General features: G+C 60.2%; 52 protein-coding genes and 1 tRNA gene (2 of these 53 cut by a window edge). 26 read left to right on the forward strand and 27 right to left on the reverse strand.

The features are described from left to right. A protein-coding gene (locus R3C98_RS12360) for a D-alanyl-D-alanine carboxypeptidase family protein (RefSeq protein WP_371314384.1) crosses the window boundary here: on the forward strand, window positions 1–293 show its 3' end. Its footprint begins 904 nt before the window's first position; the window shows 293 of its 1197 coding nt (coding positions 905–1197); the start codon falls outside the window, past its left edge; it ends in the stop codon at window positions 291–293. Between the two features lie 57 nt (window positions 294–350). Beyond that, complete coding sequence (locus R3C98_RS12365; RefSeq protein ID WP_371314385.1) at window positions 351–1313, forward strand: SIS domain-containing protein; 963 nt, start codon at window positions 351–353, stop codon at window positions 1311–1313. 30 nt (window positions 1314–1343) lie between these two features. Here the strand turns inward: R3C98_RS12365 and R3C98_RS12370 are convergent, their stop codons facing one another. Both R3C98_RS12370 and galE read right to left on the reverse strand, forming a co-directional pair. Further along, complete coding sequence (locus R3C98_RS12370) at window positions 1344–2147, reverse strand: SIMPL domain-containing protein (protein WP_371314386.1); 804 nt, start codon at window positions 2145–2147, stop codon at window positions 1344–1346. An 89-nt stretch (window positions 2148–2236) separates the two neighbouring features. Further along, complete coding sequence (gene galE / locus R3C98_RS12375; RefSeq protein WP_371314387.1) at window positions 2237–3256, reverse strand: UDP-glucose 4-epimerase GalE; 1020 nt, start codon at window positions 3254–3256, stop codon at window positions 2237–2239. Between the two features lie 137 nt (window positions 3257–3393). Between galE and R3C98_RS12380 the strand changes: the two genes are divergently transcribed. Further along, window positions 3394–3467 (forward strand) — tRNA-Ile (locus R3C98_RS12380). 269 nt (window positions 3468–3736) lie between these two features. After that, window positions 3737–4780, forward strand: a complete 1044-nt coding sequence (locus R3C98_RS12385; protein WP_371314388.1) for a zinc-dependent alcohol dehydrogenase family protein — start codon at window positions 3737–3739, stop codon at window positions 4778–4780. 52 nt (window positions 4781–4832) lie between these two features. On the opposite strand, the gene R3C98_RS12390 is transcribed toward R3C98_RS12385, so the two are convergent. Together R3C98_RS12390 and phhA are read right to left on the reverse strand one after the other, a co-directional pair. Then, window positions 4833–5783: a UDP-glucuronic acid decarboxylase family protein gene (locus tag R3C98_RS12390; RefSeq protein ID WP_371314389.1), complete on the reverse strand. Its 951-nt coding sequence runs from the start codon at window positions 5781–5783 to the stop codon at window positions 4833–4835. Between the two features lie 222 nt (window positions 5784–6005). Next, window positions 6006–6887 (reverse strand): phenylalanine 4-monooxygenase, encoded by an 882-nt coding sequence (phhA, locus tag R3C98_RS12395; RefSeq protein ID WP_371314390.1) that lies wholly within the window; start codon window positions 6885–6887, stop codon window positions 6006–6008. A 174-nt stretch (window positions 6888–7061) separates the two neighbouring features. On the opposite strand from phhA, the gene R3C98_RS12400 reads away from it, so the two are divergent. Beyond that, window positions 7062–8066: a glycosyltransferase family 2 protein gene (locus R3C98_RS12400; protein ID WP_371314391.1), complete on the forward strand. Its 1005-nt coding sequence runs from the start codon at window positions 7062–7064 to the stop codon at window positions 8064–8066. A 61-nt stretch (window positions 8067–8127) separates the two neighbouring features. Here R3C98_RS12400 and R3C98_RS12405 read toward each other — a convergent pair whose 3' ends face one another. The 5 genes from R3C98_RS12405 to R3C98_RS12425 all read right to left on the reverse strand — a co-directional run bounded on the left by R3C98_RS12405 (window position 8128) and on the right by R3C98_RS12425 (window position 13361). After that, on the reverse strand, window positions 8128–9312 hold the full coding sequence (locus tag R3C98_RS12405) for an NAD-dependent epimerase/dehydratase family protein (protein WP_371314392.1): 1185 nt from the start codon (window positions 9310–9312) through the stop codon (window positions 8128–8130). Window positions 9313–9386: 74 nt separating this feature from the next. After that, complete coding sequence (locus R3C98_RS12410) at window positions 9387–10475, reverse strand: glycosyltransferase (protein ID WP_371314393.1); 1089 nt, start codon at window positions 10473–10475, stop codon at window positions 9387–9389. 5 nt (window positions 10476–10480) lie between these two features. Continuing rightward, window positions 10481–11455: a GDP-L-fucose synthase family protein gene (locus R3C98_RS12415; protein WP_371314394.1), complete on the reverse strand. Its 975-nt coding sequence runs from the start codon at window positions 11453–11455 to the stop codon at window positions 10481–10483. Beyond that, entirely contained in the window at window positions 11455–12519 is a 1065-nt protein-coding gene (gmd, locus tag R3C98_RS12420) for a GDP-mannose 4,6-dehydratase (protein WP_371314395.1), read from the reverse strand. The genes R3C98_RS12415 and gmd overlap by 1 nt, the downstream gene beginning before the upstream one ends. 11 nt (window positions 12520–12530) lie before the next feature. Continuing rightward, on the reverse strand, window positions 12531–13361 hold the full coding sequence (locus R3C98_RS12425; protein WP_371314396.1) for an FkbM family methyltransferase: 831 nt from the start codon (window positions 13359–13361) through the stop codon (window positions 12531–12533). Between the two features lie 191 nt (window positions 13362–13552). On the opposite strand from R3C98_RS12425, the gene R3C98_RS12430 reads away from it, so the two are divergent. Beyond that, the gene (locus tag R3C98_RS12430) at window positions 13553–14413 is read left to right on the forward strand and encodes an ABC transporter permease (RefSeq protein ID WP_371314397.1); all 861 of its coding nucleotides are present in this window, start codon (window positions 13553–13555) and stop codon (window positions 14411–14413) included. Between the two features lies 1 nt (window position 14414). Then, window positions 14415–15170: an ABC transporter ATP-binding protein gene (locus R3C98_RS12435; protein ID WP_371314398.1), complete on the forward strand. Its 756-nt coding sequence runs from the start codon at window positions 14415–14417 to the stop codon at window positions 15168–15170. Here the strand turns inward: R3C98_RS12435 and R3C98_RS12440 are convergent. From R3C98_RS12440 to R3C98_RS12460, 5 genes are all read right to left on the reverse strand, one after another. Continuing rightward, window positions 15167–17059, reverse strand: a complete 1893-nt coding sequence (locus R3C98_RS12440) for an acyltransferase family protein (RefSeq protein WP_371314399.1) — start codon at window positions 17057–17059, stop codon at window positions 15167–15169. The two genes, R3C98_RS12435 and R3C98_RS12440, sit on opposite strands and share 4 nt — an antisense overlap. A 102-nt stretch (window positions 17060–17161) precedes the next feature. After that, window positions 17162–17503, reverse strand: coding sequence for a hypothetical protein (locus R3C98_RS12445; RefSeq protein WP_371314400.1), 342 nt, complete (start codon window positions 17501–17503; stop codon window positions 17162–17164). Between the two features lie 51 nt (window positions 17504–17554). Beyond that, window positions 17555–18418 (reverse strand): DUF2793 domain-containing protein, encoded by an 864-nt coding sequence (locus R3C98_RS12450; protein WP_371314401.1) that lies wholly within the window; start codon window positions 18416–18418, stop codon window positions 17555–17557. Window positions 18419–18459: 41 nt separating this feature from the next. Further along, window positions 18460–19863, reverse strand: a complete 1404-nt coding sequence (locus R3C98_RS12455; protein WP_371314402.1) for a hypothetical protein — start codon at window positions 19861–19863, stop codon at window positions 18460–18462. A 29-nt stretch (window positions 19864–19892) separates the two neighbouring features. Beyond that, window positions 19893–20759 (reverse strand): glycosyltransferase, encoded by an 867-nt coding sequence (locus R3C98_RS12460; protein ID WP_371314403.1) that lies wholly within the window; start codon window positions 20757–20759, stop codon window positions 19893–19895. Window positions 20760–20900: 141 nt separating this feature from the next. On the opposite strand from R3C98_RS12460, the gene R3C98_RS12465 reads away from it, so the two are divergent. Together R3C98_RS12465 and R3C98_RS12470 are read left to right on the forward strand one after the other, a co-directional pair. Beyond that, entirely contained in the window at window positions 20901–21638 is a 738-nt protein-coding gene (locus R3C98_RS12465) for a phosphoadenylyl-sulfate reductase (RefSeq protein ID WP_371314404.1), read from the forward strand. 135 nt (window positions 21639–21773) lie between these two features. Continuing rightward, window positions 21774–23981: a sulfotransferase domain-containing protein gene (locus tag R3C98_RS12470; RefSeq protein WP_371314405.1), complete on the forward strand. Its 2208-nt coding sequence runs from the start codon at window positions 21774–21776 to the stop codon at window positions 23979–23981. 38 nt (window positions 23982–24019) lie between these two features. On the opposite strand, the gene rfbC is transcribed toward R3C98_RS12470, so the two are convergent. After that, the gene (gene rfbC, locus R3C98_RS12475) at window positions 24020–24595 is read right to left on the reverse strand and encodes a dTDP-4-dehydrorhamnose 3,5-epimerase (RefSeq protein ID WP_371314406.1); all 576 of its coding nucleotides are present in this window, start codon (window positions 24593–24595) and stop codon (window positions 24020–24022) included. 13 nt (window positions 24596–24608) lie between these two features. Further along, entirely contained in the window at window positions 24609–25475 is an 867-nt protein-coding gene (rfbA, locus tag R3C98_RS12480; RefSeq protein ID WP_371314407.1) for a glucose-1-phosphate thymidylyltransferase RfbA, read from the reverse strand. A gap of 274 nt (window positions 25476–25749) precedes the next feature. On the opposite strand from rfbA, the gene R3C98_RS12485 reads away from it, so the two are divergent. Beyond that, entirely contained in the window at window positions 25750–26910 is a 1161-nt protein-coding gene (locus R3C98_RS12485; RefSeq protein WP_371314408.1) for a DegT/DnrJ/EryC1/StrS family aminotransferase, read from the forward strand. A 3-nt stretch (window positions 26911–26913) separates the two neighbouring features. On the opposite strand, the gene R3C98_RS12490 is transcribed toward R3C98_RS12485, so the two are convergent. Beyond that, window positions 26914–27804, reverse strand: coding sequence for a LysR family transcriptional regulator (locus tag R3C98_RS12490; protein WP_371314409.1), 891 nt, complete (start codon window positions 27802–27804; stop codon window positions 26914–26916). A 90-nt stretch (window positions 27805–27894) separates the two neighbouring features. On the opposite strand from R3C98_RS12490, the gene R3C98_RS12495 reads away from it, so the two are divergent. From R3C98_RS12495 to metK, 5 genes are all read left to right on the forward strand, one after another. Next, window positions 27895–28653, forward strand: coding sequence for a DUF4386 domain-containing protein (locus R3C98_RS12495; protein ID WP_371314410.1), 759 nt, complete (start codon window positions 27895–27897; stop codon window positions 28651–28653). Next, window positions 28650–28835, forward strand: a complete 186-nt coding sequence (locus R3C98_RS12500) for a hypothetical protein (protein ID WP_371314411.1) — start codon at window positions 28650–28652, stop codon at window positions 28833–28835. Before R3C98_RS12495 ends, R3C98_RS12500 begins: the two co-directional genes overlap by 4 nt. A 267-nt stretch (window positions 28836–29102) precedes the next feature. After that, window positions 29103–30497 carry an adenosylhomocysteinase gene (gene ahcY / locus R3C98_RS12505; RefSeq protein WP_371314412.1) on the forward strand — a complete coding sequence of 465 codons (1395 nt, stop codon included), beginning with the start codon at window positions 29103–29105 and terminating at the stop codon, window positions 30495–30497. A 10-nt stretch (window positions 30498–30507) separates the two neighbouring features. Further along, a complete protein-coding gene (locus R3C98_RS12510) occupies window positions 30508–31368 on the forward strand; it encodes a formyltetrahydrofolate deformylase (RefSeq protein WP_371314413.1) in 861 nt (286 codons plus the stop codon). A 19-nt stretch (window positions 31369–31387) separates the two neighbouring features. Then, complete coding sequence (gene metK / locus R3C98_RS12515) at window positions 31388–32569, forward strand: methionine adenosyltransferase (protein WP_371314414.1); 1182 nt, start codon at window positions 31388–31390, stop codon at window positions 32567–32569. Between the two features lie 6 nt (window positions 32570–32575). On the opposite strand, the gene R3C98_RS12520 is transcribed toward metK, so the two are convergent. The 6 genes from R3C98_RS12520 to glmS all read right to left on the reverse strand — a co-directional run bounded on the left by R3C98_RS12520 (window position 32576) and on the right by glmS (window position 40443). Continuing rightward, a complete protein-coding gene (locus tag R3C98_RS12520; RefSeq protein WP_371314415.1) occupies window positions 32576–33022 on the reverse strand; it encodes a hypothetical protein in 447 nt (148 codons plus the stop codon). After that, window positions 32995–35484, reverse strand: a complete 2490-nt coding sequence (locus tag R3C98_RS12525; protein ID WP_371314416.1) for a S8 family serine peptidase — start codon at window positions 35482–35484, stop codon at window positions 32995–32997. Before R3C98_RS12525 ends, R3C98_RS12520 begins: the two co-directional genes overlap by 28 nt. A 111-nt stretch (window positions 35485–35595) precedes the next feature. Next, window positions 35596–36522 carry a hypothetical protein gene (locus tag R3C98_RS12530; protein ID WP_371314417.1) on the reverse strand — a complete coding sequence of 309 codons (927 nt, stop codon included), beginning with the start codon at window positions 36520–36522 and terminating at the stop codon, window positions 35596–35598. 84 nt (window positions 36523–36606) lie between these two features. Next, window positions 36607–37488, reverse strand: coding sequence for a dTDP-4-dehydrorhamnose reductase (gene rfbD, locus R3C98_RS12535; RefSeq protein ID WP_371314418.1), 882 nt, complete (start codon window positions 37486–37488; stop codon window positions 36607–36609). Further along, a complete protein-coding gene (gene rfbB, locus R3C98_RS12540; RefSeq protein WP_371314419.1) occupies window positions 37485–38537 on the reverse strand; it encodes a dTDP-glucose 4,6-dehydratase in 1053 nt (350 codons plus the stop codon). Before rfbB ends, rfbD begins: the two co-directional genes overlap by 4 nt. 79 nt (window positions 38538–38616) lie before the next feature. Further along, a complete protein-coding gene (gene glmS / locus R3C98_RS12545) occupies window positions 38617–40443 on the reverse strand; it encodes a glutamine--fructose-6-phosphate transaminase (isomerizing) (protein ID WP_371314420.1) in 1827 nt (608 codons plus the stop codon). 322 nt (window positions 40444–40765) lie between these two features. Between glmS and cysD the strand changes: the two genes are divergently transcribed. The 8 genes from cysD (at window position 40766) to R3C98_RS12585 (ending at window position 52538) form a co-directional block, all read left to right on the forward strand. Next, window positions 40766–41668: a sulfate adenylyltransferase subunit CysD gene (cysD, locus tag R3C98_RS12550; protein ID WP_371314421.1), complete on the forward strand. Its 903-nt coding sequence runs from the start codon at window positions 40766–40768 to the stop codon at window positions 41666–41668. Continuing rightward, window positions 41668–43575 (forward strand): sulfate adenylyltransferase subunit CysN, encoded by a 1908-nt coding sequence (cysN, locus tag R3C98_RS12555; RefSeq protein WP_371314422.1) that lies wholly within the window; start codon window positions 41668–41670, stop codon window positions 43573–43575. The genes cysD and cysN overlap by 1 nt, the downstream gene beginning before the upstream one ends. Window positions 43576–43641: 66 nt before the next feature. Further along, window positions 43642–44700, forward strand: coding sequence for a mannose-1-phosphate guanylyltransferase (locus tag R3C98_RS12560; protein WP_371314423.1), 1059 nt, complete (start codon window positions 43642–43644; stop codon window positions 44698–44700). Between the two features lie 84 nt (window positions 44701–44784). Then, window positions 44785–46440 (forward strand): flavin-containing monooxygenase, encoded by a 1656-nt coding sequence (locus tag R3C98_RS12565; protein ID WP_371314424.1) that lies wholly within the window; start codon window positions 44785–44787, stop codon window positions 46438–46440. A 118-nt stretch (window positions 46441–46558) separates the two neighbouring features. Further along, window positions 46559–48073 carry an acetyl-CoA acetyltransferase gene (locus R3C98_RS12570; RefSeq protein WP_371314425.1) on the forward strand — a complete coding sequence of 505 codons (1515 nt, stop codon included), beginning with the start codon at window positions 46559–46561 and terminating at the stop codon, window positions 48071–48073. A 69-nt stretch (window positions 48074–48142) separates the two neighbouring features. Further along, window positions 48143–49153, forward strand: a complete 1011-nt coding sequence (locus R3C98_RS12575) for an NAD(P)H-dependent glycerol-3-phosphate dehydrogenase (RefSeq protein WP_371314426.1) — start codon at window positions 48143–48145, stop codon at window positions 49151–49153. 79 nt (window positions 49154–49232) lie between these two features. Continuing rightward, window positions 49233–50069, forward strand: coding sequence for an enoyl-CoA hydratase-related protein (locus tag R3C98_RS12580; protein ID WP_371314427.1), 837 nt, complete (start codon window positions 49233–49235; stop codon window positions 50067–50069). A gap of 84 nt (window positions 50070–50153) precedes the next feature. Next, the gene (locus R3C98_RS12585) at window positions 50154–52538 is read left to right on the forward strand and encodes a transketolase (RefSeq protein ID WP_371314428.1); all 2385 of its coding nucleotides are present in this window, start codon (window positions 50154–50156) and stop codon (window positions 52536–52538) included. A gap of 6 nt (window positions 52539–52544) precedes the next feature. On the opposite strand, the gene R3C98_RS12590 is transcribed toward R3C98_RS12585, so the two are convergent. The 3 genes from R3C98_RS12590 to R3C98_RS12600 all read right to left on the reverse strand — a co-directional run bounded on the left by R3C98_RS12590 (window position 52545) and on the right by R3C98_RS12600 (window position 54975). Next, complete coding sequence (locus tag R3C98_RS12590; protein ID WP_371314429.1) at window positions 52545–53456, reverse strand: MBL fold metallo-hydrolase; 912 nt, start codon at window positions 53454–53456, stop codon at window positions 52545–52547. 35 nt (window positions 53457–53491) lie between these two features. Further along, window positions 53492–54430, reverse strand: a complete 939-nt coding sequence (locus tag R3C98_RS12595) for a hypothetical protein (protein ID WP_371314430.1) — start codon at window positions 54428–54430, stop codon at window positions 53492–53494. 134 nt (window positions 54431–54564) lie between these two features. After that, window positions 54565–54975, reverse strand: a complete 411-nt coding sequence (locus R3C98_RS12600; RefSeq protein WP_035570469.1) for a TIGR01244 family sulfur transferase — start codon at window positions 54973–54975, stop codon at window positions 54565–54567. Between the two features lie 132 nt (window positions 54976–55107). Between R3C98_RS12600 and R3C98_RS12605 the strand changes: the two genes are divergently transcribed. Continuing rightward, window positions 55108–56079 carry an ABC transporter permease gene (locus R3C98_RS12605; protein WP_371314431.1) on the forward strand — a complete coding sequence of 324 codons (972 nt, stop codon included), beginning with the start codon at window positions 55108–55110 and terminating at the stop codon, window positions 56077–56079. Further along, window positions 56079–56990 (forward strand): ABC transporter permease subunit, encoded by a 912-nt coding sequence (locus R3C98_RS12610; RefSeq protein ID WP_371314432.1) that lies wholly within the window; start codon window positions 56079–56081, stop codon window positions 56988–56990. The genes R3C98_RS12605 and R3C98_RS12610 overlap by 1 nt, the downstream gene beginning before the upstream one ends. Here the strand turns inward: R3C98_RS12610 and R3C98_RS12615 are convergent. Further along, window positions 56987–57394, reverse strand: coding sequence for a hypothetical protein (locus R3C98_RS12615; RefSeq protein ID WP_371314433.1), 408 nt, complete (start codon window positions 57392–57394; stop codon window positions 56987–56989). The genes R3C98_RS12610 and R3C98_RS12615 overlap by 4 nt on opposite strands. Before the next feature lie 97 nt (window positions 57395–57491). Here R3C98_RS12615 and R3C98_RS12620 point away from each other — a divergent pair, with 97 nt between their 5' ends. Further along, window positions 57492–57671, forward strand: partial view of a LysR family transcriptional regulator gene (locus R3C98_RS12620; protein ID WP_371314434.1) — the 5' end (the start) only. Its footprint extends 642 nt past the window's final position; only the first 180 of its 822 coding nucleotides appear in the window; its start codon is at window positions 57492–57494; the stop codon falls past the right edge of the window.

Genomic DNA, 57671 nt, shown 5'->3' on the forward strand with positions numbered 1-57671 from the left:
CGATGCTGAACGGCAAACCGCTGTCGATGATCCTCGCAGCAGAAGCGGCAGCAGCGCAGGTCGCTGCCAATGACAATACCCCGGCAGAATCGGCTCAGGGCGATGCAGACGATGCTACGCCTGCACCCATTCTTGCTGCTGAAACCCTGCCGGCAGTTGTGGCCACGGCAGAAGAGCCCCAGCAAATGGACCCGGCCGAAACCTCTATCGGACGCTACTATGCCGAAGCGCCGGTTCTGGAGGAGCCAGCCTTCTCACCGGAAGAGTATCGCCGACGCCAACTGGCCAAGTAGGGTTGTCACCGCGTCCGGCTTGCCGGAAAACGCCTCCGATCCTGCAGGAGCAGCGCCGTGGCCCATGAATCCGACATTGAACTCGCCCGCAACACGATCCGCATAGAGCGGGACGCGCTTGAGCAGCTGGAGGCCAGCATTGGCCCCGCCATCGCGGAAGCGGCCGACAAGATCATGGCGACAGACCGGCATGTCATCGTCGCCGGGGTCGGCAAGTCCGGCCATATTGGCCAGAAGATCGCCGCCAGCCTCGCCTCGACGGGCACGCCCAGCTTCTTCCTGCACCCGACCGAAGCCAGCCATGGCGACCTCGGCATGGTCGTTCCGGGCTCCGTCGTGATCGCGATTTCCTATTCGGGCGAAAGCCGCGAACTGGTGGATCTGCTACGGTATTGCAAAGGCAATGGCATCCCGCTGATCGGCATGACCCGCTCTGCCGACTCGACGCTGGGCCGGGCATCCGATGTGCTGCTGGAGATGCCGGTCGTGGCCGAAGCGTGCCCGAACGGCCTCGCGCCAACCTCTTCGACAACCATGGCGCTGGCGCTGGGCGACGCGCTGACCATCGTGCTGATGGCGCGCCGCGGCTTCTCGCGGGAGGAGTTCGGCTTCCGTCATCCAGGCGGAAAACTGGGCCGCTCCCTACAGACTGCAGGCGACTATATCGAGACTAAAACGGATCATATGCCGATTATCTCCGTACAAGCCGATGTGCGCGACGTGATCCTGGCTGTCTCCGAAGGACGCAAGGGATGTGTCGGCGTGATCGACGAGTCCGGGAAGCTGGTCGGCATGGTCACCGATGGCGACCTGCGCCGCGCCATGCTGGCCGGGAAACTGGCCGGCACCGCCGCCGACGTCATGACCCCCGATCCGAAGGCGCTCGGCCCTGACGACCGTATGTCTGCGGTCATCAAGACTTTCACCGAGCAGCGGATCTCGAACGCCTTCGTGACGGTGGACGGCAAGCCGGTCGGCATCATCGACATGAAGGACCTGCTTGCCGAAGGTTATGTCTGATCCGGCTGAGCCCCGGACCAGCTCTCTGCCCTACTGGCCGAGTTCGAAGACCACATTCACCGTCGCGCTGTAGCCGACTTCACCACCCGCCATGGGTGTGGAGACGGCATCGGCCATCTTGGCTTCCATCATCCGGCCCATCGCCATCGGCGCGGGGGAATAGCTGCCGCTTTCATTGATGGTGACGATCCGCAGGACGCGCAGGCCTGCCGCCTTGGCATAGAGGTCGGCCCGGGCGCGGGCATCGGTCATGGCCTTGCGGCGGGCCTCGTCACGCACATCGGCATCGTCATCGAGGGCAAAGGTCAATCCGTTGAACGTGTTGCCGCCCGCCTTGACCAGACTGTCGAGCGTCGAGCCCAGATTGTCGAGATCACGCACTTTCACAGTCAGCTGGTTCGAGGCGGTATAGCCGATCAGCTTCTGCTCCCCGTGGGAGGAGCCGTCTTTCAGCTTGGTCTCGATATAGGTGTAGCGCGGCCAGAGCGAAAAATTGGACGTCTGCATGTCCTTCTTCGCGACACCGGCCTTTTCCAGCGCGTCGAACACGCCTGTCATGGATTTGGCCTGCGCTTCCATGGCTGCCGTCGCCGTATCGCCATCTTCCTGCACGCCGGCATTGATGTAGGCGATATCAGGCTCGCGCTTCACGGTAGCTTCAGCCGAGATGGACAGTGTCGTTTCCGGCTGGATCGAGTTCGGCGCCTGATAGAGGCCGGCCGCAGCCTGCTGGGACAGGCCCAGTGCCGGGCCCTGCATCTGGGCACAGGCAGCCTGCGGCAGGATCAGGACCAGAGCGGCCGTCGAGGCAAAGAGGGGTAACATGCGACGCATCAGAATCTCCCATTGGTAATTGACTGAGTGTTCTACCGAACACTCTGGGAGGCAATCTTGTTCCGATTGTGTCTCAGGCCGATGACAAATCAGGCGTTTTCATAGCCTTGCGGGTTCTGGCTCTGCCAGGCCCACTGGTCGCGGCACATGTCTTCCAGTGTCAGCTCCGCCTGCCAGCCAAGCAGCTCCTGCGCCAGCGACGGATCCGCCCAGAAGGCGGCGATGTCGCCTGCCCGGCGCGGCGCAAATTCCATCGGGATGGACTGCCCGCAAGCGGCCTCGAAAGCCCGCACCACATCCAGAACGGACGAACCATTGCCAGTGCCGAGGTTCACCGTGAACGGGCCATGCGTATGGCGGAACCGGTCCAGCGCCAGCACATGGGCGCGGGCAAGGTCCACGACATGGAGATAGTCACGCACGCCTGTGCCGTCGGCCGTGTCATAGTCATTGCCGAACACGTTGAGATGCTCACGCCGCCCCACGGCAACCTGCGCCACATAAGGCATGAGATTGTTCGGAATGTCGTTCGGGTCTTCCCCGATCATGCCGCTCGGATGCGCACCGATTGGATTGAAATAACGCAGGATCGCCACATCCGTCAGCTTTCCTGACCCGGCCACATCGTTCAGCAGCATTTCCGCCGCGAGCTTTGTGTTGCCATAAGGGTTCGTTGGCCGGAGGCGGTGGGATTCGGTATAGGGCAGGAATTCCGGCTCACCATAAACCGTCGCACTGGACGAGAAGACGATCTGGCTGGCCCCGGTTTCCAGCATCGCCTGAATCAGGCTGTGCGTACCCATGACATTGGCGCTGTAATATTCGAGCGGTTTTTCCGTCGACTCCCCCACGGCCTTCAGGCCGGCGAAATGGATGGCTGCTTCGCATTCATGCTTTGCGAGAATCTCGGCGATGCGGCCCGTGTCGCGCACATCGGCCTCATACCAGTCGATCTGCGAATTGGTCAGCTGCCCCACCCGCTCAATCGCCTTGGGTGAGGAATTGACAAAATTATCCACGATCACGGGCTCGTAGCCGCGCGAGACGAGCTCCACACAGGTGTGCGATCCGATATATCCGGCACCGCCGGTCACTAGTACGCGTGTCATGTCCCCTACCTAGCAGGAATTGTGCCCGGTTTCAGAGAGATTGACCACAAGAGCGGTAAGACTCCGTTACCTGTTTCGGCGGGATTCATCAGCCCCATTGCAAGGTGCGCAGCACCCGCCTAAACGAAAGCTTCGGTGGGCCTGTAGCTCAGTTGGTTAGAGCGGACCGCTCATAACGGTTTGGTCGGGGGTTCAAGTCCCTCCGGGCCCACCGATTTTTATTTGCGCCTTGCCACCCACCAACCCGAGGCGCGGGTGTCGGTTCGGGGCTTCACCTCTCACCTCCGCCATTGCCCACCGGAGCACCTTCACAGCCCCTGCGCAGCCGCCTGCTGCTCTGGTCCGCGGCGGGCCGCTGGCGAAACAGCCTCTCCTAACGTCAATCTGTCTCATGGCCTCGCTCCGGAGCAGCTGATAGCCATTTTGATGAAACCGTTCTGCCTGCAGCAGCAGACACAATCCAACGAAGGAGAGCCTCTGATGAAAGCGCTTGTTTATGGTGGTCCTGGCCAGAAAGAATGGAAAGACGTTCCCCGCCCCGAACTGGACAAACAGACAGATGCCGTTGTCCGGATTCTGCACACGACGATCTGCGGAACCGACCTGCATATCCTGAAAGGGGACGTTCCGGCCGTCACCGAAGGGCGCATTCTGGGGCATGAGGGCATCGGCATCGTGGAAGAGGTCGGCTCCGGCGTATCGAACTTCAAACCCGGCGACCGGGTTCTGATCTCCTGCGTCACCTCCTGCGGACGGTGCAGCTATTGCAAACGCCAGCTCTACGCCCACTGCGAAGATGGCGGCTGGATCCTCGGCCACCTGATCGATGGAACGCAGGCGGAATATGTCCGCATTCCACATGCCGACAACAGCCTCTACCCGCTACCTGAAGGTGTCAGCGAGGAAGCCCTGCTGATGCTGAGCGACATCCTGCCGACCGGCTTCGAGATCGGCGTGCTGGCCGGACAGGTCAAACCCGGCGATACGGTTGCCATTGTCGGCGCCGGCCCGATCGGCATGGCGACACTTCTGACCGCACAGCTCTATTCGCCCGGCCGCATCATCATGGTGGACCTTGATCCGGAACGCCTGGCTCTGTCGCGCCAGTTCGGCGCAACCGATACAATCAATTCCGGAGAGGAAAACGCCGTCGAAGCCCTGTTCGCCATGACCAATGGTGTCGGGGTGGATGTCGCCATCGAAGCCGTCGGCATCCCGGCGACATTTGATATCTGCCAGAAATCCATCGCGCCCGGCGGGCACATCGCCAATGTCGGCGTGCACGGAAAGAGCGTGGAACTGCATCTGGAAGACCTGTGGATCCGCAACATCACGCTGACCACCGGCCTGGTCTCGACCTACAGCACCCCGATGCTGTTGCAGACCGTGCAATCCGGCGCGTTCCATCCGGAAAAGCTGATCACGCACCGCTTCGCGCTGGAAGATATGATGCAGGCGTATGAGGTGTTCTCGAACGCGGCCAAGGAAAAGGCCATGAAAGTGCTGATTTCAGCAGACGCCTGATCGCCCCTGCCACAGCCGCCGTCACTGGGCCGCCGCAGGCCCGGCCACATGGCTACAGGGCCTGAATCTCGTGTTCGAAGTACTCGATCGTGGGCTTCAGGCCCTCCGCCAGCGGAATACCCGGCTCCCAGCCAAGGATTTCGCGGGCGCGTGAGATGTCCGGCTGGCGCTGGCGCGGATCGTCCGACGGCAATGGCCGGTGCACGATCTTCGATTTCGAGCCTGTCAGCTCCAGCACGGTTTCAGCCAGCTGGCGCATGGTGAACTCCCCCGGATTGCCGAGATTGATCGGACCGGTCACATCATCGTCCGAATTCATCAGACGGATGAGCCCTTCAACCAGATCGGAGACGAAGCAGAAACTACGCGTCTGCTGGCCATCGCCATAAAGCGTAATGTCCTCACCGCGCAGCGCCTGTACGATGAAGTTGGAGACGACCCGCCCGTCATTCGGATGCATACGCGGGCCATAGGTGTTGAAGATCCGCGCAACCTTGATCGCCACATTGTGCTGGCGGTGATAGTCGAAAAACAGCGTTTCGGCGCAGCGTTTGCCCTCGTCATAGCAAGAACGGATGCCGATCGGATTCACATTGCCCCAATACTCTTCCCGTTGGGGGTGGATCTCAGGGTCGCCATAGACTTCCGAGGTCGAGGCCTGGAGGATTTTCGCGCGGGTCCGCTTGGCCAGGCCCAGCATGTTGATCGCGCCGTGCACACTCGTCTTCGTCGTCTGGACCGGATCGAACTGGTAATGAACCGGGCTCGCCGGGCAAGCCATGTTGTAGATCTGGTCGACCTCGACAAAGAGCGGGAAGGTCACGTCATGACGCATGATCTCGAAGCGTGGATTATCGAGAAGATGGGTGATGTTCGAACGGCGCCCGGTGAAGAAATTGTCCACACACAGCACTTCCGCGCCGCTTTCCAGAAGCCGTTCACAGAGAAATGATCCGATAAATCCGGCACCGCCGGTAACGAGAATTCGTGGAACGTAGTGCATTGGTCCTGCCATGTGTGATTAATCGGGAGGGCGACGAATGATGAGCTATGCAGCCCTGAAAGCAAAAACCGCGCCGGTTGGCCGCTTCACCTTGCCGCTGTCGCGATAATCCTTGGTTAATCGGCCGTTTTATTCGCCCCGGCGTCATCGCTGACCGGGGTGAAGACACGCAACAAAACACCGGAAAGAACCGGAATGACGGCCTCGCACCGATGGAACCTGTCAGGATACAGGTTTCACGCGGCCGCCTTCGTCGAAATAGACATGCGTGCCGCGGTGGAACACCTGATCGCCGGGCGCAATCGCGTGCGCTTCGTAGTCTGGCAGGCCTTTCACATCGGCATAGACCGAGCCAAAATCCTTGTAACAACTGTCCAGCAAGGCCTCGAAACTGTCGACGACAAAGTAAGTCTGCTGGAAATCATCGATGATGTATTTGGTCCGCATCAGGCGATTGAGATCGAAACCGATCCGGTTCGGGCTGTCGTCTTCCAGCGCGAAGACCGTCTCCTGCGGGCTGGAAAGGATGCCGGCACCATAGATGCGCAGGCCTTCGTCTTCGCGGATCAGGCCGAATTCCACCGTGTACCAGTAGAGCCGGGCGAGGTTGTGCAGCTGGCCGAGGCGCATCGCCCGCTGGCCGCCCTTTCCATAAGCCTCCATGAAGTCCGCAAACACCGGATCGGCCAGCAGCGGCACGTGACCGAAAATGTCGTGGAAAATGTCCGGTTCCTGGAGATAATCGAACTCGGCTTCGGGGCGGATGAAGGCCCCGGCAGGAAACCGGCGATTCGCGAGATGGTCGAAGAAAATCTCGTCCGGTACCAGTTCTGCGACCGGTACGACCCGCCAGCCGGTGATCTTTTCCAGACGGTCTGACAGCCGCCCCATATGAGGAATGCCGGACGGCGACAGTTCAAGCGCGGCGATGGCTTTCAGCGCGGCCGAACAGGCCCGGCCTTTCGTCACCGCTTTCTGGCGGCGAAACAGCCGGTCCCACCGGTCGTGTTCGGCGGCCGTATAGGTCTCCCACGCCTGGTCGATGGTAAAATCCGCAGCTCGCGGCGCGTTTCCATAACGATTCTTGATGCTGGGCGATGTCATCACAAGTGCGATTCCCGTTGTGTGTCAGAACCCAAATATAAGCACTTTTGGAAAAAGGTTTCAATTGAAACCAAATTGCCGGAAGAATTACGACATTCGCGTCTACCGTGTATCGGGGGTTGACCCTACTCCCCCGATACACGATTGCAGAACGGATTGGTGGAGTATGTGAGTATGGCTGCGGCAGACCCGCATTTTTCCGTAATCATCGTGAATTACAACGCCGGCGATTACCTGCAGAAGGCCGTCGATTCCCTGAAGGCACAGACATTCGGGAATTTCGAAGTCATCATCGTCGACAATGCCAGTCATGACACGTCCTTCGAAGCGCTGGACACGTCAGGGCTGGAAAACGTTGTTCTGTGCCCGGAGAACGAGAACCACGGATTTGCCAAGGCCAACAACATGGCTGCCCGCATGGCGCGGGGCAAATGGCTCGTCCTTCTGAACCCGGATGCCGAAGCGGCCCCCGACTGGCTGGAGCAGCTGGTGGCAGCGCAACACCGCCACCCCGCGCGCAAGATGTTCGCGTCCGCCCAGATCGCAACGGAACATCCGAACCTGATGGATGGTGCCGGCGATGCGTATCTCATTTTCGGCTTCCCCTGGCGTGGCGGCTTTGAACACCCTGTCACGGAGATGCCGGGCGAAGGATACTGCTTCAGCCCCTGCGGCGCATCCGGCGTCTTCGAGCGCGACCTGTTCCTGGAACATAATGGCTTTGACGAGCGCTTCTTCTGCTATTGCGAAGACGTCGATATCGGTTACCGGCTCCAGCTGGCTGGCGAACAGTGCATCTTCATCCCCCAGGCACAAATCAAGCATGCGGGCAGCGCATTGTCCGGACGCCTGTCAGAGTTCTCGATCTATCACGGCACCCGCAACCGGCTGTGGACTTATTTCAAGTGCACGCCCTGGCCGCTGATCGTGCTGACCCTGCCGGTTCACACAGCACTCACCCTCTACATTCTTGTCCGCAGCCCGGCGATCAAACGCCTCGGCGCCACCAGTCGCGGACTTTGGGATGGTATAAAAGGCATTGCCGAAATGAAGCGCACGTCTCCCTGGAGCCCTCAGAAGCGCCAGGTGAAACTGTGGGACCTTGCCAAATCGATGGCCTGGAACCCCTGGCAAATGAGCCAGCACAAGGCATTCGTTATTCCGCAGACTGACACCTGACACAGAACGAAAAAGCCCCGGCACATGGCCGGGGCTTTTCTTTGTCTCAACTTCAGCCCGATCAGGCCTGCTGTTGCTCCGGCGTCCAGTAGGACACGCAGGGGATTTTCGTCTTGTCGCAATTGTCGGCATATTTGCGGGCAATATTGGTCACTTCCTCAAGCAGCCCCTCTTCGAGGGTGATCGGACTGAGACCCATTGCAAGGAACTGGCTGTTGTCGACGTGCAGATCGTTCTCTGCATCTTCCTTGCGCGGATTATTGACGTACTCGATCTTAGCGTCAGCAATCTTCGCAATCAGGTCAGCCAGTTCACGCACCCGGTGAGTTTCCGTCATCTGGTTCAGGATACGCACACGCTCACCGGACTGCGGCGGTTGCTCCACGGCCAGCTGGATACACCGGACGGTGTCCTGGATGTGAATGAAGGCACGGGTCTGCCCGCCTGTACCATGTACCGTGAGCGGATAATCGACCGCAGCCTGCATCAAGAAGCGGTTCAGCACGGTGCCATAGTCACCGTCATAGTCGAAACGGTTGATGAGGCGCTCATCCATCCGGGTTTCTTCAGTCTGTGTGCCCCAGACGATACCCTGATGAAGGTCAGTGATCTTCAGGCCGTCATTCTTGTTGTAGTAGGCAAACATCAGCTGGTCCTGGGTCTTCGTCATGTGATAGACGGAGCCTGGATTGACCGGATACAGAATTTCTTTCTGCACCTCGTCGCCGGCATCTGTCTTCAGATGCACGGTGAGGTAGCCTTCCGGAATCTTCATGCCAGCGGTGCCGTAGCCATAAACGCCCATCGTGCCGAGGTGCACGAGGTGGCAGCTGGACCGGAGTCCCGCTTCAACCATGGCAACAAGAATGTTGTTTGTGGCGTTCAGGTTGTTGTCGACAGTGTAGCGCTTGTGGCGCGGAGACTTCATCGAATACGGCGCAGCGCGCTGCTCGGCAAAGTGGATGATCGTGTCAGGTTCAAACGAGCGCAGGATGGCCAGCAGGTGGTCATATTCCTGAGCGACATCGACATTCTCGAAGCCGATCGTCTTGCCGGTCACTTCTTTCCATGCCGCCAACCGCTCTGAAATCGGGCGGATCGGTGTCAATGAAGATACTTCCAGCTCGACATCGATTTTACGCCGGGACAGGTTGTCGACAATCAGGACATCATGTCCGAGGTTCGACAGGTGAAGCGCGGTGGGCCAGCCACAAAAACCGTCACCTCCAACCACAAGAACTTTCATCAGGAACTCCTAGATTTTTAACCGGGCGCATGGGGCAGTGAGCACACTCACGCCCCCAATGCAAGCAATCGGGCTCAGCCAACCGAGGATTGGCCGGAGAAGCTGATTCCCCGAATGCACAGGGCCGCATTTCCGCAGTTCCGGACCCCTAATTTTAGAACGCTGGCCGGCGGCATGGGCGCGGGAAGGTTGAAAATGATTCGCCCCTCCTCCGTCCCTGATTGCCGGCACTCCACACCGTTTGCAACGACACTTACGGATTGCGCTTCGGCATCGGTCCAGAGCACGATTTCCTGCGTGCCCCCCTCTGTGTAGTGAAACAGCGGAACCTGCATGTCCGTCTGAATATCGCCGGACACCGACCAACCGAACATGCCTGCACCACCGCTGATGTCCCGCCGCCAGATCCACCGCCGCATAGCTTTCGGTAGCAGGTATTCGTACAGGTGATGGGTGATGAAACCGATATATCCGGCCCGGCGTGAAGCTTTGTCCGGATTCATGTCCAGAAGCCGCCGCAGCTCCCGGCGGCGCCCTGCCCCGAAACCTCCGGTCTTTGCGTCTGCGGTCCACAAGACCAGCGACAGCACCTCGTTGATAAAAGCGAACCGGTAGCCAGCCATGTGGAACCGGATCCAGAGATCCCAGTCCATTGTGTAATGCAGCGACCTGTCCAGCCCGCCAATGGCATCAAGCGCGTCGCGGCGGAAAAAGCAGGAAGGCTGCGAGATGGAACAGGTCGACATGATATCGTCTGCCGTCGGCCGGACATTCCAGTGATAGCCGGTGACCCGCCCGTCATCATCGCAAATCGTACTCAGACCATACACAATCGCAGCATCGGGATTCGCCGCAAACGCGTCCGCCGCATGTTTCAGAGCCCCCGGCGCCAGCACATCGTCCGCATTCAGCCAGCCGAGCACATCGCCCTCGGTGTGCTCCCAACCACTGGCTATGGCATCCGCCTGCCCGTCGTCCGGACCGTGATGGCGGTAAGTCAGCAGGTCAGCATACTTGTCTGCCAGCACACGAACACGCTCGTCACCGGACGCATCCAGAAGCGCAACTTCAAGATCCGCATCCTGCGCAGCCAGGCTAGCCAGGCACTGTTCCAGCAGTGGATGCCAAGCCCCGACCGGGACGCTGATACAGAAACGTGGCAAGCAGCCTACTCCGCGATTCCTGGTTCGGCGACGTTGTCGAGAAACCACTCATAGGCAAGGCGCAGGCCTTCCGGCAGGCCTGTCTTCGGTGCCCACCCCATCGAGCGAAGCCGGTCAGCCGACATCAGCTTGCGCGGTGTACCGTCCGGCTTGCTGAGATCATGGGTCAGGTCTCCTTCAAGCGCGACAGCGGCCATGACCTCGCGTGCGAGATCGGCGATCGGCAGGTCTTCACCCGAACCGACATTGACGTGCTCCTCGCCGCTATAGGTCTTCATCAGGAAGACCAGCGCATCTGCGCAGTCGTCAACATAGAGAAACTCCCGCAGCGGTGTGCCGGTGCCCCAGATTTCCATGCCTTTACGCCCAGCGGCTTTTGCCTCGTGCGCTTTGCGGATGAGCGCCGGGATCACATGGCTGTTTTCGGGATGATAGTTGTCAAACGGCCCGTAGAGATTGGTTGGCATCGCAGAAATGAAATCGCAGCCATGCTGCTTGCGATAGGCCTGGCACAGCTTGATGCCGGCGATCTTGGCAACCGCGTACCATTCATTGGTCGGCTCCAGCGGGCCGGTCAGCAGCGCATCTTCCTTGATCGGCTGCTCGGCAAGGCGCGGATAGATGCAGGAAGAGCCGAGGAACAACAACTTCTCGACATTCGTCTCGTACGCGGCGTGAATGATGTTCGCCGCAATCATCAGATTGTCGTACAGGAAGTCTGCCGGATAGGTGTCATTGGCGTGGATCCCGCCGACCTTCGCCGCGGGGACGAACACCGCGTCCGGCTTTTCCTTCCGCATCCATGCGAGCACTGCCGCCGGGTCGCGGAGGTCAACCTCTTCCCGCCCGACTGTCAGAATCTCTGCCGGAGATTCGCTCGCCAGGCGGCGCACCAGCGCAGAGCCAACCATGCCCCGATGGCCGGCAACCCAAATACGTTTGCCCACGAGCGGGTAGATAACGTCCGGGGCTTTTGTCATTATGCGGTGATCCGCTTCTTGGCCGCGCCGAACAGAGCCATGTCAGCCTCGACCATATCCTGGACCAGTTCCGGGAAAGTGATCGTGTGGGTCCAGCCCAGCTTCTCACGCGCCTTCGTCGGATCGGACAGCAGAAGGTCAACTTCCGTCGGACGGAAATAGCGCTCGTCGACTTCGATCAGCACGCGCTTGGTCTTCCGGTCCTGGCCGATCTCGTCGGTGCCGCTTCCTGACCATTCGATATCGAAGCCCGCATGAGCGAAGGCCAGTTCGCAGAATTCGCGGACGGAATGGGTCTCGCCCGTGCCCAGCACGAAATCATCGGCCTCATCTTGCTGCACGATGCGCCACATGCCTTCGACATAGTCGCGGGCGTGGCCCCAGTCGCGCTTGGCGTCGAGATTGCCGAGGAACAGCATTTCCTGCTTGCCAGCCGCGATCGCCGCCACTGCACGCGTGATCTTGCGGGACACAAAGGTCTCGCCGCGCATCGGGCTTTCATGATTGAACAGGATTCCGTTCGAGGCATGGATACCATAGGCTTCACGATAGTTCACCGTGATCCAGTAAGCATAGAGCTTAGCGGCCGCATAAGGGCTCCGCGGATAGAAGGGCGTTGTCTCCTTCTGCGGCGTCTCCTGGACAAGGCCGTAAAGCTCTGACGTCGAAGCCTGATAGAAACGGACCTTGTCTTCCATTTTCAGGATACGGATGGCTTCCAGAATGCGCAGCGCGCCGATTGCGTCGGAGTTTGCCGTGTATTCCGGCGTCTCAAAGCTGACGGCCACGTGGGATTGTGCGCCCAGATTGTAGATTTCATCCGGCTGGACCTCCTGGATCAGGCGGATCATGTTCGTGGAGTCCGTCAGGTCACCATAATGAAGGTGAAACCGGGCACCCGTCTCGTGCACGTCCTGATAGATGTCATCCACACGTTCCGTATTGAAGGAAGACGACCGGCGCTTCACGCCATGGACTTCGTATCCCTTTTCCAGCAGAAGCCGCGCAAGATACGCCCCGTCCTGCCCGGTCACGCCTGTAATAAGTGCAGTTTTTTTAGTCATGAGTAATCCGATTACCAGTGTTTGATCCGGCGAAGAACACCTTTTTCCTTTGCGAAGACGATGTCGATCTGCCCGAGCGCCTCATCAGCGGGGCGAAGCAATCCATCGAGCAGGTCGTAAACGACGAAGCCCTGCTGGCGCATGAAGTGTACAATGTCATAAAAGTCCGGCTGATGCTCTCCCCAGAACCGGAACAGAGACGCTTCAACGATCACCACATCGCATTGGTGGAGCGTATTCAACCCACCTTTCAGGACAAGAAGATCAGCGCCCTGGCAGTCAGTCTTAAGTAGAACCGGGCCTGACAAGTCAAGGTGGGCAAGCTCCTTGTCGAGCGTCGACACGCGTACGCGCTGTGTCTTTTCATTATCATCCGTGAGCGTGTGCATCAGAGATGAACCGTAAAGGTCCCCCTGACGTACGATGTTCACCTCCTCCTGCTCCTCCACGTCCATCAGCGCGCACATGTGCACCTCGTGGTCGTATGGCGCCAGATTGTTGCGCAACCGCTCTTCAAAATCAGCGAGCGGCTCAAAGCATATATGCTTGGCTGAAGGGAAGGCCGTGAGGATAGGAAATGTCCCTTCGGCAGCCCCGACATCGATACAGATCCCGGGCGTAAAACCGACCTTCTCCAGATGCGTGAAGAAGGCTGGAAAGGTCCGCGTGACCTTTTTTGTCGGGACCGGTGCAATATCCTGCCGTGAGCGGTACCGGTCGTACTGGGGGTGGCGAACATCCTGCAGCTCGGGCTGATCCGGTAACAACGGAACGCGCCCAAATTTGAAGATGTACTTGATGATAGCTGGCAGCCGGACCATCGCCCGGAAGAAGGTTGCCATGGCACTAAACATAAGTACTCCCACTACCGCACTTAATCGTGAGGCTCGCTTCGCAGGCGAGGCAACGCTAGAGTTCCTAGGCCAAGAGAACGCGAGACTCAACGGCACATTGCATTTGACTCTCCCCGCTGTGACAAGCAGCCAAGTTTTAGACGGGTTTCAGTCGAATCGCCTTGCACGAGAGACCGGTTTTGACTATCGCCGCCATAATGAAGGGCACGTCAGAAACCAATCTTCCGCAGCGGTATTTCTACGATGCAAGCCGCTCGAATCTCAGCCATGCGCTGAAAGATCTGGCGGAAGGACTCGGTCGCTTCCGCTTGCTTTCCGGCATGGCTGTCCGAAATTTTCGCAATCAATACAAAGGGGCTATACTCGGCCCCTTCTGGTTGACAATTACAACGGCCATGACTGCCGCCGGCCTCGGCGTTCTCTACGGTCAGTTGTTTGGACTTCCTCTGTCCGAGCATCTTACCTACGTGACCACCGCCATTATTGTCTGGACCATGATCAGCGCCTTCATAACAGGCGGATGTGACGTGTTTGTCGGAAACAGTCACATCTTCAAGGAATTTCCGCTTCCGCTCAGCCTGTTTGCTTACCGGCTCGTCCTCTCGCAGATTCTGATCGTTTTCTTCCGGCTTATCGTGCTCGCGGTCTTGCTGGTGATCTTTCCGATCAGTTTCACGCAAGCGGCCTGGCTCGCGCTTCCCGGATTCCTGTTGCTGCTTTGGATTGGCTTCTGGGGCGCACTAGGCCTCGGGGTTCTGAACGCACGATATCGCGATTTCGGGCAGCTCGTCGCTGCGTCATTGACCTTCATTTTCTTCGTCACGCCGATATTCTGGCTACCGGGAAGGCTGGGACCGTACTCATTCGTGGTGGATTTCAACCCATTCTACCACATGATCGAGGTCGTTCGTGGACCATTGCTTGGCCATGACAACATCACCATGAATTTCATCGTGACCGGGTCAATCGCGGCGGGTGTGCCATTTGTCAGCCTGTTCCTGTTCGGACGCTGGTCGAACAGGCTCCCCTATTGGTGCTGACATGGTGAAGGTAGAGTTGAACAATGTAGACGTGGACTATCCGGTCCATACCCGCGCCAGCCGGCGTTTCCTTGGCAAATCGGAAACCCCGAGTGTTGGGGGCTATGTCGTCACTGAAGGGCAGCTGACGGTTCGCGCACTGGAAAACATATCCCTCAGTCTCAAACCGGGTGACCGGCTCGGCCTCCTCGGCCGTAATGGCGCGGGCAAGACGACGCTTCTGAAGACGATCGCAGGGATCCTACCCCCCGTGGCAGGAACGATCTGCGTTGAGGGCCGAATTTCTCCCCTGACCTCGATCCTCCTCGGCCTGGACGGCGAATCGACCGGTTATGAAAATATCGGTATCCGCGGCCGCCTTATGGGAATGAGCGAAGCCGACATCAGGGAAGCGACACCGGAAATCGCGGAATTCACCGAACTTGGCGATTTCCTGCACCTGCCGATCAAGACCTATTCATCCGGCATGCGCATGCGCCTAAGCTTCGCCACCTCAACAGCTTTTCAACCCGACGTGCTGCTACTTGATGAGTGGCTGGGAACGGGTGACATCGTTTTCCGCGAGAAAGCCGCCAAAAGGCTCCGCAAGCTGATTTTCGAGAGCGGTATCTTTGTCTTTGCGTCCCATAGCCGCGATATGCACCAGCGCCTCTCCAACAAGGGCGCTGTCATCGACAAGGGCCGAATGGTGTTCTTTGGTGATATCGAAGACGCATTCAGGGTTCAGGACGAGATTAACGAGACAGACAAGCCCTAGAAAACGGGCCGCTGTTCTCTCAGCCGCTTCGCAAATAGGTTCGCACCCGGAATAGAAATGTGGGCATCGTCCATGTAGAGCAGCTCCCCCTTCTCATCCGTGATCAGACATTTGTCGGGACATTGAAGGGCAAAAAAGTCGAGCAGAACGGCCTGATCAGAAAACATCTCATTGATCTTGTCGTTGATCATTCGCTCTTTGTCGAGGACCATACCTTGAGCCTTGCGCACCCCTGCGTCCAGCGACAGTTCAGTACTCATGATAGTTGGCAGCCTCTCCCGAAACCGCGTCCTTTGCCCAACGACATATATATCCTTATTCAAAGGCTTCAGGTAATTGATCATGTCGCGGATCCGGTAATAGTGGCCATCCTGCCAGTTCGAGGCGAGAACAATACCGTCATAGTTCTTGTTACGAATCAGTTCTTCGAGCGCCAGTGAGTACAGCTTTCTGCACTCCTCCTGCTCACCGTCGGCAAACTGCTTTGGCAGACGGAGCCAGCAACCCGGCACGGCCGCCTGCCCAAAGTAGATTTCCGGATACGCCTTACTCAGGATCATGTAGGCGTCATTTGCGAAACTATCGCCCACGATGAGGTATGCTCGTCCTTGAGCAGGTGGGTTCGAACAAACGTCCTGCTGATAGTTGCTGGCGACAATGGTCTTGATGGGAAAACTGCAGATATCGTGCTTTACCAGTTTGCGCCGGGCTGCCCACTGGTCGTCCATGGACCCGCTCAGCGCAGCGATCGCCGCAGGCTGACGTGAAGGAACGCCCTGGAGGCCCCAATAGTGAGCCCCGATCGTCAATGAGGCGACCGACAGACCGACCACACCCGCCAGCACGCCCCCGCGAAACTTCGGCGACTGGTGAGATCTGAACCGGAAGGGCTTCTCGATCAGCATGTGCAGCAGAGTGCCGGCAACAATGGCGAGGAGAATCGCAATGAGTTTCTCCGACGCGGAGAACATGTAGTCGGTCTTCATCTTCCAGAGGACGATGATAGGCCAATGCGCGAGGTAGATCGAATAGGACCGTTGACCGATCCAGACAGGCACAGCTGACCCGAGCAGCTTTTCGGCGACCCAGGACCGGCTTGATGCAATCACGGCCATGGCCGCCAGCGCGGGTGCGACGGCATTCAGCAAATAGTCAGGCTTCTCACCATCGGCGATAACCGTAACGGCGACGATCCCGGCCACACCAAGCACACAAACGAGCGAGGACAGCGCATTCCGGGGCAACAACATGGTCGCCGCCAGAATGGCGCCAAGCGCAAACTGATGCATGCGGAACGGCATCAGGAAGAATACGGCAGCACTGTCCTTCGGCATGAACCAGAGCGCTGCGAACAGCGACAGGGCGCCCACAATGACGATGCCCGCGCGCCGGCCCCATGTGCCCGCCATACCCAGCAATAGAAGGAAAGCAGGCCACACCAGGTAGAACTGTTCCTCAACAGCCAGCGACCATGTGTGAAGTAGCGGCTTGGTCGCCGCCGACGTATCGAAATAGCCCGACTCGAGCCAGAAGAAGATGTTCCCGGCGGACAGGATCGCCATGATCGCGGTACGGCCAAGGCGGGCGAGGTCTGCCGGAGACAGCACCCACCAGGCTGCAACCAGAGTTGCAGCGATCGTCAGAAACAAGGCCGGGAAAAGCCTCGCGATCCGGCGCAGGTAGAACCGGCTCGCTGACCATCCCTCGCTCGACTCAGATTCGCGCAGGATGTTGCGGGTGATCAGAAATCCCGAAATCACAAAAAACACATCGACACCGGCAAAGCCGCCGCGGGCAAAACTGATATCGACATGGAAGAGTAGGACCGCCATCACGGCGATGGCGCGCAGGCCATCTATCGGCACGATATATTGATCGCGCGCTGTCATGGGAGACTCAGTCATTCTTCGTTGTCACCGCTTTCCCAAGGGCCCCGGATGTCCCCAATCCTGCGTTGAGTATCAACATCGCTTTGCCCGCAATGGCAAGGACTACAGGGAAAGGTTTGTGTCCACGCGGCGCCAGTCTGTGCCGTCGCTATAGGCAAGCCTCACACCGTCGCTTGCCGTATCCGCGAAGATCAACGCCCCCTCCCCTGTAGAGGCTGCTGACGGCAGAGAGGCTTCATCGATAACGGCCAGGCGGATTGCGCCGGTTAGGTGCAGGTTTACGGTGGGTGCACCGACGCCCAAGCCGACATTGCCGCTCGCCGACAAGCGTAACACTTCATTCGAGCTTCCGCCGGAATCCGTCAGTGAAACGGACACTCCACCCGGCACAACTCCCGGCGAAACAGCACCATCGACCAGGAAACGAACCTTGGCGCTGCTCACAAATGCCGCGTTATCATAGCCAAGCGCATCGAATGCATAGAGCTGATCTCCCTAAATGACAGCCGCAGGAGACGTATCAGACCCGCGGGCCCGGCGTGACTGGTGCAGGGTGCAATGCCAGTTCGCGCCGGACGAATAATTGTCGGTCTGGAGAATCTGGTACCAGTCGCGCGAAACGATCCTGTGCTGGATCACACCGCTGCTCTCCAGCACCATCTTCCCGAGAACGGCGATCGCCGCACCGGCCCCATGAACCGGATCGCCGACGACGACCCCCGTCCCTGACGGTTCAATCCGGAAGCGGTCTTCGAAACTCGCGCCATCCGGACTGGTCCGGATGGAAAATGCTCCGTCTGCAGACAGGCCGACCTCGGCCCGCCCGGAGCTCCCCTCCTGGAAGACGAGGCTTGCAACATCGGTCGCGGTGGCCTTGTTGACGTAAACCCGGATATCGCCTGTCCCCGGCGTGACATCGTCATGACTGAACCGCACGGCGTCAGACTTGACGCTCAGCCGGTTCGTAGCCTCCGGGCTTGTATTGATGCCGAAGCTTGCAGGTGCGCCGCCGGCACTCGCAAGACTCACCCATCCTGCTGCCGACCGGACCAGCAGGTGCCCGGAATCTGCCACCCAGGCCACCCAGCCCTCATGCGGAGTGATGAACTGCCATGCGCCGTCCTGATAGGCAGCAATCATGCCTTCGGCCTGTCCGCCCCAATCCACGCCGGATGCCGAAGCCGGCAGGATATAGGCATCTCCCTCATAGGGGTCTGATGGCTGGGCTGTGAGCGAAGCCGACAGCGCTTGTGTCTGCACGGCGATATCGAGCCGCGCGAGGGCTTCGTTCACGGTCACATGTTTCTGCGCCTGATTTGGCAGGAGGTATGGCAATCCAAGCTGCGCCGAGTAGTCCATGATACTGTCTCCGGTTATCCGGCAGACAGTGTCGGGGCGCCTCAGACCGGTCGGATATCCTCGCCATGCGCGTCAGTCACGGCGGCCATCCGGCCAGCCATGCCCCGCCGCTCAGCAGCGATCAGCTTGGGCACATAAGACTCGATGCTGTTGTCCCGCAAATACTGTATAGACCCCGCTTTTACCGGCTCGAACCGCTCCCAGCGATTGTTGATGATGCTCACCAGCGATTGCGCCATCTCGCGCGGCGTTTCGCCTGTCGCGCCGCCCTGCAACTCGGCCATGCGTGCGGGATAAGTGCCCGATTTTGCGACAATGAACTTCCGCGCCGTAACAGCCTCCGTCACCACACCCGACCCGCGGACGCGGTAGGCCTGTTCTTCGTACGGCATCAACACCGCATCGGAGGTGATCAGCATGTTGCGGTAGTCCTGATCGGTCAAAGGCTCCAGCAGAAGTTCCACCTGTGTCGACGGCAACTCTTGCAGGCGCTCAATCGCCTTTGCGATAACGGGATGGCGGCCAATGATCTGCGCACTGGCCTGCAACACGAACTTGATGGATTCCGGCTTTGCGTTCGGAAAGCCCGGCGTGCCCGCGAACTCGAAGGTGCGCTGCACGACATCTGGAATCAGGTTGAACCCCTTCTCCAGTCGGGCAGCCCCGAGCGAGGTAATGACAAATGCGTTCTCGTCCAGTTTCAAACGCTCGGTACGGAATTTCCGTGCAAGGAATTTCTCATCCTCGGTGACCGCTTTCATGGGCAGGTCCAGCGGCCTTACGGGAACCTTCCAGATTTCGGCCAAATGATCTGCCAGAAACGGGTTTTCCGCATAGAGAAATACTTTGCGGTCTACCAGGCCCGCCTGCTTCAGGGAGTCTATGACCTCCATGATTTCATCAGCTGAGCGCCGGTTGGGCATCACCCCGACGGGATCGTATGGCGTGCAGACATGGAACAGTGGCAGGTCATCCTTCGCCAGACCTGCGATGACTTCGGCCAGCGCGCGGTAAGTCGCCCCATCGGCCGTATGGAACAACAGCCGGTCGGCCGGCCCGATACCATAGGTATCGATCGCCTGACGCAGGCCGTCCCGGATTGACACTTCCACGGCCTCGAACTTGTCCTCGCTGGAGGGTTCAGGTGCAGCAGGTTCCTCCGGCCGCGACAGCAGTCTCGCGCCAAGCCGCTTCAGCCGGTCGAGAGGCGCATTGCCCCCTACCGTGACAGAGCCCTTATAGGCCGCATACATGCTGAGACCGAATGTCGGCAGGATTTCCTTGTGCTGCAGCAAGTCCCCGGACACTTCGGCAGCGGACAGCCAGTGGACATCAAATCCGCGCAACCTGGCGGACTCCGTCACCGACCGTGTCAACGTATAGTGGTGCCCGCGAATATCGGTCAGCGACGGGTCAACGATAAAAAGGCGGCGGCCTGCAATCATCAGGCAGTCTCCATCAGCGCGTATCCAGTCTAAGTCTGTTCCACCTTCGCCGCAATCTCGCCAGCTGCGGCAGCCGGCAGCGAAGCAGCGACATTTTCGTCCTCAGCCCGAACGCGGCCGAGCGCGCGCACAGCGGACAGGCTCCGGAAAGACGTCGCTGCGAGTCTGGCCAGGGGCCCCGGTAGGAATGTGCCGCCATGGCTGCGCACTTCATCCAGGTAGGCATCGAGATTGTTGGACGAGAGGTTGCCGCCATGGACGCGAAAGCCGGAAATGGCCGAGGGCAGCACGTTGAGGGATGTGTGGCCTGCAAAACATCGCCACAGCAGCCAGTCACCCGCCAAACGGCAGGAGGCAATTTGCTCGCGTTCCTGCGGTGTGAGCTTCGAATACAGGTCGCGCGAGAAAAAGATGCTCTCCTGCTGCAGGAAGCCCAGCAGGCGCTCATGAAACCACCCCTTGCGGATCAGCCCCTTGGGATACCAGCCATAGGGCCGCACATAGCGGAGCGTACCCGCATCGTCCCAGCAGCCTGGATAGCCGGTAATCCAGTCCGCGCCGGTTCTGTTGTGGTGGTTCCAGACCGCCTGAAGAGACCATGGCGCATAGAGATCGTCGCAATTGAGCCAGGCCAGCAACTGGCCCTCGGCCATGTCCAGTCCTCGCAAGATGGATGCGTAGAGGCCAAGCCCCTCTTCCTGCACCAGTTGGGCCCGCGAATCCCCCGCGCACCAGCTTTTCAGGATATCAAGGCTGCCATCTGTCGAACCGCCATCAACGATGATGTGCTGCCAGTTCCCAAGTGTTTGAAAACGCAGGGAATTCAGCATATCCTGCAAGAATTTCGCCCCGTTCAGAACGGGCGTGACAATCGTGAATGACGGATTTGTACTCATAGGGCGGGCATTCCTGACGGAATTCTGGTCAGCTTGAAGTTGCAGTGCAGACAGGGCCTATCCGCGCGGGTTGCATGCCCCATAAATCGGGTTAAAGGATGGAGACCGAGTAAATGGTGGTGGTAACCGGGACACGTGCGCATGACCTTGCTTATAGACAAGTCGCAAAGGCCGGAATCAACAAGATTTCAAGACGCTCGCGCCATCGCCATACAGCTGAACGCGCTCAGTGATCGCTACGAATCCCTGTCGCCGACAGAGATCCTCGCAGATGCGCTGCAGCATGAATGGTTCGATAATTCGGCCGTTGTGTCCTCATTCGGAGCGGAATCCGCTGTTCTGCTGCACATGGTCTCGCAGGTCGCGCCGGAACTGCCGGTCCTGTTGATTGACACGGGCAAGCTGTTTGGCGAAACCCGCCAGTACGCTGCCCAGCTCCAGCACCGGCTGGGCCTAGAGGACGTACGTCACGTGGCGCCCCGGCGGGCTGAAATCGACGAAAAAGACCCACTCGGAAAGCTTAGTGGAACAGATCCTGATTCCTGTTGTGCGCTGCGCAAGACAATCGTGCTCCAGCGGGCGCTGGAGCCCTTCGGATCATGGATCAACGGCCGCAAGCGCCATCAGACAGACCAGCGCTCCTTGATGTCGATTGTCGAACGTGACGGCGACCGCATAAAGCTGAACCCGCTGGCCAATTTCAGCCACACCGACATCGCGGACTATCACCGCAAGTATGAACTTCCCGACCACCCCCTGATTTCGAAAGGGTACCGGTCAATCGGATGTTTCCCGTGCACGTCCAAGGTCGGAGAGGGCGAAAACCCTCGGTCCGGCCGCTGGCCGGGCCTCGACAAGACTGAGTGCGGCATTCATTAGCGGCCACTGCGGTTCTCAACAAATTATCAAGACGATAACGGGACAACTTCCCTAAATGTATGGCAGCTGTATTTGCATTGGGCACGCAGGGCACATGAAGCGGCCCGCACCTGAAGTAGTTAGGGCGGAATCTCTATGATCGTATGGCTGGCGTCTTACCCGCGGTCCGGTAACACATTTCTACGGGTTCTCCTGAAATCCTGTTTCGGACTCGGCAGCTATTCCCAGTACAATGACCGCCAGGACATTGCCGACGATCCGGAACTGGCGGAGGCCGTTGGCCACCTCACCTATGAAGGCAGCTGGGACGATTTCTACAAAAAAGCCCGCGACAGCGACGAGCTTTACCTGATCAAGACACACCACCCGCCAAGCGACGACAGCGGAGCAATCTATATCGCACGCGAACCCCGCGCCGCTTTGGTGTCCTACCACAAATACATGAAGTCCTTCACGAAGCTGGACCTGACGCCGGCCGAGACGATCCTTGGCGCAACAGCATTCGGTTCGTGGGGGGAGCACTACAACGCCTGGAAACCGAAAAGCCGCAAGAAAACCCTTCTTCTGCATTTCGAGGAGATGACCAAAGACCCTCTCGAAGCAGCCGACGAGATTCAGAAATTTCTGGACATGGGCAAGGTCCGCGAAAAACTCCCCACCTTCGAGGAGCTGCAGGAGATTAGCCCTAATTTTTTCCGCAGCGGGTCAAACGAGAAGAATGCCCGGACACTCAGCGATGAAGAGGTCAATCTCGTCCGGTTCCTTTACCAGAACGAAATGCAGGCACTCGGCTACGATGTCGAGGAGAAGGCGAACCGCCGCGATGCCCTCGCGCTGATCGAGGCGACTTCGCACAGACTGTGGAGCCTGAAAGCGGAGCTTGAGGATGTGAACTCCCGTCTGCAACAGGCCTGGAAGACAAAGGCCGAAGCCGAAGCAAAGGTGGATTATCTGCAGAAGAAGCGAGGCGAGGATGGCGTCAAGCTGGCCCAACAGAAGGCCTATGCCGACGCTCAGGCTCTCGCCTTCAAGGCCGGCATCCAGAAAGAGATTCAAGCCGGATTGGCGAACATGAAATCAGTCGTCGACGAGTTGACGGAAGCCCTCCGCGCCGACCGCGACAATCTCGTCCGTACGCAGGACTTTATCGCGACGCTAACCACGCAAAAGATCGAACGTGAGCGCCATATCGACAAGGTCGAGGCCGAGCTCACCAAGACCCATGAGAAAGCACAACGCGCATCTCAGCGGAATCGCGAATTGCAGGCCCAGCTTCAGTCGGCAACCGAGCGCCTTGCCGAAGTTCACCGCGCAGTAGAGCCCCGGATGAAGACCCTGCTGACCCTGCGGCCTGCACGATACATTCTGCAGCAGCGGCAATTGATGAAAAAAGGCATGCTCTCACTCGACGCTTCTGGCGTGCCCGCTGTCAACCTGCCCGCAATGCCGCCAGCCGATGCAACTTCGCCCGTGCCCGAACGCACGGAGGCAAAAGTGCTGAAGCGCTCGGGTCACAGGGACTCGGTCTACTCGACCTACCAGCCCACAAAGCCGCTCGGTATTGCCGTTTACACGTTCGACCGGGCCGACAGTGTCGAGCACGTGCTGGAAAGCCTGATGCTGCAGGACGCACTGGAGCACACGCATGTGTTCATCGACGGTGACCAGGGCAATCCCGCCAAGCGCGCCCGCATCGACGAGACAGAGCGGATCGTTTCCGAATTCCCGGTGAAAAAGGTTCACCGGAACCGTGGCAATTACGGCTTCCGCAAGATGATGATCATCTCCATGCGGACGATGATGCAACAATACGACCGCATGTTGTTCCTGGAGGACGACTGCTTCCCGAACCGGTATGCCTATAAGGGCTTCTCGATGGAGCTGGACAGGATCGAGGACAATCCGGACATCATGTCCGTATACGGCCACCACTTCCTGGTCCCCGCCGAGGAAGAAGGCCCGCATGGCCGCTTCCAGGGATGGGGTTGGGCGACGACGCGGGCGAAGCTCGAACCACTCTGGAACCAGCTTCTCGAACTCTACCTGTTGAATGAGGAAGAGTACCTCGCATACATGCAGGAAAATCTGACGCCGGAACTGAGTGCCAAACTCGATGTCACGCCCGGCCGACAGCCGACCTCGACCCTGCCACGCTTCTTCGCCTGGGACGAAGTGCTGGGTTTCCTCGCCGCGAAGGCCGGAAAGGGCCATATCCGGTCACAGGAAAGACTGATCTACAATTTCGGCGTTGGCGGAGACTCAACGCACTTCAGCCAGATCGAGCATTACCGAAAGCCGCCATTCAACATGGTGACGATGGAAGAGCTCTGGCAGCATTTCTAACGGTCATCCCGCGGGCCTGCCGGCCTCTGAGCAGGCCCCTACTCCGCCAGTTCACCGCCATAGACGAAGCCTGTCGGCGTTTCGCTGATCCTCTTTGCGGCTGCGTCCTTCGCCGAGAGCTTCGGCTCTGCCCCGTTCAACGGCCAGTCCACGCCGATGGCCGGATCGTCATACCGTACAGACCGGTCCTGATCAGGCGCATAAGGCGCGGTCACCTTGTAGGCCACATGCACATCCGGCGTCAGCGTCAGGAAGCCATGCGCAAACCCTTTCGGCACCAGGATCTGATTGCCCTTTTCCGCCGACAGCGTGACGCTGGTCCATTTGCCATAGGTAGGCGAGCCTTCACGGATATCGACCGCGACATCGAACACGGCGCCGGTGATCACCCGAACCAGCTTGTCCTGCGCGAAAGGCGGTTTCTGGAAATGCAGACCACGCAACACGTATTGATCCGCGGAAAAGGAAAGATTGTCCTGCATCCAGTCCAGATCGATCCCGGCTTCGATGAAGCGGGCGCGATTGTAGGATTCGGTGAAATACCCGCGCGCGTCACGGAAGCGGGCCGGAATGATTTCCTTCACGCCTTCGAGGCCAAGGTCCCTGATTTCCATAGCCCTGCGTCCTTTACTGTGCGGCCAGCATCCGCAGGTATGCGGCATATTCTGTCTGACCGAGCTGGCCAGCGGCGTTCAGCAGGGCTTCCCTGTCGAGATAGCCCTTTTCGAATGCGATCTCCTCCGGGCAGGCGATCTTCACGCCCTGCCGGCGTTCGATCGTCCGCACGAAGCTGGACGCCTCGTGCAGGCTGTCATGCGTACCTGTGTCCAGCCAGGCATAGCCGCGCCCCAGCTGCATCACTTTCAACTTCCCCATCTTCAGATAGACACGGTTCACATCGGTAATTTCCAGCTCGCCGCGTTCAGACGGTTTCAGCGCTTTGGCAATGTCCACCACCTGCTCGTCATAGAAATAGAGGCCGGTGATCGCCCAATTCGATTTCGGCCGGACGGGCTTCTCCTCGAGCGTCAGGGCGTTGGAATTCTTGTCGAAGGACACCACGCCATAGCGCTGTGGATCGGCAACCTTGTAAGCAAAGACGGTCGCGCCATCGGTCTGGGTTGCCGCCTGCGCGCACATGCGGCCCAGATTGGCGCCATAGAAAATATTGTCGCCAAGGATCAGCGCCGACGGGCCGCCCTTCACGAAATCGGCGCCGATGATGAACGCCTCGGCCAGCCCATTGGGCTGGGCCTGTTCAGCAAACTCGATATTGATCCCGAAGTCGGAGCCATTGCCCAGCAGCTTCTCGAACTGGGGCCTGTCTTCCGGTGTGGTGATGATCAGAACGTCGCGGATCCCTGCCAGCATGAGCACGCTCAGCGGGTAGTAGATCATCGGCTTGTCATAGACCGGCATCAACTGCTTGGAGACCGCCTTGGTCAGCGGGAAAAGGCGCGAGCCCGTTCCTCCTGCCAGAACGATGCCTTTCATGCGACGCACTCCGCTTTCTTGTCCCCGCTTCCCCGGCAAGGGGTGTGCACCAGCACGGTGAGGCGGGTCAACCGGCAATGGAGCAGCAGCTGTAATCCTCTCGCGTTCTGCAAGAAACACTACAACTGGAAATGGATCCCTTCCCTGAAAGCAGACCCGTCTCCCCTGCCATCCGCATTTACCCGCATTACTTTGTAATGCCACGTGACTTGCTCCGGATTCGCGAGGATCGTATGCGCAGGCATCGTTCCCGGCGTAGAATTTGGAAAATCCCATGTCCCTCCCCTTCATCGACCTTCAGGCCCAGCGCAAGCGCATCGAAAGCGAAGTGAACGCGGCGATCCTCTCTGTCGTGGAGAGCGGGCGCTATGTGCTTGGCCCGGAAGTGACGGAGCTTGAGAAACAGCTCGCCGCCTGGTGCGGGGCGAAGCATTCGGTGAGCTGCGCAAACGGCACGGACGCCATCGCCCTGCCGCTGATGGCGTGGGAAGTCGGCCCCGGCGATGCCGTCTTCTGCCCGTCCTTCACCTTCGTTGCGACGGCGCAGGTCGTGCCATGGACGGGCGCCTCGCCGGTCTTCGTCGACATCCTGCCAGATACCTACAATATGGACCCGGCGAGCCTTGAGGCCGCCATCGCCCGCGTGAAGGCGGAAGGCAAACTGACACCGAAGGTCGTCATCGCCGTCGACCTTTTCGGCCAGCCTGCCGACTATCCGGCGATCAAGGCGATCTGTGACCGCGAAGGCCTGAAGCTGATCTCCGACAATGCTCAGGGCTTTGGCTGCACGCTGAACGGCAAGGCGACGACCGATTGGGCCGACATTGCCACGACCAGCTTTTTCCCGGCAAAGCCGCTCGGCTGTTATGGCGATGGCGGCGCGGTGGTGACCAATGACGACCGCCTGGCCGAACTGGTCGAAGCGCTGCGCGTCTATGGCAAGGTCACGCCGACCGATGCAGCCGAACGCAACTTCCACCACGATCCGAAATACCTGTCGCTGCGCGTGGGCATGAACTCCCGCCTCGACACGATCCAGGCGGCGGTCCTGCTGGAGAAGCTGAAAATCTTCGCCGACGAGATCGAACAGCGCCAGAAAGTGGCTACGCGGTATACGGAAGGCCTGAAAGACCATGTCCGTCGCGTGCCGCACATAATCGAGGGCGGCCAGAGCGTCTGGGCACAATACGTGATCGAGCACGAGAACCGCGACGGCCTGCAGGCCCATCTCGGCACGCAGGGCATTCCGACTGCGGTCTATTACCCAGTGCCAATCCACATGCAGGACTTCGCCGCAGAATGGGCCCCGCCCGCCGGCTCCCTGCCTGTCACCGAAGCGGCCAGCCAGTATGTCATCGCCCTGCCGATGCACCCCTATCTCGGCGAGGAAGACCAGGACCGCGTCATCGAGGCAATCCGGGCCTTCAACGGATAAAATCTATTTCCGGCCGTAATAGTCTGAGATCAGATCAAACATCAGCCGGATGCGCTTGCTGGTGTGGAGCTCGCGGTGGGTCACCAGCCAGATCGGCACCGGGAATGGCTGGAATTCCGGCCAGACGATTTCCAGGTCCGGGAACTGGCTGACTTCATCCGCGATGAAAAGCCCGACGCCGAGGCCTTTCCGGGCCAGTTCGATCGCCGCCAGGCCGCTGTCGGCGGACACGGCGAAATTCGATGTCGTCAGCGCAAGCCCATTCTGCTTCAGATGCGGGATCAATGTATCGCTCGTGTCGACCCCGATAAATTTCAGCTTCTGAAGGTCCTCCACGTCCTGTGGCCGACCCACCCGGTCCAGGTATTCTGTCGACGCGTACAACGTCGCCGATGTGGTGCGCACTTTTTTCGCGATCAGGTCCGGCTCTTTTGGCCTCGCATGGCGGATCGCGATATCCGCCTCGCGCTGGATGAGATCCTGCAATTTGTTGGAGGTCCGGATCTCGATTTCGATGTCCGGCGCAGTTTCCCGCAGGCTGATCAGCATGTCCGGCAGATGATAGCAGGCCAGCGTATCCGTCGTCGCGATGCGGACGAGGCCCGCAACGGCCTGTGACTGGCCAGAGGCGGACAGGGACAATCTCGCCGCCGCCTCATGCATGGCGCGGACATGGTCCAGCACTTCAAGCCCCGCCGAGGTGAGACTGGTCATGCGCGGGCCGCGCTCGAACAGGGTGATCCCCAGCTTCTCTTCGAGTGCACTGACCTGACGGCTCAAAGTCGGCTGGGTCACACCAAGCGCACGCGCAGCAGCCGACAGGGACCCCTCCTCGGCCGTCGCGAGAAAGGCCCGGGCCTGGTTCCAGTCGAAGTCTGCCGCATCCCAGTTCATCGATCTGCGTATACCAAATCAAGATTTTTATGCAATATATGTATGACTTGGCATCGCCTACACCTGTCACACGACAGACAGAGGCCAGCCATGACATCTACAGCAACCTATCCGGCGCATTCTTTCCGGCCGGAAATTCCTTCACACCGGTCGCCAGCCCTGATGAAGTTTGCCGGACGTTTGACGGGCGGACTTTACCTGCTGCTGGCCCTGATCGGCGGGTCGGCCTATTTCCTTGTTTCAGAAACACTGATCGTCCACGGCGATGCCGCCACGACGACACACAACATCATCGCAAACGCCGGCCTGTTCAGGGCAGGCGCTGCTGCGTGGCTGGCAACTGCCCTGATCGATATCGTCATCGCTTATCTGTTGTACTGGATCTTCTCGCCGGCAACGCCGCGGCTGGCGCTGATGTCGATGGTCTTCCGGCTCGTCTACGTCGCGGTTCACGCCGCAGCGCTGACCAACCTTCTGGACATCATCATGCTGATCGACCAGGGCGCCGCTTCCGGAGCGCCGGATACCGTACTTCGCCTCGCCGAAGCGCACCTGAACGGTTTCATGGTGTCGCTGCTGTTTTTCGGCGTCCATCTGATGATTCTGGCGGTCATGATTTGCCGGACCGGCGCCTTGCCAAAACTGTTCGCTGTCCTGCTGATGCTCGCCGGGCTCGCCTACGCCGCCGACACGTTTGCCCTGGCGCTTTTGCCAACTGCCTCGGCCGCGTCCGGCTATATCGACCACGCAGTCACCATCCTTGCCACGGCGGGCGAAATCGGCTTCCTGCTCTGGCTGCTGGTGGCCGGTTTCAGGACTAACGACATTCAGGAAGAGGTAACGTCATGAAATTCGTTCCCATACGAACATTGATCTTTTTCATTATCGGATTCCCGATCGGCTTCATCCTCACGGCGCTCGGATTCGCGGTCACGCAAACCCCGATCTCCGCGCCGGCCATCTTTCCATTTGCGCTCGCCATTGCCGCACTCGCCGGGATCGCCGGCAGTTTCCAGAAAGCCGCCGAGTAAGCGCCCCCATCCCACTGATGATACCGCCCCGCCCCGACTGAGCGTCAGGGCGGGTTTCGGCTTTGCCGATCATAGCCGGACCACAAACGGGCAAGACCCGCGGCACCGACCAGCTCGAGCGGACCGGTATACATGGTCCTTACATGGTCTTTACATGGTGTTTTTCATGGTGTTCCGGAGCCGTTTGGCTCTGCCTGCAGTGGAAGGCGCGTTGCCTTTTCTGCAACTGCATGCTACGCGCAAACAAACACATAAAGGAATGTTGATATGGCGAAGTCATACCATGTCGCGGATATCACGCTCGCGGATTTCGGACGCAAGGAAATCGCGATTGCCGAGACGGAAATGCCCGGCCTGATGGCCGCGCGCGAAGAGTTCGGCGGCGAGCAGCCGCTGAAAGGCGCCAAGATCGCCGGCTCGCTTCACATGACCATCCAGACCGCAGTCCTGATCCAGACGCTGGAAGCCCTCGGCGCCGACGTTCAGTGGGTCTCCTGTAATATCTATTCCACACAGGACCACGCCGCCGCAGCCATCGCTGCCAACGGCACACCGGTCTGGGCCTACAAGGGCGAGACGTTGGTAGAGTACTGGGATTATACCGACCGCCTGTTCCACTGGCATGACGACACTTCGCCAAACCTGATCCTGGACGACGGCGGCGACGCGACGCTCTACCTCGTGCTGGGCGAAAAGGCAGAGGCGGATCCGTCCATCCTCGACAAGCCGTCTTCTGAAGAAGAGACCGCCCTGTTCGCACAGATCCGGAAGCGGATGGAAGCCTCCCCCGGCTGGTTCGCCAAGACCAAGGCCGGCATCAAGGGCGTCTCCGAAGAGACCACCACAGGCGTCAACCGCCTGTATCAAATGGAAAAACGCGGCGAACTGCCCTTCCCCGCAATCAACGTGAACGACTCTGTCACCAAGTCAAAATTCGACAACAAGTATGGCTGCAAGGAAAGCCTGGTCGACGCGATCCGCCGCGGCACCGACGTGATGATGGCCGGCAAGAAAGCCTTCGTCGCCGGCTATGGTGACGTGGGCAAAGGTTCTGCCGCTTCGCTCTCCGGCTCCGGCGCGCGCGTGGGTGTTTCCGAGATCGATCCGATCTGCGCGCTGCAGGCAGCGATGGACGGCTACGAAGTCCTGACGATGGAAGAGGCGGCCCCGAAGTTCGACATCTTCGTCACCTCCACAGGCAACCGCGACATCATCACGGTCGACCACATGCGCGCCATGAAGGACATGGCGATCGTCTGCAATATCGGCCACTTCGACAACGAGATTCAGGTCGAAGGCCTGCGCAATTTCGAGTGGACCAACATCAAGCCGCAGGTCGACATGATCACCTTCCCGGACGGGAAGCGTATCATCCTCCTGTCGGAAGGCCGCCTCGTGAACCTCGGCAATGCGACGGGCCACCCGTCCTTCGTGATGTCGGCATCCTTCACCAACCAGACGCTGGCCCAGATCGAACTGTGGACGCGTGGCCACGAGTACGAGAACAAGGTCTACACCCTGCCCAAGCATCTCGATGAGAAAGTGGCCATGCTGCACCTCGAAAAGCTGGGTGTTCAACTGACCGAACTGTCCCGCGAACAGGCCGATTATATCGGTGTGAACACGGTCGGCCCCTTCAAGCCCGAACACTATCGGTACTAGGATCTCGGACATGACCACCGGGGACCACATCCTGACATTGTCCTGCCCGGACCGGGTCGGGATTGTCGCGACACTGGCGCGGCTGATGGAGGCGCATGACTGTTTCATCGCCTCGTCCCGCACCTTTGGCGACACGGAGTCCGGGCAGTTTTTCGCGCGGCTCGTCTTCCGCGGACCGGAAGGCGGCGAAGTGCCGCTCAGTCTGCTGGGCGATATTGAAGAAGCCGCGGAAGAGCTGGAAGCCGACTGGAGCGTTGCCCCCGTCAGCCAGCGAATGAAGACACTGCTGCTGGTCTCGAAATCGGATCACTGTGCCAATACGCTGCTCTACGCTTCCCGCCGCAAGGAACTCCCCATCGACGTGGTCGGCATCGTCTCCAACCATAACACGCTGAAAGACCAGTTCGCTCATTTCGGCCTGCCCTGGTTCCAAATTCCGGTAACGGCGGCGACCAAGGAAGAAGCAGAAGCGCGGCTGTTCAATGTGGTCGAAGAGACGGGTGCGGACCTGATCGTGCTTGCCCGCTACATGCAGGTGCTGAGCGACAATGCCTGCCGGGAGCTGGAAGGCCGGTGTATCAACATCCACCACTCCTTCCTGCCGAGCTTCAAGGGTGCCCGCCCCTATCACCAGGCCCATGCCCGCGGCGTGAAGGTGATCGGCGCAACGGCTCACTATGTGACGGCGGACCTCGACGAGGGCCCGATCATCTCGCAGGTGACCGAAACCATCGACCACACCTATACCCCCGCTGACATGATCGAAACCGGCCGTCATCTGGAAGGCACCGCCCTCCTGCGCGCCGTCAAAGCGCACGCAGAGCATCGCGTCTTCAGCCATGCCGGCCGCACAATCGTCTTCGCAAGATAAGACCTCAGAGGAAACTGCCATGAAACTTTCCAGCCACGAATTCACTTCGGAAAGCGTTTCGGAAGGGCACCCGGACAAGGTCGCAGACCAGGTCTCCGATGCGATCGTCGACCTGTTTCTGGCGAAGGACCCGACGGCCAAGGTCGCCGTGGAAACCCTGACCACGACAAACAAGATCGTGCTGGCCGGCGAAGTGCGTACGAACAATGGTACCGTCGTCACCGAAGAGGAAATGAACGACGCCGCCAGGGCCGTGGTGAAGCGGATCGGCTATGAGCAGGACGGCTTCCACTGGAAGAATTTGTCGATCGACAATCTCGTCCACGGCCAGTCAGCCGAGATTGCCCAGGGTGTTGAAGAAGGCCAGGGCCTGTTCAAGGAAGAAGGCGCCGGCGACCAGGGCATCATGTTCGGTTACGCCACCAACGAAACGCCGGAGCTGATGCCGGCGACACTCGTCTACTCCCACCAGATACTGCAAAAACTCGCCGCGCTGCGCCACTCCGGCGCCCGCCCGCAGCTGGAGCCGGACGCCAAGAGTCAGGTCACGCTGCGGTATGAAGGCTCCCAGCCTGTCGGCGTGAATGCGGTCGTCGTCTCCCACCAGCACGGCAAGGATGTCAGCCAGGATGAACTGCGCGAGATTATCCGGCCAGTTGTCGAGGAAGTGCTGCCGGAAGGCTGGTTCCCGCCGGAAGACAAGTTCTATGTGAACCCGACAGGCAGTTTCTATATCGGCGGGCCGGATGGTGACGCAGGCCTTACCGGCCGCAAGATCATCGTCGACACCTATGGCGGGGCAGCCCCGCATGGCGGCGGCGCCTTCTCTGGCAAGGACCCGTCGAAAGTGGACCGTTCGGCAGCCTATGCCACGCGCTACCTCGCCAAGAACGTCGTGGCGGCCGGCCTTGCAGACCGCTGCACGATCCAGGTCAGCTACGCCATTGGCGTTTCCCAGCCGCTGTCGATCTACGTCGACACCCACGACACCGGCAAAGCCGACGAAGTCCGAATTGCCAAAGCCATTCGTGAACTGTTCGACCTGTCCCCGAAAGGCATCCGCACGCATCTCCAGCTGAACCGACCGATCTACAGCCCGAGCGCCGCGTACGGGCATTTCGGCCGGAAGCCGGGCGACAATGGTGCGTTCAGCTGGGAAAAGACGGACCTCACATCGGCATTGGCCCGCCTCGCAAACTAGGCGAGCTTACTGCACAATCGTCACACGTTCGATGGCGGCAATCTCGCTGCCCTGGCACAGGATCACGATCCGGGCAGGTAGCGGCGCAGGTGCTGTCTGGCGGTAGGCGACCGTGCCCGGCACTGTCGCCCCACCGGGCTTCAGGTCCAGGATCAGCCCCTGTGCCGCTGGCATGTCCAGCGGCGTCAGAAACCAGGTATCCTTGCCGTTGACTCCCAGCATCACGGTCATCTTCGTCGGCGCATCGCCGATGGTCGGCATCCGGTTCACCCAGGCTTCGGACTTGGTCACGACCGGGCACACTGCCGCCACTTCCGCGTCGGAAATGGCATCTTGTCCGCCCGCTTCAGCCTGCGTGCACAGCCCGAAGCACTGGCATCCGGCCAGCATCACAACGGACGCAAGCGCCACAGCGGCGCGGGGCACTACCAGTCTGTCGATAGCCTGAACCACAGGGCACTCTCCTCTTCCGCGCCCGCGATATGGTTCGGCGTCGTCGAGACGACTGCCGCCGCTTCCCCGGTCCAGCTGTCTGCCAGATGGAATCCGTACCGCGTTTCGAAATCGACCTGTCGCCCGCTTGGCGTCAGGCCGGCATTGATGGTCTGATGGATCAGTGCGCCATTGGCATCGACGGCAACGGGCGCGTTCAATGCAATGGAGCCTGCTTCCGCCCGCCATGGCTGTGCAATGATCAGGCTGATTTGTCCTGGCCCAGCTGGACGGCTCGCGCCTACAGACCAGCGGCTTGTCCAGACATCGTTCACGTTCACGCCCGGCAGCTCGACGCTCGCCATCTCCATACCGGATGACAGCGTCCAGCGCTGACCTGCGAGCCAGGCACCTTCCAGCGCGTAGGCTGTCATTCGGGTCTGGTCGTCCGCGCCGAAACGGTCCTGAACCGACCCGCCAAGGGCCGTGTTTGCGTCGTCAACGAACGTCGCGCCGAAACGGTAAGACCAACGCGGCTTGTCCTTGCCAAAGCGGAAGCCGGACTGGCTGCGTCCTCCTTGCTCGGCGGAGAAAAAGTCCATGACCAGGCCCTGCCCCAGATGGCGGCTGAACTTGGCCCACGCACCTCCGGTGGAGAAGGCATTGCCGACGCCCGGCTCGTTCAGCAGCGACACATCCGGCGCCAGCCGGGTCAGCGATCCACCGCGGCCCACTTCGACATCATTGTCGCCGAAACTATAGCGCATCTGGAAGGTCGATTGCGGGTCTTCCTGATAGGGCGCGGTCGGATCATCATAGAGGCGGGCCTGAGTCCAGTTGAACGACAGATCGCCCGCCCGGACGGAATGGGTTTCGCCGGCTGCCCAGTTGGCCCGCGTCTGGAAGTCCACTATCCGGTCACCCGAAAGACCCGAGGGCAATCGGGCGGAGACCGCGTCAGCGTCCAGCACAAACCCACGCTCATACCCATCCCGGAAGACGAGGCCGTTCAGCGCGCCGGAATTTGAAGCCCAGTCTCCGAAGGCGCCGCCACTGGGTACCAGCGCAGCGTCGATCGAAACCTTCGCCGTTCCGAAATCCAGCGTCTGCTGCCCCTGCGGTGAAAAGGCCCGGATGAGATTGAGGATGCCGACCCCGGATACGTCATCGACCCCCACCCCGGCCGCTGTTCCGGTAATCGGGTCGAGATTCGCATCGACATAATCATCCGCCGTATCCAGCAGGATCTGCAGCGCAACTTCCGGTTTGTCCTTCAGGTTCGGGAAGGTCTGCAGCATCAGCGCCAGCGCGCCTGCCATGTAAGGGGCGGAAAAGGATGTGCCGCTGGCATACCAATAATCCGGAGTCGTATCGGCATCCCGGCACTGATCTGTCACCGTCGCAGAACAAGCCGGCCACTCCGGGTGCACGACATCATCGTCAAGTCCCGTGGTGGCCACGTCTTCGCCGGGCGCTAGAATGTAATAGTTCTTCGCATCATTGCCCGCGCGGTTGGAAAAGTCTGAAATGACCCTGTTGAGGTCAATCGAACCGACGGCGACGACCCGGCCGAGCGATTGATCCTGACCGGCGATATAAGCAGGCTCCGTCGGTTCACCGCCAACAGCCGGAGTGATGTTGCCCATCCCGTCATCGATGGCCGGTTCGGCTTCGTTCCCGGCAGAAATCACCACCAGAACGCCAGCCGCGGCGGCATTGCGTACGGCATTCTCCAGGTCCTGATTGGCGTCGATCTCGCCGCCGAGTGACATGTTGATAACGCTGGCGCCCTGGTCCACCGCGTACTGAATCGCCCGCACAAGCGCGGAATCGGAGAAATTGCAGCCTTCGTCTACACCTGTCCGCGCACAGCTCCCGGGGCTGTCAGCACGGATCGAGATGACCGAGGATTCAAAGGCGACGCCCTGCACACCCGACCCTTCGTCAAACGCCGTCGCGTAATTGTCCTGCCTGCGCGCGGCAATGACACCGGAGACCAGTGTGCCGTGGCCGCCCGTATCTATGTCATCAAGCTGACGGGTCATGGTGATGGGATCACCATTTGTGTCGTATCCACTGCAATCGGTGTCAGCGCAGACGTCGAAGGTCTGCACGAAGACACCCTGCAGGTCCGGATGATTGTCGATGGTGCCAGTGTCGATGACCGCAACCTTGATGCCTGCCCCGGTCGCCCCGATGGCATAAGCTGCTGAAGCACCGATAACCGGCAATCCGCCCGTCACTTCGTATTCCCGCGTCTCGAATGCGGACGCAGGTGCGATGGTCGACGGAAACGGCGGTGGAGGCGGAGGAGATGGAGGCGCTGGCGGCGGCGGGGGTGGCGGCGACGTCGGGGTCACGACTGAACCGCCACCCCCGCCCCCGCCGCTCGCGCATGCACCAAGCATAGCCAAGGCCGGTCCAGCGATCGCCAGAACCATAGCCGCTTTCAGGTAACGCGACCGCTGTTTCCGCAATTGCATGCCCTTCGACCTCCGAATGTGGGCGCTGCCCTCAACATTTCATTTTTATTGTGCCGTTTTATCCTGCCCCGGCAATCATGAATGGAATACCAATAAGCGTTCCAGGACAAATCACGAAAACTCCACACGTTCCTGCGAGAAGTGGAAAAGGGAACGGGTTTCCTCATCGATGGAATCGCCCGGAACTATCAGCAGCTGGTGCATCGCATTTTTCCGGTCTTTCAGGGCGTGATCGAAATCCTGCTCGATCAGCCGGTCGACCCCGGTACGCACCATAGCATCCCGGACTTCCAAATAGAGGGTCAGCGAGCCGCCGAGGAACATGGATTCATAAGCAATCTTGCTGGCGATCTTGTCGTGAATATCCGTATACTGGAATTGTTTTTCCATGGTCGACTTGCGTTTGCAGATAAAGTCGATCTCGTGCCGGTATTGCGGATGGCGCAGGTAGAGGCTCTTCAGGGCCGTCATCTCGCTGTCGATGCGGGTCTTGATCTCGTCCGGCAATGATTCGCTGAGAATGATGACGATATCGATGTCGGAACCTTTGACCATCTCACCAGAGGCCACATGCTCGCGCGGTTCGTTATGAGCCAGGAAATAAGCAAGGTCCCCCGCTATAAAAGCGCATAGCTGGCTGCGCACTTCCCGGCCGAGACTGACGAACAGCTGTTTCATCACCTGCTGGGCAACGCTGATTTTTTCGCGGCTGATTTCGCGGTGCATATTGGCCAGTGTGCCCTGGCGCTCGATCATCTGATCGCGCTGCGACGGGAGGCCGAACAGAGTGAAGGACATGAAGTCCCGGAGGATTGAGGGACTGAGGCGTACCTGGTCATCCCGCGTGATATCATAGCGCAGGTAATAGCTGGCGAAGTGGGAGACATGAAACACCCGGCTGCGATAGCAGGCCTGCCAGAGCGACAGGACCGGCACGTCGGGCAATGCTTCTGCCAGCTCTTTCCCGATGCGGGGGCCTTCTACGGAAATGAGCTGCACAACCCGCTGCTCAATGTCCATGAAACGTGAGTCTGACAATCTTCACCTGTTCGGTCATGCGTGGGAATTAAGGCGACAGGTTTCCCCAGCTTGCCGAACCGGTCAACCGCCGGGGTGGTGCGGTTAAGCGCTCATCTCCTTAACCATTGTCTCGACGGTTGCTTTCAGCCCTTCGGTCCATGGCGGCAGGTCAATCCTGAAGGTGTCGCGGGTGCTCGTCATGTCGAGGCGCGCGTTCAGGGGGCGCTGGGCGGGTGTGGGGTAGTCGACCGTCAGGATGGGCACAACGTCCGCCACGGGCCCGCCAAGGCGCCCGCTTTCATTGTAGATGGCGCGCGCCATCGTCGCCCTGTTTGTCTCGCCGCTGCCGGCAAGGTGATAGACTCCCCAGGCATCGAATCCCGGCGCCGCTGCCTGCCCCGCCATATCCAACAGCGCCCGGGCAAGGTCCGGCGTATGGGTCGGGCAGCCAAACTGGTCACTCACAACCGTCACGGCGTCCCGGGTCTGCGCGAGCGCCAGCATCGTGCGGACAAAATTACCGCCAAAGCGCGAGAACAGCCACGAAACACGAACAATGAGGGACTTCTCCGCCACCTCGCGAACGGCGCGTTCGCCGTCCAGCTTGGTCTGGCCATAGATGCCGAGCGGATGCGGCACATCTTCCGGCGTGTAAGCAGATGGCTTTGTCCCGTCGAACACGCAATCCGTCGATATATGAATCAGCGGAATTCCGCGCTCATCGCAGGCTTCGGCCAGGCTTCGCGGGCCCTCGACGTTCAGAGCGCTGGCTGCGTCCGGTGCCGACTCCGCTCCGTCCACAGACGTGAACGCGCCTGTATTGATCACGATATCCGGGGCAAGGCTTTCGAGTGCTGACGCATGCGAGGCCGCATCCAGCAGATCGATCACGGACCGGCCCGGGCACAGCACGGCCTCCCCACCAACACCCACCAGCGCTTGCGCCAGCTGTCCGGATTTTCCGATAACAAGGATCCTGGTCATACGCGGGTTCCGAGGCGTTCGCCGCGGTATTGTTTTTCCCGCAGGGGGCGCCACCAGTTCTCATTTGCGAGATACCAGTCAATGGTCTCCTCGAGGCCGGCCGTGAAATCATGAGCCGGAGACCAGTTCAACTGGCCATTGATCTTGCTAGCGTCAATAGCGTAGCGGAAATCATGCCCCGGCCGGTCCGTGACAAACTCGACCAGATCTTTGTACGGCGTATTTCGCGGACGACGCGCGTCAAGAACACGGCAGATTTCGTGTACGATCTCGAGATTGGTACGCTCCGCACCGCCCCCGACGCAATACACCTCTCCAGGCACACCGCGCTCAGCCATCAGGCGCAGCGCGCGCGCGTGGTCCTCGACGTGCAGCCAGTCGCGGACATTCGTTCCAGTGCCGTAAACCGGAAGCGGTTTCTCCTCCAGCGCGTTCAGGATCATCAACGGGATCAGTTTTTCCGGGAACTGCCGCGGACCGTAATTGTTCGAGCAATTTGAAATCACGACCGGCATACCATAGGTACGATACCAGGAGCGTGCCAGATGATCCGACCCGGCCTTGCTTGCCGAATAAGGTGACGACGGGTCGTAACGGGTCGTCTCGTTGAAATAGCCTTCCGGCCCCAGCGAGCCGAACACTTCATCCGTAGAGATATGAATGAAGCGAAATTTGTCGGCTGCCTCTGCGTCCAACACAGACCAATAGTCCCTCGACGCCTCCAGCATGGAATAGGTGCCGACCACATTGGTGGTGACGAAGGCAGCCGGCCCATCGATAGAGCGATCGACATGCGTTTCCGCTGCCAGATGGAACACAACATCCGGCTGAACCAACCGGATGATCTCGGCCATTTTCGCCGTATCGCAAATGTCTGCCTGAACGTGACGGAAGCCCTTGTGTGCCTTGAGCCGGTCGAGCGTTACCGGATTGGCGGCATAGGTCATGCGGTCAATGACGACGACTTCCGCATCGGTGTCTGACAACAAGAGGTAACACAGCGCAGAGCCAATAAACCCGGCACCTCCTGTCACGACATAACTTTTCATGCGGCAGCTCCAATGCGCCCCGGACGACAGGCTTCAACCGCCTATAGCATGTCCGTGGCTGCCCCCAACAGGCGAGACGCTATTCGACTGTCACCGACTTGGCCAGGTTTCGCGGCTGGTCCACGTCCGTGCCCTTGGCCACCGCGACGTGATAGGCCAGCAGCTGCAACGGGATCGCGGCAAGGATGGGGAGCGTAAAATCATCGCCGTCCGGCACGCGAATGACATGATCCGCCCGGTTCCCGGCAGCCTTGATGCCCGCGTCATCCGAAATCAGGATCACCTTGGCACCGCGCGCACGGATTTCCTCGACATTGGAGATTGTTTTCTCGAACAGCTCGTCTTTCGGCGCGACAACAACAACCGGCAGGTCTTTCTCGATCAGGGCAATGGGTCCGTGCTTCAGTTCGCCCGCAGCATAGCCTTCAGCGTGGATGTAGGAGACTTCCTTCAGCTTGAGGGCACCTTCCAGAGCCAGCGGGTAGTAACGTCCCCTGCCAAGGAACAACACATCCTTTGCCTGCGTCAGCGTCTTCGCGATCCCGGCGATCTGCTCCTGGGCGTCCAGCGCTTCTGTCACCTTGCGCGGCAGGGCCAGCAGGTTCTTTACAGCGTTTACTTCATCGCCCGGCAGCAAATGCCCACGCGCCCGGGCCGCCACCAGCGCCATGACCGCCAGCACGGACAATTGCGCCGTGAAGGCCTTGGTTGAGGCAACGCCGATCTCCGGCCCGGCATGGGTCGGAACGACCGCACCAGCTTCCCGCGCGATGGAGCTTTCCGGCACATTCACGATGGCGATGGCAGTGGTGGCGTTCTGCCGGCAGTAGCGAAGTGCTGCCAGGGTGTCGGCCGTTTCGCCGGACTGGCTGACGAACAGGGCGGGGCCGGATTGCGGTAGCACCGGCTCGCGATACCGGAATTCGGAGGCGATATCCGTTTCCAGCGACAGGCGCGCCGCCTGCTCGAACCAGTATTTTGCTGTGAAAGCCGCATAATAGGCCGTGCCGCATGCGATCGCGACGGCGCGGTCGGCTGCCGTAAAGGAGGCCGTGGCCACGGTGCCGATGTCCAGCGTCCCAGTGACCTGGTCGACATAGGGCATGATCGAACGCGCGATCGATTCCGGCTGCTCATGGATTTCCTTGAGCATGAAGTGGTCATACTCGCCGCGCTCAATCAGCGCGTCATTCACGGCAGATGTCACACGCTTGCGGTTCACCCGCTCGCCGCGTGCATTGCGGATGTCGAAACTGCCGGGCGTCAGGACGCACCAGTCGCCCTCTTCCAGATAGGTCACGTCGCGCGTGAACGGCGCCAGCGCGATGGCATCGGATCCGAGATACATTTCCCCGTCGCCATAGCCGAGAACAAGCGGGCTACCCCGGCGGGCCCCCATCATCAGGCCTTCTTCACCGTCGAAGATCACGGCCAGAGCGAATGCGCCGTCGAGTTCAGCGAGTGTTGATTCGAAGGCATCGACCGGATCTGCTCCGTCACTGATCTTCTGATCCAGCAACTGCGCGATGACTTCCGAATCCGTTTCGGATTCGAACGCCCGTCCTGCGGTCTTCAGAGTGTCCCGCAATTCACGGAAATTCTCGATGATCCCATTGTGGACGATGGCGACCCGGCCAGACATATGCGGGTGAGCATTGCTCTCGTTCGGCTTGCCGTGTGTTGCCCAGCGCGTGTGGGCGATACCGGTGGTTGCATCCATCGGCCGTTCGCGCAGCATCGCTTCGAGATTGACGATCTTGCCCGGAGCACGTCGGCGGTCGAGGCCGTCCGTCCCCGTGACCGCAATGCCGGCACTGTCATATCCGCGATATTCAAGCCGCTTCAGACCATCGATAAGCCGATCGGCGACGGGTTTGGTCCCGGAAATCGCAACAATACCGCACATAATCCACTCCACTCTCAGGTGAATGTTGTCTTAGACGCTCTCAAAACGGCAGAACAATGAAACTTTGTGAGCAAATGCGACAAGTTTCTGCCCTGGATCGGCGCAATGCTGTAACCGTCTTGATTTGCACCCATCGCCCCATCAGTTGTAAAAAACGGAACAGTCATTACTCCCTCTGAGCGGATTTCAGCTTCGGTTCTCTTCAGCCCGTACACCCCCCGGTAACACGCGCTGCCATAAGTGCAGCTGCATGCTGGATTAAGTTCCAACTTCGCACGGCATTTGCATAAGACGCACTGTAAGTACAACGGAGCCCAATCTATTGCCCCAATTGACCCACCTCGACAGGCTGGAAGCCGAAAGCCTCCACATTATCCGCGAAGTCGCTGCCGAATGTGAAAATCCGGTGATGCTGTACTCCGTCGGCAAGGATTCGGCCGTGATGCTGCATCTGGCCATGAAAGCGTTTTACCCGTCGCGGCCGCCCTTCCCGCTGATGCACGTCGATACGACGTGGAAGTTCCGCGAGATGATCGAGTTCCGCGACCGCAAGGCCGCCGAAATGGGAATGGATCTGATCGTCCACATCAATGAGGAAGGCGTCCGCGAGGGCATCGGGCCCTTCTCCCATGGCTCAGCCGTCCACACCGATGTGATGAAGACTCAGGCGCTGAAACAGGCGCTCGACAAGTACAAATTCACGGCTGCCTTCGGCGGAGCCCGCCGCGATGAAGAGAAGTCGCGCGCCAAGGAACGGATCTTCTCGTTCCGCTCGGCCGAGCACCGCTGGGACCCGAAACGCCAGCGCCCGGAAATCTGGAATGTTTTCAACACCCGCATTCACACGGGCGAAAGTATCCGTGTATTCCCGCTCTCGAACTGGACCGAGCTCGACATCTGGCAATACATCCGCCGCGAAGGCATCGAGATCGTGCCGCTGTACTTCGCAGCCGAACGCCCGGTGGTGAACTGGAATGGCGTCGACATCATGGTGGATGATGACCGCATGCCGGAAGACCTCGCCAAGACGGCCGTATTGAAATCCGTCCGCTTCAGGACGCTCGGCTGTTATCCGCTCACCGGCGCCGTCGAGAGTACGGCCGCCACGCTTGACGACATCATCCAGGAAATGCTGCTGACCACGACCTCCGAACGCCAGGGACGCGTCATTGACGTCGACCAGTCTGCCTCGATGGAAAAAAAGAAGCAGGAAGGCTATTTCTGATGCGCCTCACTGACGAACTCATCGCCACCGATATCGGCGCCTATCTCGAAAAGCACGAGAACAAGTCTCTGCTGCGCTTCATCACATGCGGATCCGTCGACGACGGCAAGTCCACCCTGATCGGCCGGCTGCTGTACGACTCCAAAATGATATTCGAAGACCAGCTTGCTTCGCTGGAAGCGGATTCGAAGAAAGTCGGCACGCAAGGTGAGAACATTGACTTTGCCCTTCTCGTGGATGGCCTCGCAGCTGAACGCGAACAGGGCATCACGATTGATGTCGCCTACCGCTTTTTCGCTACCGACAAGCGCAAGTTCATTGTCGCCGATACGCCCGGACACGAGCAGTACACGCGCAATATGGCGACCGGGGCCTCGACCGCCGACGTCGCGATCCTGATGATTGATGCGCGCAAGGGCATTCTCACGCAGACCCGCCGCCACGCTTTCATCACGACATTACTGGGTATCCGCCGGCTGGTGCTTGCGGTGAACAAAATGGATCTCGTTGACTATGACGAGATGATCTTCAACGACATCGTCGACGACTTCTATGCTTTCGCAGACGAGCTTGCGACCGATCTGGAGATCCAGCCGATCCCGATGTCGGCCTTGGCGGGTGTGAACATCACCAGCCGGTCGGAAGAGACCGATTGGTATGATGGCCCGGCTCTCATGGAATACCTGGAAAACGTGCCTGTGGGCGACAAGCGCCGCAACGCCTCTTTCCGCATGCCTGTACAATGGGTGAACCGGCCGAACCTCGATTTCCGCGGCTTCTCCGGCCAGATCGCTTCCGGCACGGTGAAGCCGGGCGACCGGGTGAAGTCCATGCCTTCCGGCAAGCAATCCACCATCGAACGGATCGTGACCGCCGATGGCGATCTACAGGAAGCCATTGCCGGACAGTCGGTGACGCTGACCCTTGCTGACGAGATCGACGCCTCACGCGGCGATGCCATCGTTACGGCAGATGATCCGACCGAAGTGTCCGACCAGTTCCAGGTTCGCCTCCTCTGGATGAACGAAGCACCGCTCCTGCCCGGCCGGCGCTATCTGTTGAAGATCGGTACCAAGACGGTCACAGCAACGGTCAACGCACCGAAATACGGTATTGACGTCAACACATTGTCGGACGTTCCGGCAAAGACGCTGGATCTCAACCAGATCGGGGTCACGACGATCTCGCTCGACCAGCCGATCACGTTCGATCCCTATGACGTCAACCGCAACCTTGGCGGCTTCATCCTGATTGACCGGATGACCAATGATACGGTGGGTCTTGGCCTGATCGATTTCGCGCTACGCCGCGCTTCGAACATCCACTGGCAAGCCATGGATATCGATCGCATGGCACTGGCCGAACAGAAAGGCCAGCGTCCGGCGGTGCTGTGGTTCACGGGCCTGTCGGGATCCGGCAAATCGACGATCGCCAACGCCCTGCAGAAACGTCTCTTCGCACTCGGCAAGCACACCTTCACGTTGGATGGCGACAACGTTCGCCATGGGCTGAACCGCGACCTCGGTTTCACTGACGCTGACCGTGTGGAAAACATCCGCCGCGTTTCGAACGTCGCCAAACTGATGTCAGATGCAGGCCTGATCACGCTTGTCTCGTTCATCTCGCCCTTCCGGGCAGAACGGCAGATGGCGCGCAACATGATGGCGGATGGCGAGTTCATCGAAATCCATGTCGACACCCCGCTGGACGTCGCCGAGCAAAGAGACGTCAAGGGCCTCTACAAGAAGGCAAGGACAGGAGAGATCAAGCATTTCACCGGCATTTCGAGCCCGTATGAAACGCCTGTGAATCCGGAGCTACGGATCGACACGGTAGACCGGAGCCCTGATGACGCCGCTGAAGAAATTCTGGACTACCTTCGGGAGAAAGGCTTTCTCGGACTCTGATATGCGCATGCGTGTGCACGATCGAGTGGGTGGGCAGCCTGTGCTGGAGACGTCGAAAGGAAGATCATGCGGATTTATCCCGTAATCATGTGCGGCGGCGCGGGCACGCGTCTCTGGCCGGTATCTGTTCAGGCGCACCCGAAACAGTTTCACCGCCTGGTGACGGACAAGACCGTGTTTCAGGACACGGTCCTGCGGCTGAAAGGCGATGCATTCGCACCGCCGGTCGTGATTTCGAACCAGCGTTACGCAGGCCTTATCCGTGAACAGCTGGCGGAAGTCGGTATCGAACCGGGTGCTGTCATCCTTGAACCAATGGCACGCAATACAGCGGCAGTTGCGGCCGTTGCCGCACGTCACATCGCCCAGAAGGATCCGGATGGCCTCGCCCTGCTCTTGCCGTCGGACCATTTCATCGGCCAGCCGGACGTCTTCGTTGGGGCCGTCACCGAGGCCGCCCGGATGGCGAAGTCCGGGTACATCACCACATTCGGAATCAAGCCTGACCGGCCCGAAACCGGCTTCGGCTATATCCAGCGCGGCGAAACCATCGGCGGACCGCTCCACACGGTCACGGAATTCAAGGAAAAGCCGAACCTTGAAACGGCAATCAAATACATTGCCGACCCGGCATTCAGCTGGAACGCCGGCATTTTCCTGTTCCCCGCGTCTCTGATGATCGACGAACTCGAAGCCCACGCGCCTGACGTTCTGGATGCCGCCTCAGCCGCGCTCGAGGCAGCTGCTGATCTGGATGGCAACATCCTGCTCGACCCGGAATGCTTTGCGGCTGTGCGCTCGACGTCGGTCGATTATGCCGTCATGGAACAAACCGCCAAGGCCGCCATCTACGCGCCGCTGGACTGTCAGTGGAACGACATCGGCACCTGGGGCATGATCGGCGCGATCCGTAATCAGGACGACACAAACCCGCCTGTTACCATTGATGCGGAAGGCTGCACGGTTTTGTCAGATGCCGACCACACGGTCGCGCTGGTCGGCGTGCAGGATCTCTGCGTTGTGGTGGACGGCGGGCGCATCCTGGTGGCTTCCAAAGACCGCACGCAGGATGTCGGCAAAGTGGTTGCTGCCCTGCGCGATGCGGGCCGCGACGAGCTGCTCTGAGCACGCTGCCCCTGCGTGACAGGCTCCCAAAACTGATTCATGTGATAAATTCCATCTCGCTGTAGAACAGCGGGAGGAAAAATCATGCCGGAAGCCAAAGGTACCGGTGCAGGTAAAACACCTGCCAAAACAACCAAGTATGACGCCGTTATTGTCGGTGCGGGATTCGCCGGCATGTACATGCTGCACAAATTGCGCGGCATGGGACTGAAGGCGCACGTCTTCGAAGCTGGAAGCGGAGTCGGGGGAACCTGGTTCTGGAACCGGTATCCCGGCGCGCGCGTCGATATCGAAAGCCAGGAATACTCGTTCTCCTTCTCCAAGGAACTGGAGGAAGAATGGCAGTGGTCTGAGCGCTACGCACCTCAAGGCGAGTTGCTGGACTATGCCAACCACATCGCAGACCGGTTCGACCTGCGCCGCGATATCAGCTTCAATACCCGTGTCGAGTCCGCACGATACGATGACCAGGCCGGACTATGGCGGATCATAACGGACCAGGGCGAGACCATAGAGGCACGATATTGTGTCATGGCGACAGGCTGCTTGTCCGCCGCCAAGACACCGGACATTCCGGGCGCCGGAAACTTCAAGGGCGAGACCTTGAGCACCGCCACCTGGCCCAAGGACGCCGATCTCACCGGCAAGCGGGTCGGCATCATCGGCACGGGCTCGTCCGGTATCCAGACCATCACGACCATCGCACCGAAGGTCGGCGAGCTCTTCGTCTTCCAGCGTACGCCGAACTACAGCGTGCCCGCCCACAACGGCCCGCTCGATCCGGCCGTGCGTGAAGACTGGCTGGCCAACCGCGAAGCCTATCGCCAGGAGCAACGCGAATCCGGCATTGGTATCGTGACGCTGGAACCAACCGAAGACCTGGCGCTGGAACAATCGGAAGAAGACCGCCTGCGTGAGTTCGAGCGACGCTGGGCGAAAGGCGGCTTCTGCGTCGGCGCGCCCTATGCCGATACCGGGGTCGACCCGGCGGCGAACAAGCTGCTGGCAGATTTCGTCGCCGGCAAGGTCCGCGAAATCGTGAAGGACCCCGAGACGGCAGACCTGCTTGTACCGAAGACCTACCCTATCGGCACGAAGCGTCTGGTCGTCGATACCGGCTATTTCGAGGTCTACAATCAGGACAATGTCCACCTGATCGATCTCAACAAGACGCCGATCGAAACCATCACGGAAACCGGCCTGCGGACCAGCGAGCGCGACTATGAATTCGACACGCTGATCTATGCCATCGGCTTCGATGCCATGACCGGCGCGCTGGAACGGATCGATATCCAGGGCCGGGACGGCCTGAAGCTGAAGGACAAATGGGCCGCCGGCCCGCTGACCTATCTGGGCCTGACCGTGTCCGGCTTCCCGAACCTGTTCATGATCACCGGCCCCGGCAGCCCGTCTGTCCTGTCCAACATGATCGTCTCCATCGAGCAGCATGTGGACTGGATCGCGGACTGTATTCACGACATGGGCGAGCGCCAGCTTACCGTGCTGGAGGCCACACCGGAGGCCGAGGCCGAGTGGGTGGCCCATGTGAATGAAGTCGCGTCCGAAACGCTCTATCCGCAGGCCAATTCCTGGTATCTTGGCGCCAACGTGCCCGGCAAGCCGCGCGTGTTCATGCCCTATGTGGGCGGTGTCGGCGTTTACCGGGAAGTCTGTGACGATGTCGCCGCGAATGACTACAAGGGATTCACCCTGTCCCGCGCCCCGGCTGAGGCGTCCTGAACCTGGCCTGCAGATTGGCCGCAGATTGCCCTAAGGGGTTTCCCCGGCGTCCTGTCTCGAAACATGCCTGATCCCGCGATAAGCAGGGATCAGGCATAATTATATTCGGGAGCGAACGATGGCCAAAGGGGATCTACCTGTACTCGTCGGCGTGGGCCAAAGCCTCAGCCAGTGGGACGGAACAGCCGGGCCAGCCGGAGCCCCTTCTCCGCTGTCGCTGATGGTGGATGCTTCCAAGGCGGCACTTGCCGATACGGGCGCCGCAGGCATCGCCGGCGCCATCGACACGCTCGCTGTGGTTCGCATCTTCGAAGACTCCGTGCGCGGCGCCCCGCATCCGCACGGGCACAATACGAACCTGCCCGGCACGCTGGCACGCGACATCGGCGCTTCGCCCGCCAACCTGATCTATGAGACCGTCGGCGGCCAGAGCCCGCAAGCCCTCGTCAACGAGATGGCCGCCAAGGTCTTCGAGGGCGAGATCGAGTGCGCCCTGATTTCCGGTTCTGAAGCCAACCGTGCTTCCAAGGGTGCCCGCCGCCATGGCGTGGAGATCAACTGGGCCGACAGCGCAGACGCCGAATATGAAGATCGCGGCACGGGCCCGATGATGCTGAGCCGTGAAGAGATCAAGCATGGCATCGTCGCCCCGGCCTATTTCTACGCCATGTTCGAAAACGCCATCGCCGCCCGAGAAGGCCGCTCGCGCAGCCAGCACCGCAAAGCCATGGCCGAGCTGTTCCAGCCCTTCACGGCTGTGGCCGCGAAGAACCCCTACTCCCAGTTCCCGGTGGAGCACTCCATCGAGTTCCTGTCGACGCCGTCCAAAGGGAACTACGAATATGCCGACCCGTTCCTGAAATGGTTCATCGCGCAGGATGCCGTGAACCAGGGCGCGGCGGCCATCGTGATGAGCTCGTCCAAGGCGGATGAGCTGGGCATCGCCGAAGACAAGCGCGTCTATCTGCACGGCGCAGGCGAAGGCTCAGACGATTTCATCTCTGTCCGCCCACGGCTGGATGGGTCGTTTGCCATGGAAGCGGCAATCTCCCGCGCGCTGGAACAGTCTGGCAAGACGACCGCCGACATGGCGCACTTCGATCTCTATTCCTGCTTCCCGTGCGCGGTGTTCTCCTCGACGCAGGCACTCGGCGTCGACTGGAAAACCGACAAGCGCCCGCTGACACTGACCGGCGGCCTGCCCTTCTTCGGTGGCCCCGGAAACAATTACTCCCTGCACGGAATTGCGGAAATGGTCGCAAAGCTGCGCGGCGATGCAGGCGCCTTCGGCCTTGTCCTCGCCAATGGCGGCTGGATGACCAAGGAAGCTGTCGGCGTCTATTCGACGTCCAAACCGGCAGAGTTCACACCGGTCGCCCGCTATGCCCGGCCGACCGAGGAAATTGATATCTGCTCAGAAGATTGCGTCGCCAAGCTGGAAACCTTCACGGTCACCCACGGCAAGGAAGGCCCGAACAAGGGCATCATTTTCGCCCGCCTGCCGGACGGCCGCCGTGCCCTCGCCAATGCGAGCCCGGCTGCGCTCGCCGTGCTGCGCGAGGATGCGAGCCCCGTTGGCCGCAGCGTGAAGATCACCGTGGAAGGCGAAACCGGCACGTTCGACTTCGCCTGACCGCTCCTGTGAGCCCAGTCCTGATCTCTGTGGCTTGCCCGGAATGACGGTTTCGACCAAATTCCGGGCATGACAACGCATTTCAAGAAGTTCGGCGTGATCGGCGGCGGCGCCTGGGGCACCGCCATCGCACAGATGCTGACCCGCGAGGGGCAGGATGTGCTGATCTGGTGCCGCGAAACAGATGTGGCCGAGGCCATCAACACGGGCCACGAGAACACCGTCTTCCTGCCGGGCGTGGCACTTAAGCCTGCCCTGAAAGCGACCAGCGAGCTTGCGGATCTGGCCGGTATGGACGCCGTCTTTGCCGTCGCCCCGGCACAGCACACCCGCGCCACGCTGAAGGCGCTGAAAGGCACGCTGAAACCCGGCACACCGGTCGTGCTCTGCTCCAAGGGCATCGAGCTGGCGACCGGCGAGTTCATGACGGATGTGCTGAAATCAGAACTGCCGGACGCTGTGCCGGCCGTCATGTCGGGCCCGAGCTTTGCCATCGATGTGGCCCAGGGCCTGCCGACGGCGGTGACCTTCGCGATTGAAGACGAGCAGCTCGGCGCCGAACTCATTGCTGCGATCTCGACCCCGACATTCCGCCCCTATCTGGGCCACGACCTGCTGGGCGCAGAGGTGGGCGGCGCCGTGAAGAACGTGCTGGCCATCGCCTGCGGTATCGCCCTCGGCAAGGGCCTCGGCCGCTCAGCCCATGCGGCCCTGATCGCGCGCGGCAGTGCGGAGATGACACGGCTCGCCCTGAAGCTCGGCGCGGAGCGGGAAACGCTGGCGGGCCTCTCGGGCCTCGGCGACCTCGTGCTGACCTGTTCGTCCGAAACCAGCCGCAACATGAGCTGCGGAATGGCGCTCGGCAAAGGCGAGTCCCTGGAGAGCATCATGGGTGCGCGCAACGCCGTGACCGAGGGCGTCGCGACCGCGCCGGTCCTCAGGAAACTGGCGGCAGAGCATGGCGTGGAAATGCCGATCTGTGATGCCGTCGCCGCCGTGATCGAAGGCGAGATCAGCGTGGACGAGGCCATTGTCCGCCTGCTGATGCGGCCGAACCGGGCTGAAGCCGTCACCGCCTAGTCATCCGGGCCTGACCTTCCGTCACCTCTGGCAGCGGCGGGACCGGCTGCTAAGGTTCCCTCCAAACAGGAGGAAACGCATGGCCTACGAGTGTTTTGAAGTCACCATCGAAGACAAGATCGCCCACATCCGGATGAACCGGCCCGAGGCGCTGAACACGATGAACAAGGCGTTCTGGAACGAACTGCCGGAAATCATCCACGACATCGACAAGAATGCCCGCGCGCGTGTGATCGTGATCTCGTCCACCGGCAAGCACTTCTCCGGCGGCATGGACACAGAGGTCTTCACCGGCGAGCGCGATGCACCCAAGCATGACCGCTACATCATGGCCGAGGCCCTGCGCTCCAACATCCGGCACATCCAGCACAGTTTCAGCTGCATGGAAGAAGCCCGCATGCCGGTTCTGTTCGCATTGCATGGCGGCGTGATCGGCGGCGCCGTGGACATGATCTCCGCCGGTGACATCCGCTGGTGCACCAAGGACGCCTTCTTCTCCATCATGGAGACCAATATCGCCATGACGGCGGACGTCGGCACCTTCCCCCGCCTGCAGCGCTATATCCCCGAAGGCTGGGTGAAACAGATGGCCTATACTGGCATGCGCCTGCCCGCCGCCAAGGCGAAGGAGATCGGCCTCGTCAACGATGTGTTCGACACGCATGAGGAGATGATGGAAGCCGTGATGGGCGTCGCCCGCGAGATCGCCGGTAACAGCCCGCTGGCTGTGACGGGGTGCAAGGTGCTCATCAATTACGGCCGCGACCACAACACCGCCGACACGCTGGACTATATCGGCGTCTGGAACGCGGCGATGTTCCCGCCGCCGCACATGGCCGAAGCCTTCAAGGCACGGATCGAGAAGCGCGATCCGGAATATCCGGAACTGTCGGAACTGCGCGACACGGCGATGTGAGCCACCCCTAACGGGGAGCATGGACCTCAGGGAAATCCTGTGCCAAGAGATTGGTTTCAAATGTAACCAATCTCTTGGGGCCCCATGTCTGATCTCCAGCATCTGAAAACCCTCGAACAGCGCCTGCTCTGGCTTTCCGCCTGGATGGTGCACAATGCCAATCACCTGCGCCCCAAAGGCGAGGGCGATGTGAAGGTGGGCGGGCACCAGGCCTCCTGCGCCTCGATGGTGTCGATCATGACGGCGCTCTATTTCCACACGTTGCGCCCTGAAGACCGCGTGGCGGTGAAGCCGCACGCCTCCCCCGTCTTCCATGCGATGCAATACATCATGGGCAACCAGACGCTGGACAAGCTGAAGAGCTTCCGCGGCTATGGAGGCGCGCAATCCTATCCGAGCCGCACCAAGGATGTGGACGATGTGGATTTCTCTACCGGTTCCGTCGGCCTCGGCGTGGCAGAGACAGCTTTCGCCTCCATTGTGCAGGACTATCTCGCGGCCAAGGACTGGGCGGACGAGCGCCCGCTTGGCCGCATGGTCGCGCTGGTCGGCGATGCGGAGCTGGATGAGGGCAATGTATACGAGTGCCTTCAGGAAGGCTGGAAACACGAGCTGCGCAATACCTGGTGGATCATCGACTATAACCGCCAGAGCCTCGACGGCGTCGTGCATGAGGGCCTGTGGGAGAAGATCGAGTCGATCTTCAAGGCCTTTGGCTGGCGCGTGGTCGTGCTGCGCCACGGCGCGCTGCAGCGTGCGGCCTTTGAGGAGCCCGGCGGCGAAGCACTGAAAAGCTGGATCCAGTCCTGTCCGAATGCGGACTACTCCGCCCTCACCTATCAGGGCGGCGCCGCGTGGCGGAAGCGCCTGATGGACGACCTCGGCGATCAGGGCGACGTCTCAGACCTTCTCTCAAAACGAAGCGACGAGGAACTGAACGCCCTGATGAACAATCTCGGTGGCCAGTGCCTCGAAACCCTGACCGAGGCGTTCGACAGCGTCACTGACGACCGGCCGACCGTCTTCCTCGCTTACACGATCAAGGGCTGGGGCACGCCGCTGGCGGGGCACAAGGACAATCATGCCGGCCTGATGAACCCGGCCCAAATGGCTGACTTCCAGAGCCACATGGGCGTACCGGAAGGCGAGGAATGGGAGAAGCTGGCGACGGTGAAAGACAAGGCCGCACTGGAGACATTCCTCGGCCACGTCCCCTTCTTCGAGGCAGGCCCGCGCCGCTTCACCGCGCCCATGGTCGAAAGCCCCGGCCCGGTCTTCCTCGACGATCGCACGCTCTCCACGCAGGCCGGCTTCGGCAAGATCCTCGATGCACTGGCCAAGGGCGAGAGCGAAATCGCAGATCGCATCCTGACGACCTCTCCGGATGTCACCTCCTCCACGAATCTTGGTCCGTGGGTAAACCGGCGGTCCCTCTTTGCCCGGACGGAAAAGGAAGACACGTTCCGCCAGCAGCGCATCCCTTCGACGCAGAAATGGCAGTTCTCTCCCGCTGGCCAGCATATCGAGCTGGGCATTGCGGAGATGAACCTTTTTCTGGTGCTGGGCGCGGCCGGCCTGTCGCATTCCCTGTTCGGCGAACGGCTGATCCCTATCGGCACGGTCTATGATCCGTTCGTGGCACGCGGCCTCGATGCGCTGAACTATGCCTGCTACCAGGACGCGCGCTTCATCATCGCCGGCACACCATCAGGCGTGACGCTGGCGCCGGAAGGCGGCGCGCACCAGTCCATCGGCGCCCAACTGATCGGCATGAGCCAGGATGGCCTCGTCAGCTTCGAACCGGCCTATCTGGACGAGCTATCCATCATCATGGACTGGAGCTTCGACTATCTCCAGCGCAGCGGCGAGAACGATCCGGACGAGCGCACCTGGCTGCGCGACGAGACCGGCGGCTCGGTTTACCTGCGCCTCACCACGCGCCCGCTGGAACAGCTGGGCCTCAAGGCACGGGACGATCAGGCGTTCCGACAGGGCGTCGTCGATGGCGCCTACTGGCTGCGCGAACCGGGCCCGAACTGCGAAGTCGTGATCGCCTATCAGGGCTGTGTCGCTCCGGAGGCTATCGAGGCCGCAGGGCGCATCGGCAATGACCGGCGCGATATTGGCGTGCTGGCCATCACCTCGGCAGACAGGCTGAACTCCGGCTGGACCGCCGCACGCCGGGCCCGCGCAAGAGGCCACCAGGAAGCAACCAGCCAGATCGAACGTCTGATGGCGGATGTTCCGCGCGACGCAACGCTGATCACGGTCACGGACGGCCACCCGGCGACGCTCGCCTGGATCGGCTCGGTGATGGGTCACCGCACAGCGCCGCTCGGCGTCGAGCATTTCGGCCAGACCGGCACGATCGATGACCTCTACCGGCATTTCATGATTGACGCAGATTCCATCGTTGCCGCCGCAAACTATCTGTCGGCAGGGCGGCGGATCGGGCTTAGCGTTCGATAGAAAGGATCAGGCGGCGGAGCGCACCAGCTCAAAATGAGAGCGCACGGTGGGCTTTTCATCTGGCGTCGTCACACGGCCCGTCTTCACCAGCTCGATCATGTGCCCCAGCACGGACATCGCTGCCGCCGGATGTAGGCGTTTGTCGACGTCCTTGTACATCTCTTTCACCATTTCGGGGATCAGATTCTCCCCTTCTGAAAGATGGTACAGGATCGCCCGCTCCCGCTCGCGGCGGTGCTCGGCATATTCGGTGATGAAGTGCTCGACGAAGTCTTTGCCTTTCACCGGGTCTCCATGCGTCGGATAGAGCGCATCGAACTTCATCAGACGGATCTTTTCGAGGCTGCGCATATAGTCGCCCATGTCGCCGTCCGGCGGGGCAACAACGGTCGTTGACCATCCCATGATGTGATCGCCCGACAGGCAGGTATTCTCTTCGCGCAGGCCGAAGCATAGATGATTGCAGGTGTGTCCGGGCGTTTCGATGACATCCAGCGTCCAGCCCGGGCCGGAAACCACATCGCCATCACCGACCTTCACATCCGGCATGAAGCCGAGATCATCCGCACTGCCAAGTTCACCCTTGGCCGTCGGCACGCCGCAATTCTTCGCATAGGTCTTGCAGCCCGCCCACTCGGCCAGCGGCTGGGCCAGCGGCGAGTGATCGGAATGGCCATGACTGACCAGAACATGCGTGACGGTTTCGCCTTCCAGCGCCTTTTTCAGCGCTTCGAAATGGTCCGGCTGCTCCGGCCCCGGATCGAGTACTGCCACTTCGCCATGACCGATGATGTAGACGCCCGTACCGACATAGGTGAACGGGCCGGGATTGTTCGCGATCACCCGGCGAATCAGAGGCGTCAACTGCTGGACGACGCCGTATTCAAACTCGATTTCCTTGATGTAAGGGATGGCCATTTGCAGTCTCTCGATATTCAGCCTGCAGACATACCCTATCGCCGCTTCGGCGCAAACCGTGTACCGAAGGCCTGTGCCATGCGGCGCGTCGCTCTCAGCTTTGAGCCAAGCTTCAACGCAACCGGCGGGCCCATGTCGGTCTTGTTTGCATCGACGATATAGAGTCGTCCGCTGTTGCGGTCACGTAGACAATCAATGCCGCCCCAGTCCAGTCCCATTTCCTTCGCAAAGCGCTCGATCACGGTGATTTCATCCGCCGTGTAGCAATTGCGAGGTTCGTCGAGCAGTACCTGGGCGTTCTCGTTTGCAAAGCGCCGTTCCAATGGCCGGCGCTTGCGGAAAACGACAATCGGAGAGCCGTTCACGAGGCAGCAGCGAAGGTCTTCCACAAGCCCGCCTTCAATCTCGTTGTCGACCAGAACCTGATAGCATTTGCCGGGCACCGCTTCGTCCAGCGGGCCTTCCAGAACCCGGCCATCATGCGCCGCGTTCAGTTCGGACTTTTCCACCATCCGGCCGGTATAGGTTGTCGGATCAACCGCCAGCGAGTAGCCCGCCGCCTTTTCGAAAGCGACGCCGACCTTGGACTTCGACACATCATGGCATTCGAAATTCACAAGGCGGGCGCCTTCCTTGACGTCCGGCAGCTTGTTGTTCGTTTCGGTACAATCATCGAACTGCATGACAATGTCGGCCTTGGTGACATCGTCGATCAGCTTCGCGCCGGAAACGTGCATGACCGGCCAGATAAAGTACCAGGGGCGCGGCTTGTCCGGGTAGAAGGCGATGGTCGGGCGCTTGTGCCCCTCGATCCGGCGCCAGATGCGCCAGGACTGCGCTGCACCGTAGAAAGTCAGCCAGGTGAAAACATCATTGATCAGCGAAAGAGTCAGCGGGATGCGGGCGCCGGTTTTCTTAACCAGCATTGCGCCGTCATCGTATTTGAAATCGGTCAGCCACAACCGGTCTGTCATCCCGTACTCTCCTGACTGGCGAACAATGCATCACAGCATGGTTCGCGGCCGGTTTCCTGCCTCGCACGCCGCCAGCTCACTGACAACACACTTAATGCGGCGCATTTGTGATCACCGGCCATACGGAACTGCCCTTAGAGCAGTGATTCGATACTGGAAAGATCGTAGCCCGCACCTGCAGCGGCGTCGACGATTTCCTGTCCGGTGCCCTGCCCCGAATGGGTCAGCGCCCAGGCCGTGATACAGCGCGTTCCGGTGCGGCAATAGGCCAGCACGGGCTGCGGCGCTTCATTCAGGATTCCGCCCATGCGCTCGACGATTTCGGGCGTCGGCGCGCCGGAAAACGGCAGCGCCACGAAGGTCAGGCCGAGCGCTTCGGCCTTCGCGCGGATCGGCCCCATGCGCGGCTGTTCGATACCGCCTTCCCCGTCCGGCCGGTTGGCGATGATGGTCTTGAAACCGGCTGCAGCGATTTCTTCGACATCGTTTTCGGAAATCTGCGGAGCAACGGCAAATGCGTCTGTTACGCGGCGAATATCAGCCATTTGGGAGGGTCCTGTCTGTTGAGACGGTCTTGATCGATTCGGATACCTAGCTAAGGAAGGTTATCCGTTCTGCCAAGGTTTTGGCGGAACACCTTTTCACTATGGCCCTGCAACAACGACGGAAATTTGCCCTTGTCCACCCTGCAGCGCGCCCTCAGCCGGATCCCATGGGCCTACACCGCCCGCCGCCTGCTGATCGCCATTCCCACCATGCTGGCCATCATCACCATGGCCTTCCTGATGATGCGGGCAGCCCCGGGCGGACCATTCGACGGCGAACGCAAGCTGCCGGCGGCCACGGAAAAGGCGATTGCGGCCAAGTTCGGCTTCGACAAGCCGCTTCACGAGCAATATTTCAACTATGTGGGCGGCGTGCTGCAAGGCGATTTCGGGCCGTCCTACAAGACGCTTGGCAAAAGCGTAAACGACCTGATCGCCGACGGCTTGCCGATTTCGCTCACCATCGGCTCGCTGGCGATGATTTTAGGGATAACGCTGGGCACATTGCTCGGGGTGTTTGCGGGGCTCAGGCAAAACTCCTCAGCGGATTATGGCGTCATGGGCCTCGCCATGTTCGGGATATCCATTCCGACCTTTGTGACAGGGCCCATCCTGATCCTCATTTTCGCCCTTGGCGCCGGCATATTTGCCGTGGGCGGCCTCGGCACCTACCCCAATATCGGCATGAACCTGCACAACATGACCCTTCCGGTCATCACGCTGGCCCTGCCGCAGATCGCCATCATTTCTCGCCTCATGCGCGCCTCGATCATCGAGACGATGCGGTCGAACCACATCCGCACCGCCCGGTCCAAAGGCCTGTCGGAGCGACAGGTGATTGCCCGCCATGCACTGCCAGCAGCCATGCTGCCGCTGATCTCCTATGCCGGCCCGGCCATGGCGCGGGTCATGACCGGCTCGGTCGTGATCGAGAAAGTCTTCGGCCTGCCGGGGCTCGGTTCCTACTTCGTCAACGGCGCCCTCAACCGTGACTACACGCTCGTGATGGGCGCGATCATTGTCTACGCCGCCCTCATCGTGATCCTGAACCTCGTCGCCGACATCCTCTACGCGGTGCTCGATCCGAAAGTGAAGTACGACTGATGAGCCAGGCTGACCCGCTTCTCGATCCCACCGGCCGGGTGGAACCTGTGAACCAGGCCATCGCCGGCGGCCGCTCCCTCTGGGACGACGCCCGCGCGCGCCTCTTCCACAACAAGGCCGCTGTCGCCTCCATGTGGGTCCTGGGCGTGCTGGTCCTGATCGCCATATTCGGCCCGATGGTCTGGGTGCACGACTACCGCACGATTTCGGATGCACGCGCCATCGCCCCGACCTTCGAGAACATGCACATCCTCGGTACGGACCTTCAAGGACGCGACCTGATGGCTCGCCTGATGATCGGCCTGCGCATCTCGCTGATGGTCGGCGTGGTGGCCACAGCCGTCAGCCTCGTCATCGGTGTCACCTGGGGCGCGACGGCCGGATATCTCGGCGGCCGGGTCGACAATTTCATGATGCGCATCGTGGACGTGCTCTATGCCCTGCCTTTCATCTTCTTCGTCATCCTGCTGCTGACGGTGTTCGAGCGGAACATCTTCCTGATCTTCGCGGCCATCGGCGCGATCGAATGGCTGACCATGGCGCGGATCGTCCGCGGCCAGACCCTCGCCATCAAGGGCAAGGAATTCATCGAGGCCGCCCGCGCTGCCGGTGTCAGCCGCCCTGCCATCATCCTGCGCCACATCCTGCCGAACGTGATCGGCCCGGTGGCGGTTTATGTGACCCTGACCATCCCGGTCGTGATCCTTGCCGAAAGCTTCCTGTCCTTCCTCGGCCTCGGCGTGAACGAGCCGCTGACCTCGCTCGGCGTGCTGATCTCCGATGGCGCCGCGCGGATGGAAGAGAAACCCTGGATGCTGCTCGCCCCGGCCGGCACGATGGCCGTCACCCTGCTCTGTCTGAACTTCATTGGCGACGGCCTGCGCGACGCGCTGGACCCGAAGGACCGCTAGACGTCCACAATATTCGTGACGTTCTCGCGGAAGTAATCCAGCAAACCATCGGCTTCATGTGAAATGATGAACGTTACGCTCGTCACATCGCGCTGTCTCTCACCGTAAAAGAACCGCTGATGGAAGCGTGTCAGATGCCAGCCGTCTCCCAACGCGAAGACATCAACTCCCAGCGCCTCAGTTCCCTTTGGGAAGACATCCTGCCCGAGCCGCCCGATAACGCCCATCAAGGCCTCGCGGGAAGTGGCCAGCTGCCAACTTGTATCCGCCTCATCGCGGAAGTGGTCGATGCGGAAGTCGATGTCGTCCGCAATCAATTCGAAGAGCGATAGATCGCCGGCAGCGAACCTGGCAAGCACTTGCCCGATGATTGTCTCTGCCGTCCTGGTGTGGGTCGCTTGCATGCTCAAGGCTCCTTTCGCTGTGATGCCCCCCCCATATGCGACCGCACCAAAACTTAGGCTATTGCTATTCCACGTATATATAACATAGCCTTTGACTATGATTGACTTGACCACTCTGCGCTACTTCACCAGCGCCTTCGAGACCGGAACCTTCAGCCAGGCTGCGCGCGCGAACGGCGTCAGCCAGCCGACCGTGTCCGCAGCAATCCAGAAGCTGGAAGAAACATTGGGTGGAGCTTTGTTTCAGCGATCGAAATCCGGCCTGACGGCGACGGCG

It is taken from the genome of Hyphomonas sp. (assembly GCF_041398465.1).
In the GTDB taxonomy this organism is placed as follows: domain Bacteria; phylum Pseudomonadota; class Alphaproteobacteria; order Caulobacterales; family Hyphomonadaceae; genus Hyphomonas.

Bases quoted from the DNA above. Each gene is read 5' to 3' on its own strand.
- R3C98_RS12455 (WP_371314402.1), bottom strand. From the start codon at position 19,863: ATGATTGCAGGCCGCCGCCTTTTTATCGTTGACCCGTCGCTGACCGAT.
- R3C98_RS12570 (WP_371314425.1), top strand. From the start codon at position 46,559: ATGGCCAAAGGGGATCTACCTGTACTCGTCGGCGTGGGCCAAAGCCTC.
- R3C98_RS12390 (WP_371314389.1), bottom strand. From the start codon at position 5,783: ATGCACTACGTTCCACGAATTCTCGTTACCGGCGGTGCCGGATTTATC.
- R3C98_RS12435 (WP_371314398.1), top strand. From the start codon at position 14,415: ATGGTGAAGGTAGAGTTGAACAATGTAGACGTGGACTATCCGGTCCAT.
- R3C98_RS12560 (WP_371314423.1), top strand. From the start codon at position 43,642: ATGCGGATTTATCCCGTAATCATGTGCGGCGGCGCGGGCACGCGTCTC.
- R3C98_RS12580 (WP_371314427.1), top strand. From the start codon at position 49,233: ATGGCCTACGAGTGTTTTGAAGTCACCATCGAAGACAAGATCGCCCAC.
- R3C98_RS12510 (WP_371314413.1), top strand. From the start codon at position 30,508: ATGACCACCGGGGACCACATCCTGACATTGTCCTGCCCGGACCGGGTC.
- R3C98_RS12590 (WP_371314429.1), bottom strand. From the start codon at position 53,456: ATGGCCATCCCTTACATCAAGGAAATCGAGTTTGAATACGGCGTCGTC.
- glmS (WP_371314420.1), bottom strand. From the start codon at position 40,443: ATGTGCGGTATTGTTGCGATTTCCGGGACCAAACCCGTCGCCGATCGG.
- metK (WP_371314414.1), top strand. From the start codon at position 31,388: ATGAAACTTTCCAGCCACGAATTCACTTCGGAAAGCGTTTCGGAAGGG.
- galE (WP_371314387.1), bottom strand. From the start codon at position 3,256: ATGACACGCGTACTAGTGACCGGCGGTGCCGGATATATCGGATCGCAC.
- R3C98_RS12495 (WP_371314410.1), top strand. From the start codon at position 27,895: ATGACATCTACAGCAACCTATCCGGCGCATTCTTTCCGGCCGGAAATT.
- R3C98_RS12400 (WP_371314391.1), top strand. From the start codon at position 7,062: ATGGCTGCGGCAGACCCGCATTTTTCCGTAATCATCGTGAATTACAAC.
- rfbA (WP_371314407.1), bottom strand. From the start codon at position 25,475: ATGAAAGGCATCGTTCTGGCAGGAGGAACGGGCTCGCGCCTTTTCCCG.
- R3C98_RS12370 (WP_371314386.1), bottom strand. From the start codon at position 2,147: ATGCGTCGCATGTTACCCCTCTTTGCCTCGACGGCCGCTCTGGTCCTG.
- R3C98_RS12425 (WP_371314396.1), bottom strand. From the start codon at position 13,361: ATGGCAACCTTCTTCCGGGCGATGGTCCGGCTGCCAGCTATCATCAAG.
- R3C98_RS12470 (WP_371314405.1), top strand. From the start codon at position 21,774: ATGATCGTATGGCTGGCGTCTTACCCGCGGTCCGGTAACACATTTCTA.
- R3C98_RS12585 (WP_371314428.1), top strand. From the start codon at position 50,154: ATGTCTGATCTCCAGCATCTGAAAACCCTCGAACAGCGCCTGCTCTGG.
- R3C98_RS12595 (WP_371314430.1), bottom strand. From the start codon at position 54,430: ATGACAGACCGGTTGTGGCTGACCGATTTCAAATACGATGACGGCGCA.
- cysN (WP_371314422.1), top strand. From the start codon at position 41,668: ATGCGCCTCACTGACGAACTCATCGCCACCGATATCGGCGCCTATCTC.
- R3C98_RS12615 (WP_371314433.1), bottom strand. From the start codon at position 57,394: ATGCAAGCGACCCACACCAGGACGGCAGAGACAATCATCGGGCAAGTG.
- R3C98_RS12575 (WP_371314426.1), top strand. From the start codon at position 48,143: ATGACAACGCATTTCAAGAAGTTCGGCGTGATCGGCGGCGGCGCCTGG.
- R3C98_RS12460 (WP_371314403.1), bottom strand. From the start codon at position 20,759: ATGAGTACAAATCCGTCATTCACGATTGTCACGCCCGTTCTGAACGGG.
- R3C98_RS12450 (WP_371314401.1), bottom strand. From the start codon at position 18,418: ATGGACTACTCGGCGCAGCTTGGATTGCCATACCTCCTGCCAAATCAG.
- R3C98_RS12465 (WP_371314404.1), top strand. From the start codon at position 20,901: ATGACCTTGCTTATAGACAAGTCGCAAAGGCCGGAATCAACAAGATTT.
- gmd (WP_371314395.1), bottom strand. From the start codon at position 12,519: ATGACTAAAAAAACTGCACTTATTACAGGCGTGACCGGGCAGGACGGG.
- R3C98_RS12485 (WP_371314408.1), top strand. From the start codon at position 25,750: ATGTCCCTCCCCTTCATCGACCTTCAGGCCCAGCGCAAGCGCATCGAA.
- ahcY (WP_371314412.1), top strand. From the start codon at position 29,103: ATGGCGAAGTCATACCATGTCGCGGATATCACGCTCGCGGATTTCGGA.
- R3C98_RS12500 (WP_371314411.1), top strand. From the start codon at position 28,650: ATGAAATTCGTTCCCATACGAACATTGATCTTTTTCATTATCGGATTC.
- R3C98_RS12415 (WP_371314394.1), bottom strand. From the start codon at position 11,455: ATGACAAAAGCCCCGGACGTTATCTACCCGCTCGTGGGCAAACGTATT.
- R3C98_RS12565 (WP_371314424.1), top strand. From the start codon at position 44,785: ATGCCGGAAGCCAAAGGTACCGGTGCAGGTAAAACACCTGCCAAAACA.
- R3C98_RS12600 (WP_035570469.1), bottom strand. From the start codon at position 54,975: ATGGCTGATATTCGCCGCGTAACAGACGCATTTGCCGTTGCTCCGCAG.
- R3C98_RS12440 (WP_371314399.1), bottom strand. From the start codon at position 17,059: ATGACAGCGCGCGATCAATATATCGTGCCGATAGATGGCCTGCGCGCC.
- R3C98_RS12385 (WP_371314388.1), top strand. From the start codon at position 3,737: ATGAAAGCGCTTGTTTATGGTGGTCCTGGCCAGAAAGAATGGAAAGAC.
- R3C98_RS12490 (WP_371314409.1), bottom strand. From the start codon at position 27,804: ATGAACTGGGATGCGGCAGACTTCGACTGGAACCAGGCCCGGGCCTTT.
- rfbD (WP_371314418.1), bottom strand. From the start codon at position 37,488: ATGACCAGGATCCTTGTTATCGGAAAATCCGGACAGCTGGCGCAAGCG.
- R3C98_RS12610 (WP_371314432.1), top strand. From the start codon at position 56,079: ATGAGCCAGGCTGACCCGCTTCTCGATCCCACCGGCCGGGTGGAACCT.
- rfbB (WP_371314419.1), bottom strand. From the start codon at position 38,537: ATGAAAAGTTATGTCGTGACAGGAGGTGCCGGGTTTATTGGCTCTGCG.
- R3C98_RS12525 (WP_371314416.1), bottom strand. From the start codon at position 35,484: ATGCAATTGCGGAAACAGCGGTCGCGTTACCTGAAAGCGGCTATGGTT.
- R3C98_RS12405 (WP_371314392.1), bottom strand. From the start codon at position 9,312: ATGAAAGTTCTTGTGGTTGGAGGTGACGGTTTTTGTGGCTGGCCCACC.
- phhA (WP_371314390.1), bottom strand. From the start codon at position 6,887: ATGACATCGCCCAGCATCAAGAATCGTTATGGAAACGCGCCGCGAGCT.
- rfbC (WP_371314406.1), bottom strand. From the start codon at position 24,595: ATGGAAATCAGGGACCTTGGCCTCGAAGGCGTGAAGGAAATCATTCCG.